44 protein-coding genes, 1 tRNA gene and 4 pseudogenes (1 of these 49 only partly in view) are annotated in these 54,717 nt (G+C 70.0%); 29 read left to right on the top strand and 20 right to left on the bottom strand.

Going from position 1 to position 54,717, the window contains the following annotated elements; translation table 11 throughout:
- Window positions 1-271: 271 nt before the first annotated feature.
- From ACIBW6_RS27845 to ACIBW6_RS27820, 6 genes are all read left to right on the top strand, one after another.
- Complete coding sequence (locus ACIBW6_RS27845; protein WP_078844941.1) at window positions 272-1,135, top strand: tyrosine-type recombinase/integrase; 864 nt, start codon at window positions 272-274, stop codon at window positions 1,133-1,135.
- A 188-nt stretch (window positions 1,136-1,323) separates the two neighbouring features.
- Window positions 1,324-5,166, top strand: coding sequence for a DISARM system helicase DrmA (gene drmA / locus ACIBW6_RS27840; RefSeq protein ID WP_399064237.1), 3,843 nt, complete (start codon window positions 1,324-1,326; stop codon window positions 5,164-5,166).
- On the top strand, window positions 5,163-7,097 hold the full coding sequence (gene drmB, locus ACIBW6_RS27835; protein WP_399064235.1) for a DrmB family protein: 1,935 nt from the start codon (window positions 5,163-5,165) through the stop codon (window positions 7,095-7,097). The genes drmA and drmB overlap by 4 nt, the downstream gene beginning before the upstream one ends.
- A gap of 13 nt (window positions 7,098-7,110) precedes the next feature.
- Window positions 7,111-7,881, top strand: coding sequence for a DISARM system phospholipase D-like protein DrmC (gene drmC / locus ACIBW6_RS27830; RefSeq protein WP_399064233.1), 771 nt, complete (start codon window positions 7,111-7,113; stop codon window positions 7,879-7,881).
- Window positions 7,882-8,000: 119 nt separating this feature from the next.
- Window positions 8,001-9,350 (top strand): hypothetical protein, encoded by a 1,350-nt coding sequence (locus tag ACIBW6_RS27825; RefSeq protein ID WP_399064231.1) that lies wholly within the window; start codon window positions 8,001-8,003, stop codon window positions 9,348-9,350.
- A 116-nt stretch (window positions 9,351-9,466) separates the two neighbouring features.
- On the top strand, window positions 9,467-11,617 hold the full coding sequence (locus ACIBW6_RS27820) for a UvrD-helicase domain-containing protein (protein WP_399064229.1): 2,151 nt from the start codon (window positions 9,467-9,469) through the stop codon (window positions 11,615-11,617).
- A 105-nt stretch (window positions 11,618-11,722) separates the two neighbouring features.
- Here the strand turns inward: ACIBW6_RS27820 and ACIBW6_RS27815 are convergent, their stop codons facing one another.
- From ACIBW6_RS27815 to ACIBW6_RS27805, 3 genes are all read right to left on the bottom strand, one after another.
- Window positions 11,723-14,308, bottom strand: coding sequence for a DUF262 domain-containing protein (locus tag ACIBW6_RS27815; protein WP_399064226.1), 2,586 nt, complete (start codon window positions 14,306-14,308; stop codon window positions 11,723-11,725).
- 468 nt (window positions 14,309-14,776) lie between these two features.
- The gene (locus ACIBW6_RS27810) at window positions 14,777-15,949 is read right to left on the bottom strand and encodes a serine hydrolase domain-containing protein (protein ID WP_399064224.1); all 1,173 of its coding nucleotides are present in this window, start codon (window positions 15,947-15,949) and stop codon (window positions 14,777-14,779) included.
- A gap of 72 nt (window positions 15,950-16,021) precedes the next feature.
- The gene (locus ACIBW6_RS27805) at window positions 16,022-17,365 is read right to left on the bottom strand and encodes a transcriptional regulator (RefSeq protein ID WP_399064259.1); all 1,344 of its coding nucleotides are present in this window, start codon (window positions 17,363-17,365) and stop codon (window positions 16,022-16,024) included.
- A gap of 251 nt (window positions 17,366-17,616) precedes the next feature.
- On the opposite strand from ACIBW6_RS27805, the gene ACIBW6_RS27800 reads away from it, so the two are divergent.
- From ACIBW6_RS27800 to ACIBW6_RS27780, 5 genes and pseudogenes are all read left to right on the top strand, one after another.
- On the top strand, window positions 17,617-17,952 hold the full coding sequence (locus ACIBW6_RS27800; RefSeq protein ID WP_399064222.1) for an ATP-binding protein: 336 nt from the start codon (window positions 17,617-17,619) through the stop codon (window positions 17,950-17,952).
- A gap of 200 nt (window positions 17,953-18,152) precedes the next feature.
- Window positions 18,153-18,425: a hypothetical protein gene (locus tag ACIBW6_RS27795; protein WP_399064220.1), complete on the top strand. Its 273-nt coding sequence runs from the start codon at window positions 18,153-18,155 to the stop codon at window positions 18,423-18,425.
- A gap of 147 nt (window positions 18,426-18,572) precedes the next feature.
- The gene (locus ACIBW6_RS27790; protein WP_167307964.1) at window positions 18,573-18,740 is read left to right on the top strand and encodes a hypothetical protein; all 168 of its coding nucleotides are present in this window, start codon (window positions 18,573-18,575) and stop codon (window positions 18,738-18,740) included.
- Window positions 18,741-18,825: 85 nt separating this feature from the next.
- Window positions 18,826-20,019, top strand: a pseudogene (locus tag ACIBW6_RS27785) (JmjC domain-containing protein).
- On the top strand, window positions 19,953-20,810 hold the full coding sequence (locus ACIBW6_RS27780; RefSeq protein WP_399064218.1) for an aldo/keto reductase: 858 nt from the start codon (window positions 19,953-19,955) through the stop codon (window positions 20,808-20,810). Before ACIBW6_RS27785 ends, ACIBW6_RS27780 begins: the two are co-directional and overlap by 67 nt.
- Here ACIBW6_RS27780 and ACIBW6_RS27775 read toward each other — a convergent pair.
- Complete coding sequence (locus ACIBW6_RS27775) at window positions 20,798-21,655, bottom strand: hypothetical protein (RefSeq protein ID WP_399064216.1); 858 nt, start codon at window positions 21,653-21,655, stop codon at window positions 20,798-20,800. The two genes, ACIBW6_RS27780 and ACIBW6_RS27775, sit on opposite strands and share 13 nt — an antisense overlap.
- A 90-nt stretch (window positions 21,656-21,745) precedes the next feature.
- On the opposite strand from ACIBW6_RS27775, the pseudogene ACIBW6_RS27770 reads away from it, so the two are divergent.
- A pseudogene (locus ACIBW6_RS27770) lies at window positions 21,746-21,916 on the top strand (flavoprotein); the annotation flags it as partial.
- Between the two features lie 32 nt (window positions 21,917-21,948).
- Here the strand turns inward: ACIBW6_RS27770 and aspS are convergent.
- The gene (aspS, locus tag ACIBW6_RS27765; RefSeq protein ID WP_399064214.1) at window positions 21,949-23,259 is read right to left on the bottom strand and encodes an aspartate--tRNA(Asn) ligase; all 1,311 of its coding nucleotides are present in this window, start codon (window positions 23,257-23,259) and stop codon (window positions 21,949-21,951) included.
- 613 nt (window positions 23,260-23,872) lie between these two features.
- On the opposite strand from aspS, the gene ACIBW6_RS27760 reads away from it, so the two are divergent.
- From ACIBW6_RS27760 to ACIBW6_RS27750, 3 genes are all read left to right on the top strand, one after another.
- A complete protein-coding gene (locus tag ACIBW6_RS27760; RefSeq protein ID WP_399064212.1) occupies window positions 23,873-24,559 on the top strand; it encodes a DUF317 domain-containing protein in 687 nt (228 codons plus the stop codon).
- Between the two features lie 198 nt (window positions 24,560-24,757).
- A complete protein-coding gene (locus ACIBW6_RS27755; RefSeq protein ID WP_399064210.1) occupies window positions 24,758-25,123 on the top strand; it encodes a hypothetical protein in 366 nt (121 codons plus the stop codon).
- A gap of 97 nt (window positions 25,124-25,220) precedes the next feature.
- Window positions 25,221-25,916, top strand: a complete 696-nt coding sequence (locus tag ACIBW6_RS27750; RefSeq protein WP_399064208.1) for a hypothetical protein — start codon at window positions 25,221-25,223, stop codon at window positions 25,914-25,916.
- 68 nt (window positions 25,917-25,984) lie between these two features.
- Here ACIBW6_RS27750 and ACIBW6_RS27745 read toward each other — a convergent pair whose 3' ends face one another.
- The 6 genes from ACIBW6_RS27745 to ACIBW6_RS27720 form a co-directional block, all read right to left on the bottom strand.
- On the bottom strand, window positions 25,985-26,458 hold the full coding sequence (locus ACIBW6_RS27745) for a hypothetical protein (protein WP_399064207.1): 474 nt from the start codon (window positions 26,456-26,458) through the stop codon (window positions 25,985-25,987).
- A 103-nt stretch (window positions 26,459-26,561) separates the two neighbouring features.
- On the bottom strand, window positions 26,562-28,226 hold the full coding sequence (locus tag ACIBW6_RS27740) for a relaxase/mobilization nuclease domain-containing protein (protein WP_399064205.1): 1,665 nt from the start codon (window positions 28,224-28,226) through the stop codon (window positions 26,562-26,564).
- 4 nt (window positions 28,227-28,230) lie between these two features.
- On the bottom strand, window positions 28,231-28,644 hold the full coding sequence (locus ACIBW6_RS27735) for a plasmid mobilization protein (protein ID WP_399064258.1): 414 nt from the start codon (window positions 28,642-28,644) through the stop codon (window positions 28,231-28,233).
- Window positions 28,645-28,866: 222 nt separating this feature from the next.
- Window positions 28,867-30,198 carry a hypothetical protein gene (locus tag ACIBW6_RS27730; RefSeq protein WP_399064203.1) on the bottom strand — a complete coding sequence of 444 codons (1,332 nt, stop codon included), beginning with the start codon at window positions 30,196-30,198 and terminating at the stop codon, window positions 28,867-28,869.
- An 82-nt stretch (window positions 30,199-30,280) separates the two neighbouring features.
- A complete protein-coding gene (locus tag ACIBW6_RS27725) occupies window positions 30,281-30,979 on the bottom strand; it encodes an ATP-binding protein (protein WP_399064256.1) in 699 nt (232 codons plus the stop codon).
- Window positions 30,976-31,881 carry a hypothetical protein gene (locus ACIBW6_RS27720; protein ID WP_399064201.1) on the bottom strand — a complete coding sequence of 302 codons (906 nt, stop codon included), beginning with the start codon at window positions 31,879-31,881 and terminating at the stop codon, window positions 30,976-30,978. The genes ACIBW6_RS27725 and ACIBW6_RS27720 overlap by 4 nt, the downstream gene beginning before the upstream one ends.
- A 484-nt stretch (window positions 31,882-32,365) precedes the next feature.
- On the opposite strand from ACIBW6_RS27720, the gene ACIBW6_RS27715 reads away from it, so the two are divergent.
- From ACIBW6_RS27715 to ACIBW6_RS27700, 4 genes are all read left to right on the top strand, one after another.
- The gene (locus ACIBW6_RS27715) at window positions 32,366-32,623 is read left to right on the top strand and encodes a helix-turn-helix domain-containing protein (protein WP_399064199.1); all 258 of its coding nucleotides are present in this window, start codon (window positions 32,366-32,368) and stop codon (window positions 32,621-32,623) included.
- Window positions 32,624-32,697: 74 nt separating this feature from the next.
- Entirely contained in the window at window positions 32,698-33,075 is a 378-nt protein-coding gene (locus ACIBW6_RS27710; RefSeq protein ID WP_399064254.1) for a helix-turn-helix domain-containing protein, read from the top strand.
- Window positions 33,076-33,123: 48 nt separating this feature from the next.
- Complete coding sequence (locus tag ACIBW6_RS27705) at window positions 33,124-34,653, top strand: LacI family DNA-binding transcriptional regulator (protein ID WP_399064197.1); 1,530 nt, start codon at window positions 33,124-33,126, stop codon at window positions 34,651-34,653.
- Between the two features lie 157 nt (window positions 34,654-34,810).
- Complete coding sequence (locus ACIBW6_RS27700) at window positions 34,811-35,653, top strand: PE-PGRS family protein (protein ID WP_399064195.1); 843 nt, start codon at window positions 34,811-34,813, stop codon at window positions 35,651-35,653.
- On the opposite strand, the gene ACIBW6_RS27695 is transcribed toward ACIBW6_RS27700, so the two are convergent.
- From ACIBW6_RS27695 to ACIBW6_RS27685, 3 genes are all read right to left on the bottom strand, one after another.
- On the bottom strand, window positions 35,583-37,085 hold the full coding sequence (locus tag ACIBW6_RS27695; RefSeq protein ID WP_399064194.1) for a PE-PGRS family protein: 1,503 nt from the start codon (window positions 37,083-37,085) through the stop codon (window positions 35,583-35,585). The two genes, ACIBW6_RS27700 and ACIBW6_RS27695, sit on opposite strands and share 71 nt — an antisense overlap.
- Window positions 37,086-37,462: 377 nt before the next feature.
- A tRNA-Pro gene (locus ACIBW6_RS27690) sits at window positions 37,463-37,536 on the bottom strand.
- A 52-nt stretch (window positions 37,537-37,588) separates the two neighbouring features.
- On the bottom strand, window positions 37,589-38,338 hold the full coding sequence (locus ACIBW6_RS27685; protein ID WP_399064193.1) for a Pr6Pr family membrane protein: 750 nt from the start codon (window positions 38,336-38,338) through the stop codon (window positions 37,589-37,591).
- A 253-nt stretch (window positions 38,339-38,591) separates the two neighbouring features.
- On the opposite strand from ACIBW6_RS27685, the pseudogene ACIBW6_RS27680 reads away from it, so the two are divergent.
- Window positions 38,592-39,314: pseudogene (locus ACIBW6_RS27680) on the top strand (dienelactone hydrolase family protein); the annotation flags it as partial.
- A 175-nt stretch (window positions 39,315-39,489) separates the two neighbouring features.
- Here ACIBW6_RS27680 and ACIBW6_RS27675 read toward each other — a convergent pair.
- A complete protein-coding gene (locus ACIBW6_RS27675; RefSeq protein ID WP_399064192.1) occupies window positions 39,490-40,500 on the bottom strand; it encodes a metallophosphoesterase in 1,011 nt (336 codons plus the stop codon).
- 68 nt (window positions 40,501-40,568) lie between these two features.
- Between ACIBW6_RS27675 and ACIBW6_RS27670 the strand changes: the two genes are divergently transcribed.
- Window positions 40,569-41,033: a GatB/YqeY domain-containing protein gene (locus ACIBW6_RS27670; RefSeq protein WP_399064191.1), complete on the top strand. Its 465-nt coding sequence runs from the start codon at window positions 40,569-40,571 to the stop codon at window positions 41,031-41,033.
- Window positions 41,034-41,394: 361 nt separating this feature from the next.
- Here the strand turns inward: ACIBW6_RS27670 and ACIBW6_RS27665 are convergent, their stop codons facing one another.
- Window positions 41,395-43,674 (bottom strand): transglycosylase domain-containing protein, encoded by a 2,280-nt coding sequence (locus ACIBW6_RS27665; protein ID WP_399064190.1) that lies wholly within the window; start codon window positions 43,672-43,674, stop codon window positions 41,395-41,397.
- A 451-nt stretch (window positions 43,675-44,125) separates the two neighbouring features.
- Here ACIBW6_RS27665 and ACIBW6_RS27660 point away from each other — a divergent pair, with 451 nt between their 5' ends.
- Entirely contained in the window at window positions 44,126-44,470 is a 345-nt protein-coding gene (locus ACIBW6_RS27660; protein WP_363192615.1) for a WhiB family transcriptional regulator, read from the top strand.
- Between the two features lie 63 nt (window positions 44,471-44,533).
- On the opposite strand, the gene ACIBW6_RS27655 is transcribed toward ACIBW6_RS27660, so the two are convergent.
- Together ACIBW6_RS27655 and ACIBW6_RS27650 are read right to left on the bottom strand one after the other, a co-directional pair.
- A complete protein-coding gene (locus tag ACIBW6_RS27655) occupies window positions 44,534-46,021 on the bottom strand; it encodes an ArsA family ATPase (protein ID WP_399064188.1) in 1,488 nt (495 codons plus the stop codon).
- Window positions 46,018-46,992, bottom strand: a complete 975-nt coding sequence (locus ACIBW6_RS27650) for an ArsA-related P-loop ATPase (RefSeq protein ID WP_399064186.1) — start codon at window positions 46,990-46,992, stop codon at window positions 46,018-46,020. Before ACIBW6_RS27650 ends, ACIBW6_RS27655 begins: the two co-directional genes overlap by 4 nt.
- Before the next feature lie 85 nt (window positions 46,993-47,077).
- Between ACIBW6_RS27650 and ACIBW6_RS27645 the strand changes: the two genes are divergently transcribed.
- From ACIBW6_RS27645 to ACIBW6_RS27630, 4 genes and pseudogenes are all read left to right on the top strand, one after another.
- Complete coding sequence (locus ACIBW6_RS27645) at window positions 47,078-47,242, top strand: DUF4177 domain-containing protein (protein ID WP_107498797.1); 165 nt, start codon at window positions 47,078-47,080, stop codon at window positions 47,240-47,242.
- Window positions 47,239-47,709, top strand: coding sequence for a RidA family protein (locus tag ACIBW6_RS27640; RefSeq protein ID WP_399064184.1), 471 nt, complete (start codon window positions 47,239-47,241; stop codon window positions 47,707-47,709). Before ACIBW6_RS27645 ends, ACIBW6_RS27640 begins: the two co-directional genes overlap by 4 nt.
- A 271-nt stretch (window positions 47,710-47,980) precedes the next feature.
- A pseudogene (locus ACIBW6_RS27635) lies at window positions 47,981-49,021 on the top strand (NUDIX hydrolase); the annotation flags it as partial.
- A gap of 500 nt (window positions 49,022-49,521) precedes the next feature.
- Window positions 49,522-50,361: an MBL fold metallo-hydrolase gene (locus tag ACIBW6_RS27630; RefSeq protein ID WP_399064182.1), complete on the top strand. Its 840-nt coding sequence runs from the start codon at window positions 49,522-49,524 to the stop codon at window positions 50,359-50,361.
- Window positions 50,362-50,365: 4 nt separating this feature from the next.
- Here the strand turns inward: ACIBW6_RS27630 and ACIBW6_RS27625 are convergent, their stop codons facing one another.
- Complete coding sequence (locus ACIBW6_RS27625) at window positions 50,366-51,469, bottom strand: sigma factor (RefSeq protein WP_399064180.1); 1,104 nt, start codon at window positions 51,467-51,469, stop codon at window positions 50,366-50,368.
- A gap of 94 nt (window positions 51,470-51,563) precedes the next feature.
- The gene (locus tag ACIBW6_RS27620) at window positions 51,564-52,238 is read right to left on the bottom strand and encodes a Crp/Fnr family transcriptional regulator (RefSeq protein WP_016642758.1); all 675 of its coding nucleotides are present in this window, start codon (window positions 52,236-52,238) and stop codon (window positions 51,564-51,566) included.
- Between the two features lie 357 nt (window positions 52,239-52,595).
- Between ACIBW6_RS27620 and nth the strand changes: the two genes are divergently transcribed.
- The 3 genes from nth to ACIBW6_RS27605 all read left to right on the top strand — a co-directional run.
- Window positions 52,596-53,501 (top strand): endonuclease III, encoded by a 906-nt coding sequence (nth, locus tag ACIBW6_RS27615; protein ID WP_399064178.1) that lies wholly within the window; start codon window positions 52,596-52,598, stop codon window positions 53,499-53,501.
- 110 nt (window positions 53,502-53,611) lie between these two features.
- Window positions 53,612-54,475 carry an NUDIX hydrolase gene (locus ACIBW6_RS27610; protein ID WP_399064176.1) on the top strand — a complete coding sequence of 288 codons (864 nt, stop codon included), beginning with the start codon at window positions 53,612-53,614 and terminating at the stop codon, window positions 54,473-54,475.
- Window positions 54,476-54,569: 94 nt separating this feature from the next.
- Window positions 54,570-54,717, top strand: the beginning of a protein-coding gene (locus ACIBW6_RS27605) for a MarP family serine protease (RefSeq protein WP_399064174.1). It continues 1,052 nt past the right edge of the window; 148 of the gene's 1,200 nt are visible here — the first part of the coding sequence; the start codon lies at window positions 54,570-54,572; its stop codon lies off the right edge, out of view.

Genomic DNA, 54,717 nt, shown 5'->3' with positions numbered 1-54,717 from the left:
CGGCTGGCTGAGCAGTCTGGGCGGGAGTTGAGGTCCTCGCCGTTGAGGTAGGGGAAGAGGACGTCCTTGTTGCGAGGGTCGCGCTGGATCAGGTCCTCTGCCTGTTCGGGGGTGAGGATGAACCCCTTCCCCAGCACGTTGGACCCCTGGAACGACTGGCCCCTGTTCGCTACCAGACGATTGCCAGTTGCCAAGAGCGCAGGTCAGGACGATTTAGGGAGGGATCCCGCCAAACTCATCGCGCCATGGTAAGGGCTCCACGGCCAGGCACATGACGTTCCCCATGACACTGGACAAGTTCACTGAAGCTCAGCGAGCGGACGGCTACTCGACCAACACCATCGGCGCCCGAGTACGTTGCATCAAGGCCATTGCCCGCTCTGCCGGCGTAACCGCAGGTCAGCTCAAGGTCGATCATGTCATCGCGTACTTCGCCGCACGCCCCTTACGCCCATGGTCACGCAGAACCTACCTGAACCACCTCCAGGCGTTTGGAAAGTGGCTGGGAGTGGACCTCATAGAGGGCATACGCAAGCCCGCAGCACCCCGGTCAACACCTCATCCGCTCCCAGAAGATGAACTCAAGCGGCTCACCGCAGTCACCCGTGGAGCGCACAAGACCTGGGTCCTGCTAGGGGCCTTCTGCGGCCTCCGCGCGCACGAAACGGCCAAACTTGCCAGGGAAGACCTATCCACTCTCGATGACGGCACAGCGATACTCCGCGTTACAGGCAAGGGTGGACGCACGGACACCATCCCTGTGCCACCGGTAGTCATGAAGGCACTCGACCTGACGGGAAGCGGCAGATTCTGGGAAGGAACGCGTGCCGAATCCGTGTCACGAACTGTCGCCGGGATCGCTGCAAAGATCGGCATCCGTATGCGCTACCACCAGCTGAGACACCGATACGGAACGATGGTCTACCGCTCTTCCGGCAGAGACCTGCTCATGACGCAACGTCTGATGCGCCACGCGTCTCCAGCGACCACAGCTGGGTACGCGGCCGTCGCGGACGACCGTGTTCACGTGGTTGTGCTTGATCTTCCAGGAGCTGACCCGGGCGCATCACGGCCAAAGGGGCGGAGAACAAGCTCGCACCAATGCCTGTCGTGCCGCCAGGATGCCCGAGCCTGAAGTGGTGTCCTACCGCGGGGCTTGCGGTAGCTCGGCGGGGCCACGATGCCAGTTGAGCCCTCGATGCGGCTTTGAGTCGTTGCCGAACCAGGACGGCCCTGTGCGGCTCACCGCGACCCCACCAATGTCAGTGAGCCCCCCTATCGTTGTTCGCGGGTGCCAGTCCGCACCCAGGGAGGGATACGCGCATGCCGTCGTCACCACAGAACGCCCCCGTTCCGGAGCCGGGCGTTCCCCACCCCGTGGACGAGGTCCCGCAGACCTTCCAGTCCGGGACGTCATACGACGTCCGGGAGGAACTCGGCAAGCTGATCTCCCGGGATCTGCTGGGGCCGTGGGGCGACGAGACCGAGGCGCTGGCGCCGCACAGCGCGGGGCCCCGTGACCGCTACCTCGGTGGGCTTCTCGGACCCCGGCCCGCGCCGACCGACGCTCCCGTGAAGGTCGCGGCGGGTCAGGCGGAGACCGAGGTCAGCGCTGAGGGGGACGGGCGGGACCCGGAGCTCGCAGAGCGGCTCACCCCGCAGGCCGCCGGACGGCTGTGGGCGTCGTCCATGGGGCTGAGCTTCCTGGTGCCGGCCGATGTGGGCATGCTCAGTCTCGTCGCCTCTTGGGGCCGGTACCGGCAGAGCGACAGTAAGACTGACGACGGCAAACCGGTGCGAGCGTGGTCGCGGGAGCCCGTCCGGTACGAGGTGGACATTCCCGTCGACTCACCGGGCACCGTCCGCAAGGTTCTGGAGGGTGTCGACGACACCGACCCGGACCTTCCCTGCATCCGGCTCGACGTGCACGTGCGGGAGCGCCCAGGCACGGTCGACGGCGCGGACAACCTACGTTTCGTCGACGTGTCGCTGATCAACTCTCTGGAGGAGTCTCGTGAACTGCGGGACGGGCAGTGGCTGTTCCAGACGAAGCTGGAAGTCACGGCATTCGACGGGCAGTCCAGCGTCTTCCTGCCGATCGATGATCCGCTGTCCGATGAGCCCGGCCACATCCTGGAGAACCCCGAAGAGCAGCATCTGCGGCTGCTGTACCGGCAGGAGTTGAAGCACGCTCACGGGCGGAACGTCGCCGTGCACGCGAGTGTCCTGCCGAAGGGGCGGCGCGCGGTCAGGTTGGAGACGACCTGGCTGCCGGTGAAGGACGTGCCGGCCACGGTCGCGCCGAACACAGCTCGTCAGCCGCTGCTCGCCGGTCTTGAGGTGAGCATGGACAAGCTCGCCGAACTGGCCGTCTGGGAGCGGCGCGACGAGCTGTTGAAGGCCCTGCAGCCGCTGGCCGACGGCTACGACGGCTGGTTGCAACAGCAGGCCGCCAAGGCGGAGTCGCTGTCGGGCGAACTGCGGACCACCGCGCTGCGGGCGGTCGACGAGGCCCGCGACGCGTGCGGCCGGATCGCCCTCGGCATCGAGCTGCTGCACACCGACCGGGACGCACTGCGGGCGTTCCGGTTCGCCAACCGGGCCATGGCCATGCAGCGGCGGGCCACGGCGACGGCCGCGCTGCGGGCCGAGGGCGGTGAGAAGCCGCCCACGTACGCGGCGGCCTACGCCGAGATCGATGCGCGCGGTCCCGTGGCCGCGAGCTGGTACCCCTTCCAGCTGGCGTTCGTGCTGCTCAACCTGTGCTCCCTCACCGATCCCGCGCACAAGGAGCGCAGGGCAGACAGCACCGCCACGGTTGACCTCCTGTTCTTCCCGACCGGCGGCGGTAAGACGGAGGCGTATCTCGGTCTCACGGCCTACACGTTCGCCATCCGGCGGCTGCAGAAGGTCGTCGGGGACGGCGAGGAAGCCTGCGAGGGGCGGGACGGCGTCGCTGTACTGATGCGGTACACCCTGCGGCTGCTGACGGCGCAGCAGTTCCAGCGGGCCTCCGCCCTCGTGTGCGCGACGGAGGTGCTCCGCAGGGAGGACGAGGAGGTCTGGGGCCGCAGGCCGTTCCGTATCGGGCTGTGGGTCGGTGCCGGGGTCTCGCCGAACTGGTACGGGGACGCGGCGCAGCAGATCGCCGAGGCCAACGAGTCCGCCTCGGGGCGGCACGCGAACGTCCTCCAGGTGCTGTCCTGCCCATGGTGCGGCGAGGAACTGCGCGCGTGGCGTGACGTGGCACCGGATGACGTACGGCGGCGCGTCATCGTGTACTGCCCGCGTGGGGAGGACGCGGAGCCCTGTCCGTTCTCCCGGATGCAGGCGCGGGGTGAGGGGCTGCCGATCCTCACAGTCGACGAGGAGATCTACCGGCTGGTGCCGAGCCTGCTGATCGCGACCGTGGACAAGCTCGCCCAGCTGCCGTGGCGCGGCTATGCGGGAATGTTGTTCGGGCGCGTGAGTGCCTACTGCGATCGGCACGGCTACCGCCACGACGACCTCGACGAGGAGATCGGTTGCGGGTCCCGGCACAACGCCAAGGACCGGCACAAGGCCGTGACCAGTCGACCGATGCCGCGGCGGCTGCGACCGCCGGACCTCATCATCCAGGACGAGCTGCACCTGATCTCCGGGGCGCTGGGCACCACGGTGGGGCTGTTCGAGTCGGCCGTCGACCAGTTGTGCACCTGGCGGGCGAAGGACTCCCACGGGCAGCTCCGGGACACCGGGCCAAAGATCGTCGCGTCGACGGCCACCACCCGCAACGCCCGTGCGCAGGTGCTTGGCGTGTTCGCCCGAGACCTGGCGATCTTCCCGCCGCAGGTGGTCGACGTCAGCGACACCTTCTTCTCCCAGCAGGTCGACGTCACCCGGGACAACCCTGGGCGGCGCTACTACGGCGTCTGCGCGCACGGGGTGCGCATGAAGGCCGCCGAGATCCGTGTCGCGGAGATCCTGTTGCTCGCCGGGCAGCACATGTTCGACCTCTACGGTGCTCCCGCCGATCCGTACATGACTGTGGTCGGATACTTCAACGCAACCAAGGAACTCGCCGGTATGCGGCGCGTCCTGGACGACGACGTGCCGAGCCGACTGCGGGCCAACGGACGCCGCCGGGGCATCGCCAACCGGCTGCTGCGCGACACCGACATGCTCAACCTCCAGGAGCTGACCTCCCGTATCTCGTCGGCAGAGATCAGCGCCACCCTCAAGCGGCTGGAGATCGGGTTCAACCCGGAGCACGACACATCGGAGCGCAAGAAGGCGATCGTCGACGAGCTCCGGGACGCCGGGAGGGCCCGTCAGCCCCGGGTCCTGCCCGCCCCGCTGCACCGCAGGCCGGTCGACCACGTACTGGCCACGTCGATGCTCCAGGTGGGCGTGGACGTCTCCCGCTTCGGCCTGATGGTCGTCACCGGGCAGCCGAAGAACACCGCCGAATACATTCAGGCGTCCTCCCGTGTCGGACGTCAGGCCAAGCGGCCGGGCATCGTGATCACGCTCTACAACTGGGCACGGCCCCGGGATCTCGCCCACTTCGAGGACTTCGAGCACTACCACGCGACGTTCTATCGGCAGGTCGAAGCGCTGTCGGTGACCCCGTTCACGCGGCGGGCGCTCGACCGGGGCACCACCGCCACGTATGTCTCCGCCGTGCGGCAGGCGTGCGACGAGTTCTCCGACAACGTGGACGCGGAGGGGGTGGACCTCGACGACCCGCGGGTGCGGGACGTCGAGCGGCGGCTGCTGGCGCGCGCGGAGGCCGTGGACGGGGATCGGGCGCGCGGCTACCTCGCCGAGCGCATCGACGCCCTGCGCGACGCCTGGACAGCCAAGAAAGGTGAGCAAGGCCGGCTCGGCTACCGGGGCCAGACCCGGCAGAAGCAGACGGTGCTGGGTCTGCTGCGCAACGCGGACGGCAGCGGATGGGACGTGCTCACCGTCCCGCAGTCGATGCGCGAGACGGAGAACGAGATCAACATGCTGTTGTCCGCCGACACCGTGCTGTCGGCCCCGGCCGGGAACCCCTGGGAGTTCGGACCGCCCGCCGAGGGCGGAGACGGCCCGGACACGGCGAGCGGCGACGAGCACGGCGAGATGCCGGACCCAGACGGGAACGGCGACGACAACGGCACGGCCAGGGGGCGGCGGTCATGAGCGGCGGCGGATACTTCAGGCGGGTGGGGGCGGTACGGCCGAGCCACCTCATGTTCACCGGAGGCGTCGGCGCCCTCGTCGACCTGCCCAACTTCTCCGTCATGGTCAAGGGCCTCGACCACTGGAGCTACGCCGGTGTGCCCGATCCGGTGATCGAGGAACCCCGGCTCCGCGGGGCCGTCAACCGGGCCCTGCGGCGCTACGGCCCCAACCAGGTGGGCGAACTGCGTGCCGCGCCGTGGATCCCCGGCACCGACACCGACCCGAAGGGGAACGCGGCCCGGATCGGTGTGCCCGTAACCCCCTTCCCGCAGTGGCTGCGCTGCACGGCGTGCAATGAGCTGGCCTCCCTAGGCTCGGGCAAGTGGGGATTCGAGAACAACAACGCCCGCCGCCCCGACGAGGCGCGGTTCTACCATGAGAACTGCTACCGGAAGAAGAAGGGCCGCAAGCCCCTCGCCGTGGCCGCCCGCTTCGCGCTCGCCTGTACCAAGGGCCACCTCGACGAGTTCCCGTACACGGAGTTCGTGCACGAGGGTCGCGCCTGCCCCGACACGACGTACCCGACGCTGCGGATGCGCGACAACGGCGGCAACCTCGCGGCCAACGTCTCCCTCGAATGCCTCGTGTGCAAGAAGGCCAAACGCAACATCCGGGACGCGATGGGCGACAAGGGCCGCGAGAACCTGCCCCGCTGCCGTGGTCGGCACCCGCAGTGGGACGGCGTCTACGACACCTGCGACGAGACGCCGTATCTGCTGGTCGTGGGCGCGTCCAACCAGTGGTTCCCCGTGACGCTCAGCGCACTGGCACTGCCCGACACCGGGACCGACTCACTGCGCAAGCTCGTCGAGGAACGCTGGCCGGACCTGGAGGACTTCGAGGACGAGGCGGAGATCGCCATGTTCGCCAAGAAGTCGAAGCACCACCGCTACCTTCGCGACTACGAGCCCGCACAGGTCTGGCAGGCCATCTCCGCCTACCGCGCGGCCCTGTCGGGTGATGCGGGCGCCACCGAGCAGCCGCCGGGCCCTCCGGACCTGCTGACCCCCGAGTGGCAGGTGCTGTCCGCGGCGAAGACCGCCGACCCGACCGAGGACTTCGCACTCGTGGACGCCTCGCTCAGTGGGCCGCTGTCCACCGTCTTCTCCCAGGTGCGGCAGGTGGAGCGGCTACGCGAGGTGCGGGCCCTCATCGGCTTCACCCGGCTGGACGCCCCCGATCCCGAGGACCCCGGCCTGGTCACCCGCGTCGACCTGGGGCGGCGCGAGCGCGACTGGGTGCCGGCCAGCGAGGTGCGTGGCGAGGGGCTGTTTCTGAGGGTGGACGATCACCTGATCGAGCAGTGGGAGCAGCGGGTCGCGTCGAGCGACGCCCTCGCCGCACATGCCGCGGCTTTCGGCCGGTTCCGTGAGCACCGCAGGTCGGAGCGGATCCAGGACGGCTCCGACCTGATGCAAGGCTGGCCGGGCAGTCGCTACATCGCCCTTCACACGCTCTCCCATCTGCTCATCCGCACCATCGCGATGGAGTGCGGCTACAACTCGGCGAGTCTGGCCGAGCGGATCTACAGCGGCGACGCCGAGGAACGGCGGACCGGCATCCTCATCTACACGGCCGTCCCGGACTCGGAGGGCACGCTCGGCGGGCTGGTCTCCCTCGCCGATCAGGACCCGAGCACCGGTGAGAACCGGCTGGCCAGGATCGTGCGGACGGCGCTGTACAAGGCGGGGCGGTGCTCCTCGGACCCGCTGTGCGGCGAGCGTCTTCCCAAGGCGCCGGAGGACTTCCTGCACGGTGCCGCCTGCCACTCCTGCCTGTTCGTGTCCGAGACGACGTGCGAGCGCGGCAACCGGTTCCTGGACCGGCGGTTCATCACCCACCTGGCAGGCGACCCGAAAACGCTGGCCCTCATCCCGGACTTCGGGTGAGCGGATCGACCCGGTGAGCCGCAGACGCTTCGAGGCGGCGGCAGCGACGGCCGCCGCCTCGCTCGGGCCCACACGGACTAAGGCGCTGGCCACGCTCCTCTCCCAGGGCCGCTCCCCGGCGTACATCCTCGGCAGGCTCCAGACGCCGGACGCGCTGGAAGCCGTATCGGCGTTGCTGGCGTCAATGACGGAGGACGGCGTTCCCTCGGCGGAGACGGCGGCGTATCTGCGGGGTTACGCGGCGGCCTGGACCCGGCAGCGCGAGGACACCGAGGCCCGTGCGGTGTGGAGTGGCCCTTCCACGCCTGGGACACCCAGCCGCGCCACCGCCCAGGTGCTGACGGAGGTGGTCGGCGCCGCAGAGCACCGGCTCGTCGCCGTGACCTACTCGGCCCGCTCGTACGCACCGCTGACCGCAGCGCTGTCCGAGGCCGTGGCCCGGGGCGTCACAGTGGACATCGTCGTGGAGACGCTGGAAGGCGCGGGCGGGCTGCTCTCCGGGCGTGAGCCAGCCGATGCCTTCTCCCGCGTACCGGGCCTGCGACTCTGGCACTGGCCGACGGGGCAACGCCCCACTCCCGGAAGCCGGTTGCACGCAAAACTAGCGGTGGCCGACGACCGGATTCTCTTCCTCTCCAGCGCCAACCTCACGGCGGCCGGCGCCGAGCGCAACATCGAGGCCGGCGTCCTGCTGAACGGCGGCCCCATGCCGGGTCGGATGGCGGAACACATAAGGGAGTTGCAGCGCCGAGGGGTTCTCGCACGGTGGCCAGGCGCCCGATGAAGGCCCGGCGCCGTCGAATCATCGCCATTTGCATGGCCGGTTGATGGCCACTTAGCCCTGACGGCCGGAACCTGGCCAACAATTGAGCCTCCGGTTTCACATGATGCAGGAGGTCGCAAATGGTCGCCGTCGCTCTGGTGCACAGCACCGCGCTGATGACGGAGCGGCTCCCCGAAAAGCCTCCGGCATGGCTGACCCGCGGTGAGCGGACCTTCGCGTATCCGTACAAAGACTGGAGGAAGCCGCGCGTCTGGTGCCTCGCCTTCTTCACGGACCGTCACGCCCGCTATGAGCGGCGCAGGATCATCGGGGTGGGCGGCGTCTTTCCGGGCAGGCGGTCGGGTACCTACGAACGCGCCCTGCTTGCCCGCGACTTCACCGCACTCCGGGTTCCGCTGCCGCTCGTCAACCTTGAGGGCGCCATGGGGGCCAGCCGCCGATTCCTCAAGGACGACGGTCGTTTGTCTCCCGCGGCCGGCGACAACCTGCTCGCGGCCATCCGGCATCTGCGGCCGGAACTGAACGAGACGCTGGATGGCCTGGAGAACAGCCTGGGGGCCAATCCTCCGACAGGTCGGGAGGGAGAACAGCGGAGCTTTGAGAAGGACGCGATGGGCACCGTCATGGAGACGTTCGGCGCAGACCGCGATCCACTCGAAGCGTGGCAGCAGCCGCTCAGCGGGGACGATCCTCGCTCCCGGTCCGTCCCCTTTATCGAAGGGATGCCCGACCTCCGGCAGATCGAGGACCAGCAGATCGTCCACGACTACCTTCGCTTCCCTGGCATGGAGGGCGAAGACGCCGTGCAGGTCGGCTGGCGGATCTACCGCCGCAGCTCCGAATCCCACCATCGGCTGTTCGTGTACAACGCCAACCGCACGAACGCCGAGACCGTCATGGGCGTCGACATGATCTACGTGAACGAGCACGCCCGAAGCGTGGCCATGGTCCAGTACAAGCGGATGCGTCAGAGCGGGCCCGGCTGGGTGTACTGGCACGACGCCACCGGCGAGCGGGAGTTGAAGCGGATGGAGACCGTCGACTACCAGTGCAAGGCCGAGGACGAGTGGGCTCGGACCAGCCAGCAGCGGACGACCCTGGGGGATCCACGCCTGATCCCCACGCCCAGCATGGTCAAACTGTGCCGAACCACTCCCTTCATGATGAACTCCGCCGCCCTCATCCCCGGCATGTATCTGACGCGGGAGCACTTCCAGGAACTGCTTCAACGCCCCGAGGCCGACGGGCCGTCCGGCGGGACACGCATCGTCGAGGAGTCGGTTCCCCGGTACCTGAACAACACCACCTTCACCACGCTGCTCAGGGACGGATGGATCGGCACGCGCGGCACCGGCTGGGACTACGTCATCGACCTAATACGCGAGAGCCTGTCCGCCAACGGGCCGGGCTCCGTCGTCGTGGGGATGCACCGGAGCGAGGTTCCGCCCGGCAACCGCCGAGTCAACTGACCCGCGCCGCAGGCGGACGGCGATCGAGGCGATCCGGCTGCCCTGGCACGTACGGACCGGTCTCGCGAATCGGAGCCGGTCAGTAAGGTGATCGTAGTCTTCTGGAGGGGGCGCGGATGGCGACGCTGGGGATGCACCGGGACTTCCTGCTGGAGTTCGCGGCGTTGGAGAAACCAGTCCAGAAGCGGGTCTTCGAGGTGTTCGAGAAGTTCGCGGCAGCCACGCACACTGGGCTGCACCTGGAGAAGCTGACTCACCAGAAAGATCCGCGGCTGCGGACCATCCGCATCACCGGCTTCTGGCGCGGCGTCGTCCTCAAGGGCGAGTCGGGCGATAGTTACCTGCTGCTCAAGGTGCTTCCCCATGACAAGGCCAACGACTGGGCCGCCAAGCACCGCGCGTCGGTGAACGAGGCGACGCAAGGCATCGAGATACGCAACGACGTGGCCCTGGAACGGGCCACGGCAGGGCTGCGTGCGCTGGCCGCCGCGGAACCGACCCGCCTGTTCCCCGCCTCCGACTACCCGGACAAGGTGCTGCGCAGCCTCGGTGTGGACGAGGAGATCCTGCCGATCATCCGGCTGATCCCAGACGAGGATCATCTGGAGGCACTGCACAAGGTGCTGCCGGAGCATCAGTACGACGTACTGCTGGGGCTCGCGACCGGCATGAAGCCCGAGGCGATCGACCGGGAACTGGTGCAGGCGTACGCCCGGACCGCCGCGCGGACCCCCGCGGCTGACGACGGTGACGAGCTGGGCACCGCGATGGCCCGTTCCCGCGGCCGGGTCGCGCTCGTGTCGGGCCCCGTCGAACTGCAGGGAATCCTGGAGCGGCCGTTCGACGCCTGGCGGGTCTTTCTGCACCCGAGCCAGTACCGGGTGGCGTACCACGAGGGCTACGCCGGGCCGGCCCGGGTCACCGGCGGGCCCGGCACGGGCAAGACGGTGGTCGCCCTGCACCGGGCGTACCACCTGGCGCGGCAACTACCCGAGGAGGCCCCCGACGGGTGCGTTCTGCTCACCACCTTCACCAGGGATCTCGCGGCCGAACTGGAGCGCTGTCTCACGCTGCTGGTCGAGGAAGAGAACGTCCGAGCAAAGATCCGGGTGGTCAACGTCGACGCCCTGGCCAACGAGATCGTACGGGCGGAGCGCGGCGGCGCCCCACTGAAATTGGTCTTCGACCAGAAGGAGATCGCCGCCCGCTGGACGCGCATCGCGCAGCGGCTGGGGATCGACTTCACGGACGTCTTCCTCGACCAGGAGTGGCGTCAGATCGTCCTCGCGCAGGCCCTGACCGAACCGGAGGAGTACCTGAAGGCGCCGCGCACCGGCCGCGGCACCGCGCTCCCACCACTGAAACGCCTTCAGGTGTGGCGGGCCGTCTCCGCTTTCGAGGAACAGTTGCGCCAGGCTGGCGAGTGGACGTTCCTTCAGGTGTGTGCGGAGGCGGCACGTGTCCTGGACGGCCGGGAACAGCGGCTGTACCACCACGTCGTGATCGACGAGGCGCAAGACCTGCACCCCGCGCAGTGGCGGTTCCTGCGGGCCCTTGTCGCTCCCGGTCAGGACGATCTGTTTCTCGCCGGGGACACCTACCAGCGGATCTACGGGAACCGGGTGTCGCTGCGCTCGCTCGGCATCCAGGTCGTCGGCCGCTCGCACCGACTCCGGATCAACTACCGCACCACACAGGAGATCCTGGCCTGGTCGGCCTCGCTGCTGACCGGTGAGGAGCCGGACGACATGGACGGCGGGAACGAGACGCTGGCGGGGTATCGCTCCACCATGCACGGAGAGCGACCGGAGACGGCCGGGTATGCCACGAAGCCTGAGGAAATCCAGGCGCTGGTGGCTCGTGTGCGGGATTGGACCGGCGCAGGGGTGCAGGCAGAGGACATCGGGGTGGCAGTGCGCTACGTCCAGCTGGGGCGGGACATCGCCCTGGCCTTGGAGCAGGCCGGACTCGCCGCCTGCGTGCTCGGTGCCGGGCGCGGTGGCGCCGGTGTCCGGATCGGCACCATGCACCGGATGAAGGGGCTGGAGTTCCGCTGCGTCGCCGTCGCCGGGGTGAATGACGGCACCGTGCCGATGAAGTCGGCCGTCACCGCGGTCGAGGTGGACGCCCAGCAGCACCAGGAGGACCTGAACGGCGAGCTGAACCTGCTATTCGTGGCGTGCACGCGGGCGCGCGAGGCACTGCGGGTGTCCTGGCACGGGGTGCCGAGCCCATTCCTGGCGCCAGTCGTCAACCCGCGCCCGTAGTGTTCGTAGATCCCGCACGCCATGGCTGCCGGCCCCATGCATGACGTGCGTGGGGCCAGGAGGGTGTCGTCGCCCCACGCCCCACTTGAGGGGGCACGGAGGGTGTCAGGGAGTGCCCGGGTTCTCGTCCACCATACGGCGGGCCTCTGCCAGGGCCGCTGTATGCGCGAACCACTCCAGCACCGCGCAGATCTCCTCGCTGTGCGCGGCGAAGACCTCCACCGCGAAGGACGGGCGAAGGTCCAGTTTCGCCTCGGCCAGGTCGATGCCATCGATCCCGTTCAGGCGGTTCATCAACTCGCGCCGCAGCGGCTCGTCATCGAACGGGGGACGCTTCTTCAGATACTGGAACACGACCTCGACGGTGCCGGAGACCGGGTAGAGAGCCAGGGGCCACAGCTCTCGGGAAGCGGGGGCGTTGCCGAAACGCACTGTGGGGAAGCAACTGGTCTCGCTCGCTCGGCCGTAAGCGAGATGACCGCCCTGCTGCTCCCAGAAGCGCAGGGCGTCCAGGACGCCGTCGACGGTCTCCTCGGTCTGGTTGTCGCGCAGCTGCGTTTCGAACCGGCCAGCAGCCGACAGTTGCTCGTCGCCGTCGGCCCGCGGTGACGGCTCGGCCTCATCGGTGACGTCCTTGCCCAGCAGGGCCGCCAGGTCGGAGGTGGTCAGGCGGTGGGATCGGCGGGCTCGGCCCGCGTCGTCGAAGAAAACTCCCTCGGCCTCCAGACGGGTTCGTACATCACCGAGGTCCTGGCCGTCCGGCCACCTGAAGCCCGCCGCGACGCGGCCGTCCGCCGTCAGCACCCGGTAGGCGCCGTGCAGGCCCACCTTGGACGCCAGATGCTGGCCGACCGCGACGGCGTGGGTGCCGATGAGCGCCGCGACATCGCCGTACGTCGTCCACGTCCCGGCCGGCATGGCGAGAAGCGCGGCCCGCAGCTCCTTCCAGCCGGACCACTCGTCGTCCACCGGGACCGTGCCCGCGACGGGGCCGGGCCACAGCCGCACCACCCGGTCGGCGAGGGCAGCGGCACGATCAAGGATCTCCGCCTTGCCCCAGCGCTCCCGCCCCGCGATCTCCTGGTTCATCCGCAGGGAGCTGAAGTCCAAGATCTCCTGCTTGCGGCGGAACGGATGGTTCGAGAGCTTCGCGTTGTCGGCCGAGAGGGTCAGGTTGCCCAGGGTGTGGACCAGTAGGGCGTGGAGTTCCTCGGGGCCCTGTCCGTCCTCGGTCTCCTCGGCCAGCAGGTCCAGCCACTGGTGTGCGGGTCTCTGCGGCAGCACGTGCTCTACGGTCAGGTGCGCCTTGGCGTAGTCGACCGGTTCGCTGGCTCCGTAGCTCTCCTCCAGCCTGCGCAGCACCTGGAACCGCTGGTTGCTGCGGCCCGCCTTGTAGAAGGGCCGGGTGCGGATCGCCTCGCGGACGGCGTCGTCGTCGGGCCAGACGCGGGCACCCGTCTTGCTCTTCGACAGGAAGCGGCTTACGGCCTCGGCCGGGTCGTCGTCCTTCTCCATCTCCTTGGCCATCTCCATGAACACCCGGTTGCTGCCCGTGGTGGAGTGCCCGGTGAACAGGCGCCGCACCATGTAGCTCTCGGCGTATACCAGTGCCCGGGCGGCCTGGTGCGGTGTGGCTTGCCCGTCGTCCACGCGGTCGAGCAGATGGAGTGCGAGCGGGTAGTGGGTCTGACCGCCCCACCGGGAGAGCCTCTCCAGTACTTCGCGCAGCTCCGGGTCGGGCTCCCGTTCGGGTTCCAGGATCCGCATCAGACGCTCCGCCCGGCGGGCGAGTGAGGCGATCTCGGCCTCCAGGGCCGCTTCGTCGGAACTCAGGGGCTCCAGGCGCTTCTTCTGGTCCCGGTAGATCTCGCTCTGCTTCGCCCGGCTGTTCCCGGCCACCACCAGGTCGAGCCAGACGAGGAGTTCGAGGTTGGCGGGGCCCAGCCGTTCCTGCATGGGCAGCCACAGATTCTGGTAGACAGACTCGCCTCGGGTCGGCAGACACATGAAGAGGTAGTTGCGCAGGAGGTCGCTCTGGCTGAGTCCGACCCCCGTGTTATTGATCGACTCGAAGATCCGGTAGACGTTGTCGCCCTCCGACGCGGTGATCTCCACGATCGACAGCAGACCGCTCAGCACGGTCTCCACCGCGTCCGTCCACGTCTCACCGGCGTTTTCCTCGCCTTCTGCGAGGGCGCCCAGGAAGGACCGGTAGGCGGCGCCCACGTTGCCTGGGCCGCCCGCTCTGGGTGAGCTCTCGACACAGGCGGTGAAGGCGTCGCGGTCCGCCTGCGTGGGCAGAAGCCGGTAGTGGTCGTCGCCGCTTCGGTATTTGTTGACGAGCACGAGGTCGTGGATGCGCTCGGCCTTCTGCTCCGCGCCGCGTTCCCGGTGGCGGTCGCGCAACGCCGTGAAGGCCAGCATGAGGGTGGTGAGCCGCTGCTGGCCGTCGACAACGAGCCAACGCTGCATGCCGCCAGCGGTGATCCGGCCCGGGGCCAGCACAACGGAGCCGAGGAAGTGCGCCGCGGGGGGCCGTCCTTCCAAGTGCTCCTCAACCAACTCCTGTACATCGTCCCAGAGTTGCCGCAGCTCATCCCGCTGCCAGCTGTAGGTGCGCTGATAGAGCGGCACTTGGTACTGCTTCTCGCCCTGGACGAGTTCGTTGAATGTGGTCTCCTGCGCGTGCACGCGTGTCTTCCCCCCGCTGAGTCCCGGACGACCCATTTTCCACCCACGGGGTGCGTGTGTCCTCGTCCTCGACTGGATCAGTAGCGGTGACGTGTCTTTCGGGAGCCGGGCCTCCCGGCTGCACGGGCGCGCCGCCACACATTTTCGGGCTCGAAGAGGGACTCCGCAGAAGCCACATGATCGGCCGAGTCAGCCGTAGAAGACGCGATTACGCCGCTGCAGGGGACTTGACCTCGAAGAACTAACACGCTGCAGCACTATGGTGCGAGATGTGCGACGCCCTCTGGTTCTCCTCGACCTCGACAACACACTCGTGGACCGACGGGGAACGCTCGCCGACTGGGCCAACGCGTTCACAGTCCGGCATGGTCTGGAGGACGAGGAACAGGCGCACGTCCTGGGCCTGGTGGCCGAGCGGGTTGGCTCGGATGCGTGCGGGGATAGCGCCTGCTTCCAGACAACGTGCACCTAGGTGAGCGACCTTCGCACCGCGTCTACCAGCGCGTGCGCACGTATATCGTCAGCTCCCCCGATGACGTTGTTCATCGCATAACCGAAGGCAACGCCGTGCTCCAAGTCGGCGAAGCCGAGCGAGCCCCCTCGCCCCGTGTGGCCGAAAGAGCCGGCCCCAATCATCGGGTTGGTCTCGGTAGGCAATATGTATCCGGTGCTGAATCGGCTCGGGATCAGCATCACCTGGTCCTTCCCGCTGGCCTGCTCCTTGGTCGCTGCCTCCAGGGTCTCCGAAGCAACCAGCCGCGTACCGTCCACCTCGCCGATCAGCGCGGCGTACATGCGCGCCAGGCCGTGTGCGGTGCCGATGCCGTTAGAAGCGGGGAGTTCTGCGGCCTGCACCTCGGGTGAGTCGAAGTCGATCGCGGCGGGGTCGGTGACCGCGTACGCCCTGTTGCTGAATGACTTCGGATCCCGCCACGCGGCAACCTGCTCGCGGAGTTCCTCAGGAACCGACTCGGCGGGCACGGTAGTGAGATCCACAGCCGGGCGCTGGTACACCATGCGGCTCACCCGGTCGCGTTCATGAGCCGGCAGTCCGATGAAGAAGTCCAGTCCGAGGGGGGCGGCGATCTCGTCGGCGAAGAAGCGGCCGGGTGTCTGGCCGGACACTCGGCGGATCACTTCGCCGACGAGCCAGCCCCAGGTCCGGCCGTGGTAGCCGTGCGCCGTGCCCGGAGTCCACTGGGGACGCTGCGCGGCCAGTGCGGCCGCCATCGGGTGCCAGGCCAACGCCTCGTTCAGCGGCACCGGTTGGTCCAGTGTGATCAGGCCGGCCTGGTGGGACAGCAGGCAGCGCACCGGTATGTCCGCCTTGCCGTTCGCGGCGAACTCCGGCCAGTACTTCGCCACCGGTGCGTCCAGGTCCAGCGCGCCGCGCTCGGCCAGCATGTGTGCCGCGGTCGCGGTGGCCCCCTTGGTCGCTGAGTAGACGAGCTGCAGCGTGTCCCGCGTCCACGGCCGACCGGTCTCGGGGTCGGCGACGCCGCCCCACAGGTCCACCACCGGTCGGCCGTACTGGTACACGCACACCGCCGCGCCGATGTCCCCGTGCTCGGAGAAGTTCGCCGCGAACGCCTCCCGCACCGGTTCGAACCCAGCCGCGACCTCACCGTGGATCGTCGTCATGCCGTCCATCCTGGCATTGCAGCAGCCTGCTCTGACGAGGCGGGCTCCGTCTCGCAATCCGAGAGGCGACGGTCACGCCGCGACGGGCACGGCCTGAAGCCGCTCGCGGAACTCACGAACAGCGGGGACGGACCTGCGCGGTTCGAGGTGCGCGGAGAACTCCTTCAGGCGGTCCAATGCCCGTACGGAACTGACACTGCTCTCCAGGAGTTCGGTGCCGTAGTTCGCGGCGTCGAGCGCCCCGTCCAGGTCGCCGCCGGCGAGCCGGGCCTCGGCCAGGCGGCTGGAGCGTACGGCCTTGTCCCGAGGGGCCGCGCTCTTCACGGATGTCTCCAGGGAACCCGTCGCGCGCTCCACCTGCCCGGACCGCAGCAGGACCTTGCCCTCGGTCGACTTCAACTGCGCCTCACCGAACCAGTTGAGCCAGTCCGGATTTTCCTCCGTCGTGTGGTGCTCCCAGTGGGACACGGCGCGGTTGAGCGCTGTTCCGGCGTTCCGGTGGTCGCCGTCGCGGGAAAGCGCCTCGGCCTTGTGCAGGTAGAGGAAGGACTGGGTGTACGGCGACAGCGTTCGAGGGGCGTTGTCGATGGCAGTGGAGATGAGGTCGACGCGCTCGGCGGTCCGTCCGGCCTCGGAGACGTGAACGCCCATCTCCGCGAGGATGAAGGCACCGAACGCGTCGTCTCCAGCGGTACGGGCGCTGCGCAGAGCGCCGACGTAGTAGCGCTGGCCAGCGGACCTCAGCCCCGCGTCGTAGGCCATCCAGCCGGTCAGGTGCGAAACCCGAGCTGCCAAGGCGTAGAGGCGGATTCGGATGTTCTCCGTGTACCTGCCGGTTCTCAGGAGGCCGGTGACGAGGGCGAGATCGCCACGCGCCTGCTCCAGGAGTGTGGCGCCACCGAGTTGGTCGTCAAGGGTGCGTAGCGTGCTGATGCGTTGCTCGATCGTCGAGACCATCGTGTCCGTGACCTGATCCCCGCCCAGGGCCAAGGCGAAGGCGGACGGCGCGTCCACCCAACTCGCCGCGAGACCCGTCAGGGCGACTCCGGTGATGGTGAGAAAGCCCCGGCGATCCATGCGGCCACTCCCCACGAGTTCGGACAACGCCTCAACGGTACCGGCCTCGGTCCACGGGGCGGTGAGTCCCGTGACTTCCCAGACCGGCAGCCACCGGGGCCAACCTTCCTTCCGTGCCTGCTCGTACGGGATGCGCAGCAAGTCGGCGAGAACGCGCTGAGCGTCCGCATCCGGTTCCTGCCCCTGCTCCCACTTCCATACGGTGGTCCGGTTGGTCGCGAGCGGGATTCCGAGCGACCGCCCGTGCGCCTGCATGAGCCGGGCGAACTCGGCCTTGCCCCATCCGCGCGTCTGGCGGAGGAAGCTCAGCGGGTGGACCGCCAACGGCTCACCAGGTATGTCATCACTCCCGTCATCCCCTCAAGGCGTAGTGGGGAGGCTACTTCGCGTGGCCGGGTACGGGGAGGGCGTCCCCATGAGGAACCCCCTAGAAACGTTCCGCCTTGCTGGCTGGGGCCGTTGACTGAATATCAGCCGCCCACGGAGCCCACGCAGAGTGCAGCTTCCGGAACGGTTCTCAGATCGGCGGCTCCGCCCCTGTTTCCCCGTCGGGGACGGAGCCGCTCTCCAACTCCTCGGAGGCGTCAGCCATGCCCACGCTTGCCCATCGGTTCGTCCTCGCGGGTGAGGAGAGGGAAGTCTCCCTCGCCCGGCGTACGGTCGTCGACAAGGCGCGTGCGTGGGGTGTGCCGTTGAACGACGACTCGGCTGACGCCACCCGTCTCGTCGCCTCCGAGCTCGTCAGCAACGCCGTGGTCCATGGGGAAGGGCCCGTCACTGTCACGCTGTACCACCGGCCCGGCCGCCTGGTGATCGACGTACTCGACGACAACCCTGCTGCTCCGCAGGTGAGTTGTGCCCAGGCCGACGACGAGAGCGGGCGCGGCCTGGCGCTGGTCGAGCTTCTCGCTTCGCGGTGTGCCTGAGAACCTGTCGGCCAGGGCAAACGCGTATGGGCGGAGATCGCGCTTCCCAAGGCGGCGCCCGCCATCCGAGCTGCCGTTCTGCGCAGGCTGTTCGCGCTGCGGCCGAAGCGCGGCGTGGTGGCTGAGCCCGAGTCGCTCACTCTGGCGGTCGCGTGATGGGGCGGCATACCTTACGAGCGAATCCGCTTCCTGATCCCGACGTGGTCTTCCGGCCCACCCGCCGGGACATCGACCCCGTCACCAGAGAGCCCACTGACTACGCGCTATGGGATCGCCACGAGTGGCAGGCGCGCGGCGAGTGCTGGCTGTGGTGCGGACGTGACGACGTCGAGGTGACGTGGATCGGGCCCGTCCGGTCGAGCGTCATGCATGCGGCCCTCTACGCCTGTCGTGCCTGTCTGTATGAGCTGGACCAGCGCGTTCTGGAGATCAAAATGCGCGAGGACGTCGGCGGCCTGCCGAACCACCGCTGACCTGCCCTGTCCCCAGTCTCGGACTGCCGCTCATCGAGCTGCCAATGACTGCCGCCCCACCGCAACCCACGTCTCCCACCGCCGTGGGGCGGCCATAGAGCTCCCGTCGGAGCCCTGACGGGAGAACCGAAGAGGAAGGAGTACGAGGTGGCAGAGCCCACGACACCGCCTCCGGCCCGGAGCGGCCTCCTGGTGGCGGTGCAAGAGCTGACCGCCGTCCACGACCGGTACGACAGCCTCCGGTCGGACAACCAGGGTAGTTCCGGCGACGCGCCGTGGCCGGGTGGCGACGGCAACCTGCACGACAGCGAGTAGGCACCAAGCGGTGAGGGCCGGCGTGGTCGGCCGCGCCGGCCCTCACCGTGTCCGCATCAGTGGTCGAACCCATGGAGGACGCACGATGGAACACCGGTTGATCAGCGCCATCGAGGCAGCGCTCGGCTGGAGTGGAGCCGAGGAGCTGGGCAAGGACTTCGTACGCGGGAGCATGGACGACCCCGCACTCGTCTCCCGCATCATGACCCCGAACCGCCTGCTCGACATCGCGATGCGCAGGAGTCTGAACCGCCCGCAGTTCCGGTGCTTTCAGAAGGGCGAGGAGGTCCACCCGGCCATCTACTACACCGACAGCGTCAGCCCCCGTGGCCAGAGCATCTCCATGGTCAATATGCGCAGCCTGGGCAGGCTCCTGGGCGAAGGCGCGACGGTGATCATGGACCAGGCCAACGTCTTCGATCCGACGATGGAGGCCGCCTGCCGGGCCCTGCAGTGGTGGTCCCGCGAGCGAGTCCAGGTCAACGCGTACCTGACGACGAACGACGCCGCCGGCTTCCCTCTGCACTGGGACGACCACGATGTCGTCATCGTCCAGCTGGCGGGTGAGAAGGAGTGGGAGGTCCGCGCGACCTCCCGCGCGGTCCCGATGTACCGGGACGCCGACCCCAACAGCACTCCGAGCGACGAGATCATCTGGTCCGGCCTGATGCGGACCGGCGACGTCATGCACATCCCCCGGGGCCACTGGCACCAGGCGACACGGACCGGCAGCGGCTCCGGCAAGAGCCTTCACGTCACGTTCGGCATCACCAAGCGCACCGGGGCGAGCTGGCTCGCGTGGCTGGCCGACTGGTGCCGCGAACACGAGATCTTCCGCCACGACCTCGACCGCTGGCACGGAACCAGCACCACCGCGCTGACCGAGGCCGCTGCCCAGCTGGTCAGCGAGCGTCCGCCGGCGGACTTCTTCGACGCGTAGCAGGCGACGACCCTGCCTCGGCACGTGCCGTTCCTCGATGTACTCGGGTCGCTTGACGCCGTGGTGTGCACCACCCATTTCCCGCCCCAGATGCAGGAGCACGGAGAGACCGTCGACGTCGTGGCCTCGGGGAAGAAGCTCACCCTCGCGGCCAAGGCACTGCCTGCCCTGCGTCTGCTGCTCAGCGGTAAGCCGGTCGCGCTGGAGCAGGCCGCGGCCGTCGTCGGAGCCGAGGTGGCGGAGGTCGCTGCGATCCTGGTGGAGGAGGAGCTGTGCGCGGTGCTGACCCCCGAGTTGTTCTCGGGCTACACCGGTCTCGTCACGAACGCCGGCTCCTGACCGGGGCGCTCGACCTTGGAGTTACGGCACTCGACACCAGCACCAACTACCTCGGCTTCCGTTCGCATCAGATCCTGGTGCAGACGGCCGGAGACCTGTTGCCCAAGTTCACCGTCTCCACGAAGGTGGGCTACTTTCCAGGACCGGGCGGGGCGGAGCATTCCTTGGACCCCGTACGGTTGCACGCGGCCGTGGAACAGGCGGCTAGGGACCTGGGGCAGGAGCCGGATCTAGTGTTCCTGCACAACCCGGAACACTCGCTCCGCGAGGCAGGCCCTGATGGCCAGGAGGCGCTGGCAGAAGCGTGCGCTGCCCTCGATGACGCCACGAGCAAGGGCCTGTGCGCCGCCTGGGGCATCGCCTCCTGGGATCCCTCATCCCTGGTGGAACTGATCGGCCCGGCCGTACCGAGGCCAGCGACCCTCATGGTCCGCGCTGGCCTACTCGTCGGAGTCGGAACGCTGGACGCCGCGGACGCCCTCATCAAGGCGTGGGACCTGGACCCCAGCGAGGTATGGGGCATGAGCCCCTTCGGCGGCAGCACCAGCGACTCGGTGTGGGCCAGGATCGACCCCCGCGTCTTCCTCGGTGACAGACGTCAACTCTCTTGCATGCAGGCGGCGTTCATAGCCGCCTATCACCTGCCGAGGGTCGGCGCTGTGGCTGTGGGCACTGATGAGCCTGCCCATCTGGGCGAGCTCGTCGGCGCCCTGGTCGGCGAGGTCGAGGAACGAACGGTCCAGGAGTACCGGAGTCTCCTGCGAGACCGCTCACGCAATCAGCCGGTCTGAAGCTCCCTGATGACCTGTTCGGCCATGCGCCGAGCGGGTTCGAGCCGAGGGTCTTCCGGGTGCGCGTACGGCCCGAGGATCTTCGAGCAGGCAAACAGCGTCATCACCTTGCCGTCCCGGCTCTCGAAATCGGACCGGCGCTCGTGCCATACGCGATCGGCCAGAGCCGGGACAGCAAGGGAACTCGCCCACAGCGAGGCCGCATCCAGACCCCGCGGCGCGTTACCCCAGTCCTCCCAGTCGAAGAGACTGAACGCCGGAGCCGTGACGTTGGCCCAGTTCAGGTCCGCGTGCGCTGGCACCCACTGCTCGATGGCCGTATCGAAATCGCCGGGGAAAACACCACGAACAGACTCGGTGACGAGGGCCTGGGTGACGGTCTCGGTGTCCGGCGTGGCGACCCGCCTCGTGCTCTGTTTCGCCAGCGCGTCCAACGACGCGTTCAGTGCGCCCCACCAGTCGTCCGGCAGCTCCGGGGCTTCACTCAGGATGGCGTTTCCGACAGGAGCCTCTGGCAGGAGATCGGTCTCGTCGGCTCGCCACATTACCGGCCCGTCCGGGGCCCGCCAGACCACACATCCGTGCCATTCGGGCTGGGCGATGCCCTTCAGACGAGCGGCACTCTCAGTCCCGTTCCACCCCTGGTCGGAGATCTTGTCGAACAGGCGCCGCTCAATCCGAACCCAGGTGTCGCGGTCTGTTCTGGCCCCCACGGATCGGCGCTTACGCACCATCGTCTCTGGGAGCAGCCCCACTTGGAGACACCGCTCGACGCGGTCAAGAACCTCGTCAACCGGCTGTACACGTAGGTCGACAGCCTGACCCGTGGAGACCGAGAGCGTCATGGACGCGACCGTAGCAGTGGCGCGGTGAGAGGCGCCTGTTTGCCGAAGTACGGGCGGTAGCCACCAGCCACTTCATAATCCGACTGCAGGGTCCCCACCGCCGTCCTGCCGTTCCTGAACTCTGCCCAGGCTGCCCATCCTGCGTACGGCCCGGGCTTGGAACGGCTGCGCGAGATGGGCGTCCTGATCGGTTCGTCCGGGCCCCACCGCCCGAAGGCCGGGGGCGGGGCGGATGGACCCTGTTGGGAGGAGGCGCTGGAAACTGCTCAAGCTCAGATTGTCCGTGCGGCTGGCTACGGGGTGAGCCGGTTCGGCCCGCGGAAGAGGAAGCTGGCTTGGCGGATGGAGTCCAGACCGAGCATCACCATCAGCACTCGCCCGAGACCCATGCCGAGGCCGCCGTGGGGCGGGCATCCGTACCGGAACGCGTTCAAGTAGTCCTGCATCGGCTCGGAGTTCATGCCCTTCTCGGCGGCCTGCTTCAGCAGCACGTCGTACCGGTGCTCGCGCTGCGCGCCGGTGGTGACCTCCAGGCCCTTCCACAGCAGGTCGAAGCTCAAGGTCACGCTCGAGTCATCGGCAGCCCGCATGTTGTAGAGGGGCCGGATGCCGACCGGGTAGTGCGTAATGAATACGAACTCGTGCCCGGTGGCCTCCTTGATGTGGGCCGAGATGCTCCGCTCGCCTTCCGGGTCCAGGTCTTCCTTCTCCTCTGCCGGGTCCCAGCCACCCTTAAGCAGGATCTCCCGTGCGTCGGCCATGGTGACGCGGGGGAAGGGTGTCGTGGGCACGGTGACCTCGACACCGAAGTGCTCGGCGATCGCCTCGCCGTGCGCGCCGGCGACCTTGGCGATCGCGTGGGCGAGCATCTGCTCCTCGAACGCCATCACATCCTCGACGCCGTCGATCCAGGCCAGCTCCACGTCGACGCCGGTGAACTCGGTGGCGTGCCGGGAGGTGAACGACGGCTCGGCGCGGAAGACCGGTCCGATCTCGAAGACCTTGTCGATGCCAGCCGCGATCGCCATCTGCTTGTAGAACTGCGGTGACTGCGCCAGGTAGGCGCTGCGGCCGAAGTAGCCCACCTCGAAGACCTCAGCGCCGGACTCCGAGGCGGTGCCCATGAGCTTGGGGGTGTGCATCTCGGTGGCGCCCTGCGCGTAGGCGTACTCGCGCATGCCCTGTTCCAGGGTGGTCTGCACGGCGAACAGCAGCTGAGTGGCAGGACGGCGGCGCACGTCCAGGAAGCGCCAGTCCATCCTCTGCTCGAGCCCTGTGTGCTCGTCGATGGGCAGCGGTGTCACGGCTGGGTTCAGAACCTCGACAGCCTCGGGGACGATTTCGAGGCCACCGAGCTTGACCTGGGCTGCGTCGACGACGCGCCCTGTGATCTTGACTGCGGACTCGGGGGTGAGAGCTTCGAGTTGGGCCTCCAGCGACCCGTTGTCGCGCTTGTGGGTTACCTGCACCATGCCGGTGTGGTTGCGCACGATGACGAACTGCATGTGGCGCTGCAGGCGGAGCGTGTTCACCCATCCGCAGACGGAAACTATACGGCCAACGTGTTCTCGCAGGTCGGAGACGGGTACGCGGCTGTGGATCATTCCGTCCTCCGAAGGACGTCGCCATGATCCCTTGGGAGTGCGGGCGAGAAGGGCAACTCGCGGTACCACCGCACTTTCGCCGCCACCGGGTGGCGGCCTCGTTCAGGCCCAGTGACGGGGGCCAGCCGGCGGGGCATTGAACCACCAAACGGGGTCGTTCCTCCCCGCGCTCAGGAGGGTCTTCACCACAGGACGCGAGACCGCCTTCCCAGCTTCCGGCGGCTCTCTCTGCTCGCGTGATCTGTGGGTACTCGTCTCCGTCAACGCGTTGCCCAGCAGGATACGGAGCGGGCAGTGCCAGCAGCAATCAAAAAGACGGGCGTGCAGCCAGAGACGCATGAAGGAACGCGGTTTACTCGCTCGTCGTCATGCCGTCTGCCCCTTCTGCACTCAGGCAGGACGAGGGGGCTGGCCCCTACGTGCGACGGCAAATTTGTCCGCCTTCTTTCAAGTTCGCCACTGGCAGACAGGAAATCCCCGGAAATGACTGGTGCCCGGCCGCAAGCCATGTCAACGTACACACCCCGCCAGAGCACCCACCCCCGAACCCACGGAGGCGCCCCTGTACCCGCACCACCCCAGCGACCCCCTCCGCCCCGACTCGCAGAAGCCGTTGTACTGGTTCACCCCTCGGCACCTGGCTGGTGACGACGGCGTACTCGCCGAGCAGATCGGGTCCGCCCTGAGCGGTCTCGGCTGGCGCATGTGGCCCACCTCCCGCGACACCCTGTTGTACGTGAGCCCGGACCGGCTGTGCGGTGCCGAGTGGGTCCTCGCGGCCTACCCGTTCGAACTGGGCGGGCTGCCCGTGGCCTGGCAACTGAGTGCCCGCCCGGACGCCGACTCCGTGATGACATCGTGGAACGCGTACTTCACCGCCGGTATCCCGTATGAGGCACTCGCCGACCTCCTCGTTGCGGTCGACACCCGCGAGGCGCCCGACATCGGCTACGAGGGGCCCGAGACGGTCCTGAACGCGCTTGGCGCCCAGGGCTGGGTCCGTGACCTGGACAGTCCCCACACCACCGCCATGGACCCCGGGTTCTCCGCCACCTTCTCCCTGGAGCGGCAGCCGCCGCTCGTCCAGGACGCCGATCCGCACCCCGGCTTGATGGGCTGGCAGGCGTGGACGGAACCCGTTCTCGGCGCCCCGTATCTGTGGTGCGCCAGTTTCAGCGCCGGTGTCCCCCATGATCTGGTCGCTGCGTTTGCCTCCTCTCTGGCCTCGCCGGCCGTGGTGTCCCGCCGGACCCTGCCCAAGGACGCTGAGGGCCGGCTCATGGTCGTCCGCCGCAGCTGACGACCCACGCCCCCCGGGTGGCTGGCGTGCCGCTCCTCGCCGAGCGCCGATGTCCCTGAGAGGGCTGTTCCCCGGACTCGCCGGATGACAATTAAGGAGACCCGTATGTTCCGAATATTCCGGCGCCGTGCTCGCACCGACCGTGCGTTCCGTGACGCTCAGCGAGCGGGCCAGGCGTTGCTGCAGATGCACACCGAAATGCCCTGGCCCAATGCACCCGGCCCTGTCGCCGCTGCCGTCCAGGACACCGGGGAGGCTGGGCCGGACTCCGACTTCCTGCCGCCGGAATTTCGGGCGCCGTCCCGCCAGGACGTCGCCGGGTTCATGATGCGCTGGGACCAGCCGCTCGTCCTCGACGGCGAGGTACGCGAGTGTCCCGCATGCGGCGCGTACCGGCACTGGGTTGTCCTCTGCCTGCGCGACGACTCGGTGTGGCTGCGCTGCCGTGCCGGCCATACGACGAGGGAGCTGGGGCTGGACGCGGCCTGGTACCACCGCCACTCCGGTCCGGCCGACCACTGGCACCCCACCCTTGAGGACGGGCTGCGCCACCTCGGCCACTGACTCCCACGAAACCCCCTTTCCCTTCCCCTCCACATCGCCGGCCCCGGAGAGCCGGGTTAGTCAGACCATTCGCTCCGCACCAACATGGGGGTTCCACATGCGTTTTCCCACCACGACAGCGCTCTGCCTGGGAGCTGCGTCCGTCCTGGTCCTGACGGCCTGCTCCAGCGGCAGCACCCGCGCCACGGACCCGACGTCTTCCGCCTCCACATCAGGACACCAGGAGGGCGGGAACGCCCCGGCTGCTGGGCCGTTGTCCTCGGCCGCGCTGGCAAAGAGGCTTCTGGACGAGGGTGACCTGGGCGAGGGCTACGCCCGCAAGCCGGAGCAGCCCGATCAGCACGATGACGTCACCGTGACCGGCTGTCCCGCACTGAGGGAACTCGGCGGCGACGCTGCCGCTGGCGGCAGCCTCGACTTCCCGAGCCGGGCGAAGGTCTCCTTCACCTACGCGAGCGGCAACGGTTCGGATGTCTCTGAGGAGTTGTACAGCGGTACCGCGGGCGAGCTCTCCAGCGGGGTGGGCCGGATCTTTGAGGCGATGACGTCCTGCTCCAGCTACCGGGTCCTCGTCGGCGCGGCCGTCACGGTCACGACTCGGAGCGTGTCCGTGCCCAGGCTGGGGGACGAACGCTGGGGCCAGTTGCTCACCTTCACCGCTGACGGGCGCAGCCGCGTAGTCAAGCAGACGGCTGTTCGTGTGGGGATGGTCGTTGCGGTGGTCTCGGGTTCGGCCGCGCTGGTTGATGCCCATGTGGAGAGGGCGGTGGCGAAAGCCCGTGTGACCACGTGAGTTCGTGTGGATGCCGCAGACCCGGCCGGTGTTTCCGGTCGGGCCTGCGGCATGTGTGGGGCTGGGGTTCACGTTGATGGGCGCGTGGTGCTGAGGGCGCTGGCTGGTGGGCGTGGTCCTGAATCGCCGCCCGCTGGGGTGTGGTTGGTCAGTCTTCTTCGAGTTCGGCGTGCTCTTCGCGTGCGTACAGGGCGCCTTTGGACGTCGGTCAGACGCTCGAACTCCGCGTAATCCTCGTCGGTCATGAGGTCGTAGACGCTGTCCAGGGAGTCGTCGGGCAGCTGGTACGCGTACTTCATGTACAGGCTGACGAGGGCCTTCGCCACCAGGTCGGCTTCGCTCATCCAGTCGGCCTCATCAGGCAGCCTGTGCGCGACGGCCATAGCTATCTCGTCCGAGGTGCTGGTGGCGAACAGGTCGTGCTCGGCGACGGTGAGGGGGCGGCCGTCGCGGCGGTACAGGCGACCGGGTTCGTCGCGGCGGGAGGTGTCCACGTAGGCGAGGAGGATGACGACGCGGGGGCGGATGTCGGTCTGGGCCATGCAGGTGGTTCCTTCCGGAGGTAGGGGGTGGGGCACAAATGCTCCGGACGATCCCCGGTTTCGGTAACCGGGGATCATCGGCTACAGTCCGCGCGCCTGCGGGTCAGCGCCGCCGCGCAGGAGGCCGCTGCTGAAGCGGCACGCCGACTGTGGGGCGGGCTGCTGCCTGGGCGCGGGGGCTGGGGACGTGACGCTCGCCGAGGCGCCGTATGCGCCAGGTCAGCGCGCGGGCCGGGCTGTGGGCGTCGTCGAGCGTGCGCTGTCCGAGGGCCTGGTCCAGGACGGTGGCCGGGTTGTGCCCGGCGGCTTCCGCCTCGGCGAGCACGGTGGCGAGCGCGTCCCAGGAGGCGTCGTTGAGGATGCGCTCGGCGTGCTCCGGCACCACCTCCTGGAGGTGATGGGCGAAGCGGCGCTTGGTCTGGTCACTGGGGGTGCGTTGGGCGAGGCCCGCCAGGACCGGCTCGGTGACCTGCACGTACGCGGTCTGCAGGTAGGGGAGTGCCTGTGCGGCGGCTGCTTCCTGCTGGGCGTGCTGGTGGGTGCGGTGCCAGTGCACGGCGAACGCCACAGCGGTGAGGGCGGCGTCGAGGAGCATCGCCAGCCCCGTGCTGTCACGCTCCTGCGGGTGGTCGCGCCAGATCGCCTGGATGCTGCGGCGCAGGGCGCGGGTGCTGGCGAGATCGGCGGTGATACGGGAGCGGGTGGCGCGCTCGAAGGCGGCTGCGGCCCGTTCGAGTTCGGCCCTCAGCGCGGCCGGAGCGGTGACCGGCAGCAGGTCCAGCGTCGCGCCCAGGGCAACGAGCTGGCCCTGGGCGGCGGGGTCGTCGTCGTGGGCGAGGTGGTGGGGGATGCGCTCGGCGGCGGCGGTGGCCTGGTGCCACGGGTTGCCCGGCCGGGCGGTGGCCGGTTCGGGGCCGGTGGTGGCGAGGTTCTTGCGGATCTTGGGCAGGGACAGGTCGGGGGAGAGGGTGGAGCCCGCGTAGAACACCGGCTCGCCCTTGTCGTTGGTGTCTGCGGGCAGGGCGAAGTTGCAGCCGAGCGCGTCGCCGGAGGGGCCGAGCTTGAGGCGCACGATCACGCCCGTGGCGTCCAGCAGGGCGAAGAACTCGGCTTCGTCGGCCGCGGCGGCGACCGCGCGGCGCACCCGCAGACGCAGCACGTCGCGGGTGGCGGCGTCCTGGCCCAGGCGCTTGGCCTTGAAGTGTTCCTTGCTGGTGGGCCGCTTGGCTCCGGTGCCGCCTCCCTGCTTCAACTGCCTGAGCCCGTAGTCGATTTCGATCTTGCGGGCCTCGCGCTGGACGGCGCGCTGGTCGTAGCCGCGCTCGGGGCGGCGGCCGTCCTGGCGTACGAGGGTGGCGGCGATGTGGATGTGGTCGTTGGCGTGGCGGACGGCCACCCAGCGGCAGGCGTGCTCGTCCCCGTCGGGGGCGATGCCGGCGGCAGCCACGATCCGACGGGCGATGTCGGCCCACTGGGCGTCGGTGAGGATCGGGTCCTCGGGGGCGGCCCGGACGGGGCAGTGCCACACGGTGTCCTTGGGTGCCTTGTCCCCCAGCATCTTCACGGGCTGGTCGAGTTGTGCGACGAGCTGGGCCATCGCGTCCTTCGGATCGCGGTGGGGGCTGCGGCCGGGGTCGGGGGCGAAGCCGTTCCAGGAGGCCACCAGGTGGGGGTCGACGTGTTCGTTGGCCCGGCCTTTGCCGAAGAGGTAGCCGATCGTGCGGCGCGTGGCATGCGGGCCGGCGCTGAGGATGATCTTGGGTATCACCCGCTCACCGCCCCTCAGTGACCTGGGCCACGGCGGTGTCCAGCTCGGCGATGGATGCCTCCACGCGCGCCAGGAGCCGCTGGACGACGTCGGGATATGGCCAGGTACCTTCCTTGTTGAGGTGCCATGTGAGCTGGTTGAGATTGCTGCCGATCATGCCGAGCCGTCCGTTGGCGGCCATCAGCGCCTTGACCATGGCACGGTAGTCGGCGACCGCGGCGGCGAGGTCGTCGGTGCGGGCGGCAGCGAGCGAGCACTCGGCTACGTAGCCGCCAACGGCCATGCCGCTCAGGGCGGCGGCATTCACGATCAGGGCGAACTCGTCGTCGTTGTAGCGAGTGTGGACGCGGCGCTCGCGCAGCTGCTTGTCACGCAGACGGCGACGCGGCGCAGACTGCTGCTGCGGCACGCTCGACAACGACTCGGCTCCCCCTGTCTCGGTTGGCCCCCCTGGGCCGGCCGACTCCGGTGCCGCCTCGGCGCCGGACGCCTCCACCCCCTCCAGGGCGGGGGCCGGATAAGGACTCCTTATCCGACAACTTGCTGCGCTGCCGAGGCCGGTGATCATCCCCTCCTGGGGAGTGGGGAGCTCGTTGTGCGAGTCGTGCATTGAGTGGCTTTCCTTGGGTGTTGGGTGGACTCAGCGTGGGTGGCCGACGGGCGCCGTCGGCGGCTCGGCCTTGACGGTGCGGACTACCTCGCCGGCGGTGTCGCTGGCCACGCTGTAGCCGTCCTTGCGCACGGCTTCCTCCAACAGGTCACGGGAGAGACGTCCGCGCTCGCGGTAGAGGTCACGGGCGTACTCGTTGAGGAGGTCCCGTGTCGCGCGTGGTTTGGGGCTCGGGCGCTTCGACTCCCCCCGCGAGGCCGCCCATTGGTCGTGGCTCGGCGGCTCCTCGCCCGGCTTTCGTTCCGGGCCGACGGTGGTGCGGGCGGGCTGTTGCGGGCGGTTTTCGGGCTGCGGACGGGCTGCCCCGTCGGCGGCATCATCGCCCGCGACCTTGAAGGGCGGGCGGCCCGAAGTTTCTGCCCGCCCTCTTGCCGAGGCCCGCGGGTGGGCCGTCGCGGAGCCGCCTCGCGTACGCGTGGTGGGTTCGGGCCACCGCGCGGGCAATGGCTTGGAGGCCAGGGCAGTGACCTGTTGGCGGGTGGCGAGCTTGCGCAGCAGCAGTTCGTCCTGGCGTTCGTCGCGGTCGACATCGGCCTGTTCCAGAGCCTGGTGCAGGCGGCGGGTGAGGCGCCGTCCTCGCCACTTCGTGCGCTTGTCGGGCGGGATGATCTCTGCCCGGAGGATCAGGGTGACGGCCCGGTCGAGGGCGCGGTCACGGATGATCCGGGCGGCATCCGTGTCCCGGTCGGCAATCCCCAGACGAGCTAGCAGCCGTTCGCGTGCCTGTCGGGTGAGGAGGGCGGTCAGGCTGCGGGAGTCGGCGTGCGGGCTGCGGTGGCGCAGTTCGATGCCCATGGCCAGGTGCCAGAGCACAGCCGCCAGAACCGGGCCGACGACGGCACGCACGGTTCCGCCGACCAGGCCGGACTCGGCGTAGGCAGGCACGATCTGCACGCCGGTGATTACCCAGGTGAGGGTGCCGGGCGCGCCGGGCGCCTGCTTCGGGCCGTTGAGGTTCTGCCGGGCCATGAGTGCGCTGGCGAACAAGGCGAGTTCAGCGGCGGCGAACATCGCGGCGCGCTCGATGGTGCTGCCCATGTCGAGGTAGTCGGCGGCGAAGCGCCGGCTGGTGTCCGCGCTGTAGGCGGTGCAGCCGATCGCGGCGATGGCGGCGACCGGGATCGCGGCGGTGCTACGACGCTTTCCAGTGCTCGGCTTCCGTAGACATCGCTGCAGGGACCATGCGGCGGATAGCGCGACGACGAGCAGGGCCGCGATAGCCGCAGGCGCGGGGAGCCAGTGCGGCAAGGCGGGCATGCCGATGCCGTTGGCGTTGATGAGTGTGGTGGTGCCAGGTGTCATGCAGAGGCTCTCCAAGGGGTCCGCGCGTTCGAGGGCATGCGGAAGCGCGGACGGGCGGGGCGGTGAGGGGGGCGTGCGTCGTTCAGGCGGCGGGCGCGGTGCGGCGTCGGTCGGGCCCGGTGAGGATGACCCGCTCGGTCATCTCTGCGAGGCGGGAGGCGACGCGGTCGCCGAGCGCTGTGCGGAGCTCGGCGGTGGGGAGGTTGGTGGTGATGAGGGTGGGGAGCATGTGCTCGTACCGGTGGTTGATGAGCCGGTAGGTCAGCTCCTCGGTCCATTCGCTGGTCTTGGCCGCGCCGAGGTCGTCCAGGAGCAGCAGCGGGCAGCGGGCCAGCGTCTGCAGTTCCCGTTCGCTGTCGTGGCCGGCGCGGGGGCGGAGGCGCGCGTGGAGGTCGGCGGAGATGGTGGCTTCCCAGCGCAGGCGGACGCCTCGGGTGAGGAGGGCGCGTACGGCGCCGTATGCCTGGTGGGTCTTTCCTGTGCCGGTTGGGCCAGCGATCAGCAGCGACGGGCCCTCGGCGATGCCGGGTCCGGTCGGGCCGGGGCGTCCGGCGCGGGCGATCTGGTCGGCCCAGGCGGTGATCTGGGGGTGGTCGGCCAGGGCGGGGCGGTAGCGGGCGGGGATGCGAGCGTCGGCGAGCTCCAGGGCGGTGACGGTCTCGGGCGCCGGCTCGTGGGCGGCAGCGGTGGTGGGGTCGATGCCGCGGTTGGCGAGGATCGTGTTGAGCCGGTCGGTGATCGCGCCGACCGGCTGGGGTGCGCGGGTGAGGGTGGCGGTCAGAGCTCATCTCCGTAAGCGGCGACGACGTCGGTGGGGTTCGTCCACGCCCGGTGGGCAGCGGGCGTGGCGGAGGATGCCGCGTTCATGACCTCGTGGACCAGGCTCGGCAAGACTCCCGGGGACATGCCCTTGATCCGATGCCGTTCAAGGGCGACCCGGAGGTGGGCGGGAGCGATGCCTTCGTCGAGCAGCGTGCGCACCTGTTTGCCGAGGTGGCTCAGGAAGGCGTCCGGCGGGCGGTGGTTGCACGCGGCGATGTACTCGGCAAGGAGCTGCTTGGCCGAGATGGTGTCGGGCGCGGGGGCGCTTGCGCCCCCCGAAGGGATATCTCCTAGATCCATGGTCCTAGGTCCTAGATCCGGACGGTGAGACGTCACTGCTGCCTCGCCGAGCGCTCTCTGACCCTTCACGGAGGACTCCGTGAAGCGCGCCTGACCTGCGGCTTCGCTATGGTGCCCCGGATGCAGTGCAGACTCACGTCCCTCGCCGGAGCCCTCAGGGAGGACTGCGTGAGGTCGCAGTGAGGACTCCACGACACCGGCTCCCGTGGCAGGTGCGGCGCCGACCGAAGCGTCATGAACCGGGCAGCCCGGGAGGCGGCTCTTGCTGGGCCGGTTGATCTTCTGATGCTGGTGCCAGGTCACGATGTGCAGGTATCGCTTGTGATCCGGGCCCTTGTAGCGGCAGATCAGTCCGGCCTCGGCGAGCTGGGCGAGGTCCGTCTCGACGTCGGAGGGGGTGTGTTCCGGGCGTAGGACCCACAACTGCCCGGCGATGATCGCGGCGTGGTCGCGGTGGCGGCCCTGGTCGTCGGCCTGGGTGAGCAGGCCGAGGAACGTGCGCTCGGCGGTCAGGGACTCGGAGACGAAGGCTTCGGGCTTGATGGTGCGGATTCGTGCCAAGTGCGGGGCGTTCCTCACTCGGTGGCGTGTGCGGCGACATCACGGCTCACCGTCGGTCGGGGCGGGATTCGAGGGGGTGTTGGCGCGGACGCGCGCAGAGAAGCGATTGCGTTTCCGGGGGTGTCGTCAACATAGCCACACCCCAGTCGCGCAAGTCCAGCCCTATCCGGCGCAATCTCTCACGGCAGAAAGGCCGCGAGAAATGGGGCCGGGTGGCAGGCGGGAGCAAAACCGTAAGGCACGATCGGCGGTTGACCAAATAGTTGCCCGGTCGGCCGAGCCAGAAGCATCACATCGGGAAGCTGTTGACGCGCTGGCGACGGCGAAGCTACAACACAACACCGCACGTCAGAGGCGTGATCGGTGCATCGTTCCTTGCTTCTTCCCGACTCCCTGGAACCGCATCCCGGCGAACAACGCGAGCGCAACATAGACCACGATCGCCGGTTACCCAAACCGGCGAATGCACCTTTCAATTGGAGCCATGCCCCCACGCCCACTGGAAGTCGGACCCGCAGGAATGCAGGCGGCCCGCACCATCGAAATCCTCCGAACCGAACGCGGCCTGTCACAACGCCAGTTGGCCGGCCACGTGACCGCCCTCGGCCACCCGATGTCCAACACCATGCTGTCCCGCATCGAACGCGCCCAACGGCGATGTGATGTCGACGACCTCGTCGTGATCGCCGAAGCCCTCCTCGTCTCGCCTCTCGTGCTGCTGCAGAGGCCGACCGCCACGTGACGAGGACCGCTCAGCACCGCTGACCGAGCACGCCCCCACCCAGTAAGGACCCGCCCTTCTTGCACCACTCCGACATACCCCCTGCCCTCGTACGACGCCTTCCCGGCACCGAGGGCGGAGCCCCCTTGCCTCGTCTCTACCGCCCCGAAGAAATCGCCGAAGCCCTCGGCTGCTCCGCCTGGTGGGTCAAGGACCGGGCCCGACGCGGACTCATCCCGCACACCCGTGTCGGCCGCGCCTACCGCTTCACCGGCGCGCACCTCGCCGAGATCGTGCGCCTCCACGAAGAGTGCCCGAAGCGACCCGTCAGCAGCGCGCCGACGAGTCGGGCAGCGACAAGCCCTCCCTCGCGAACTCGTGCCGCCCGGCCTCCTGAGCCGACTACGGCCCCGACGCCAGGGCGTCTGCGGCCCCGACCGCCACGCCGCACCCAGTACGAGACCGTCGCGTAGCGCGCCCGCGCCCAGTCACAAGCCGAGAGCAGGGGAGGAAGACGGAAGTTGGGTTTCGCGGAGAAACGCGGAAACTACTGGCGCGGCCGGTACAAGACCGCGCCCGGCAAGCACCTCACAGTGGTCGACGACACCGGCAAGGCGATCCGATTCGCCACCAAGGGCGAAGCCCAGCGCGCCGCGAGCGAGGTCGAGAACAAGTACCGGCGCGGCGACTGGCGCGACCCGGCACTCGGCCAGGAGACCTTCGGCGAGTACGCGAACCGCTGGTACGGGGCCCAGGACCTGGCCGCCTCGACCATGCAGAACTACAAGCGCCACATCGAGGAGCACCTGCTCCCCGACTTCGAGGACAAGGCACTTGCCGGCATCCTGCGCACGGACGTCGACCTGTGGGAGAAGAAGGAGAAGGCCGTCTACGCGGCCTCCAGCGTCAAGACCTGGCGCTCGACGCTCCACCTGATCTTCGAGGACGCGATCGAAGAGGGTCTGATCACGTCCAACCCGGCCGCCAGACGGCGTGGACGCGGCAAGCGCGCCGGCCGCTCCCGCGACCGTGGCCCGGAGAAGGTCGTCACCGACCCGCTCGGCATCCTGTTGACCGCCGAACGAGCTGCCCTGCTCTCCGGCCGCGATGACGAGTTCGTCGCCGTCGTCCTCAAGGGCTACACCGGCATGCGCTGGGGCGAAATCGTCGGCTTGGAGACCGAGTTCGCCCGCCCCGGGGCCGTCCGCGTCGAGTGGCAGCTGTACGAACTCGACACCGGCGAGCTCGTGCGCTGCCCGCCCAAGGACGACAGCTACCGCACCATCGACGCGATGGACTGGCTGTCGGCCCTGGTCGCCAACCACGTCGCCCGTACGAAGCCGAAACCTTGCCCGTGTCACGGCAAGACCTACGTCTTCCGTGGCCAGGGCACGGCCCGCACTGGTGGCCACCACGGTGCGAAGCTCGTCGACGTCGCACGCCGCGCCGAGGTGTCCACAGGCACCGTCTCCAACGTCCTCAACCACCCCGACCGCGTGACCGAAGCCAAGCGGGCGAGGGTGGAGGAGGCCATCGTGGACCTGGGCTTCGTGCGGGGCGGCGCGGTGGCGCAGCACGCAGCCCACTGGCGCCGAAACGGATTCGCGACGTGGCTGTTCACGCCGGCGGTCTCCGGCTGGTACCCGAAGAAGGCACCGCAGGAAGCCCGCCCCGTAGCGCTCCTCGGTGAGCCGTGGCCCGGCGTCCCAGCCCGAGGGCGTGGCGCCAGACACCGGGCCGACGCCTGCTGGCTCCCGATCGCCAGGGGCCTCACACCCCACGGCCTCCGCCACACCCACCGAACGGTGATGGAGGATCTCGGTACCGAGAGGGTCCTCATGGACGACCGCATGGGCCACATCGACGGCTCCGTTTCGGCGCGCTATGCCCACGTCACCCCCGGGATGCGCACGCGCCTCATGCTCGGATTGACCGAGCAGTGGGAGACGGCACTCGACGCCCGCTTGGCGATGAGCCCCACGTCACCAGTGCGCGTACTCGGCGATGTCCTACGTGCGCGCAGGGAATCACGTCAGCCCGTGGAGTCCTAGCGGCGAATACGGCTGTGCCTCTGGCGGTCACCGCCGGAGGCACAGCCGTCTCTGGCGACGCCTTGTGGAGCAGCGTCAACCTCCTGGAAGTCACCTCGCTCCGGAGGTTATGGCAAACGCCCGGTGAGAGGGCCAGCAGACCTGGCTCAATAGGCACATGGAGATTGGCGAGCACTGGGTGTACCGCGCGAGGCCGAAGGACCTGGGCAGCGAGGTCCGCCAGGTGGAGGTCGTACGCGTGGGCGGCCCCGGCAGGTCTGGCTGGGTCCACGTGCGGTTCCTCGAAGGCGATGCCGCCGGCCTGCAGGAGTGGGTCAGTTCCGGCTCCCTGGTAGCACCGTGGGCGGACGTTGATACGTTCCGCGCGGATGACGCGGCGGAGCTGGCGCTGGCTGAGTCCTCTCGCCACGTCCGGGGCAGTAAGGAGTTCGAGGCCGCCCGCCTGATCCTCGGCTTCGTCCGCCCGAAGAACAGGCTGCGCCTGCGCCGAACGGTGGCCGACGCCGGGGTCCTGGAGCTGAGCCGCCTCGATGAGACGGCACCGCTCATCGGCATGGACGCAGCTGAACTCCGCGGCGACGCCATGGTCTACGAGAACCGCCACGGCATGTGCCTGGCTGGGTGGGCGGTCACCGAGCGGGTCGTCCGCCAGGTCGCCGGCCGCCTCGCCGACGAGATCCTTCCGGAGGTGGACCGCAAGCAACAGGGCATCGAGCAGGAGCGTGCCCAGTCCTCCTGGTACTCCTACAGTCGGCGGGACGACCGGAAGCTGGATGCGGAGGCAGCTGTCCTGCGAACCGTCCGGGCCTGGTGCGGCGAAGACAAGGCCGACCGCTACGACGAGTTGGTAGCCCTGCGCGCCGAGGTCATCCGGCTCGGAGAACTCGTCGAGAAAGCTGTCAAGGCCCTACGCGACCGAGGTCACGGTGTCATCGCCTCCACCATTGAGCGCGACCTTGGCGTCCATATCGCCACCCTTGATCCTGACGTGCGTCGATGACGCCGCGCCATGGGTCCAGCTCCGCCATGGGAGGCGCTGGCTGAGCCGGAGGCTTCTCCTTCTCCGGCCGGTCCGGGTGCCACCCGTCGAGGAACGGCCGCAGTTGCTTCTTCGTCGGCTCCGCGTGGAAGTCACGGGCGGCCAGGCCCTGGCCGTTCGTGGTGGGGTCGAGCTGATCGGCCTCCGAGTTTCCCCAAGCCGACCACTCACGCAGCCTCTCAGCTTCGGAGGCATCTTCCGACGCGGCGGCGACTTCAGCCAGCGCGGCGCAGAACGCCCGGATCTCACCTGCGGCCCGCCACTGTTCCAGGGCCGTGCCGAAGTGTTCGGCCCGTACGGCGTGAACCGCCTTGACCGAAGCCGCACTTACCGCGGCTTCCCACTCTCGCCGCTCGCGCTCCTCCCGCTCCGCCACCAGCCGCCGGCGCTCGGCCTCCTGACGCTCACGCTCCTCTCGCAGACGCCGCTGCTCCGCCTCTCGTTCCAGCCGGGCCCGCTCCTGCTCCTCCGCGCGTGCCTTCAACGCCCGGAAAATTGAAGCGATCTGCTCCTCCAACGGCTTCTTCGCCGTGTCGGCCCATTCCTTCTTCCAGCCGTAGCTGTAGCTGTAGCCCGAGTTCTCGCTGGCCAGCAGCTCCAGTTCGCCGGACGGCTCGGACTTGTGGGCTGGCGTAACCCGCTGCCAGTCGTACGTGCGTCGGCCCGGCTGCTTGGGGACGTACCGTACCTGCTTCTGCCGCTCGCGGAAGCCGACCTCGTACGTCCTGCCGTGAACAGTGAGCAGCGGCCTCGGCTGCCTGCGCTTCTTGGACACTGCGATCTCGCCGTACCGCGCGAGTGCCTGATCGGCGAGGAGCCGAATCAGCGCAAGCACCCTCGGGAGGACCTCCTCGGAGATCTCGAACGCGCTGTGGTCCTTGGTGACCGCGGCGAGCACGTCGTCGACGTCAGTGATCACACGGCTGCGCGCCAAACGGATCCGATTCCACTCGGTGTCGTCCTCACCGGTCACCCGGAGTAGGCCGAGGAAGAAGTCGCCCTTCGCCCGCCCGCTGTACTTCAGGTGATAACCCTCTGGAGCGCACTGCCGCGCCGCGTCGAACGCCCTGCGATACCGAGCCCGTTCCTCGGCACTGGGGTCCGGGATCCGAAGGAATCGTCCGGCCTTCTGCACCTGCGCGATGAGTGCCGGTCCGACAGCCGCCGGCGACGGGCGCGGAGGTTTCGCGGCACGCTTCGATACAGGCTTCGTCTCCGTCGGAGGATCGGCATCCTGCCGAGGGGCAGCGACAACCGGCGTCTCGGCTTCAGACGCCGCCGCGCGAGGCTTGCGTGGAGCCAGTTCTGGACGGTCGGGATGGTGACCGCGCTCCAGATAGAAGCGACCCGCGTCAGTGATCTCCGCCTGCCACCTCCCCTTCTTCCTGGGCATGGTCACCAAGCCCCGGTCTCTGAGCGCGCGAGCCGTGACGGCGAGCTCGGGGCTGTCAGAAGTGACGGGGTCGGTTCCGCCTCCGATGCGGGTGAGGAGCGCGAGCTGCCGGTCATTTAACGGAGACCAAGGGTGCATAGCGATCGTCGTACCGTCTCAGGTCTGCTTGGCACAAGCCGTGCAGTGACTCACTCGCGGCGCGAGGCGTACATCGCGCTAGGAGGCGGCGGAAGGCCACTGCTAGGGAGCCAACCTGGGAGCCGACTCCCGAAGATCACACCCAGTTGGCTCCCAAATGGCTCCCAAAACAGGGTCGAAACGCAAATCAGGCCCGGTACTGATCTCTCAGTACCGGGCCTCACCTGCTGTTTTGGCTGTCGGGGTGGCGGGATTTGAACCCACGACCTCTTCGTCCCGAACGAAGCGCGCTGCCAAGCTGCGCTACACCCCGATGTCGTTGCTCCGCTTCCCTGACCCGGATGGGTCGGTCGCGGCGACATCGATTACTTTAGCGGACCGGCGGCCTGAGACGAAATCCGGTTTTCGGGGCCCCGGATCTGGGGGCGGAACCGGTCCGCGGTGACCAGGAGCAGGGCCAGGACGTAGAAGGCCAGGCCGAAGATCACGGCGTTGCCCAGGACGCCCGCGTAGCCGTGGGCGTCGACGTCCAGGAACGGGTACGGGTAGCGCGCCGGGGTGCCCGGGGTCATGATCGCGCCGCGGATCAGGGCGAAGCCGAAGTAGGCCAGCGGGTAGGCGAGCCAGATGCCCGCGTGGCGCAGGCGCAGGGTCCCGGGGCGGGTCAGCAGGAGCCAGTCCAGGACGGCGCCGATCGGGGTGACCGTGTGCAGGAGCTGGTTCGAGACCTGACGCGCGCCGGTCATCGCGTGGTCGGGGTCGTCCGTCATCGAGAAGCCGCTGGCATCGTTCGCCAGGATCACGTGGTAGACGAGCCCGGTGATGCAGATGAAGAGGAGTGCGCCGCCTGTGAGCAGTCCTGGGAGGGGGCGGCGGGCCGTCGCCGCGCGGGCCGCCGACAGGATGAGGACGATCGCCAGCAGGATGTTGGACTGGATCGTGAAGTAGCTGAGGACGCGGAGCGCGCTGTCGCTGATCGCCAGGTCGATGACGATGCCGGTCACCGCCGCCAGCGCGATGAGAGCGCGGAAGGTGGCGGCCACCGGGCGGCGTCGTCGCGGGACCACTGCTTCCGCCGGTACCGAGCGGGCGCTTGAGGCACGGGGGTCGATCATCCACCCACCGTAGGACGGCGGGGTGGCGGGGAGCGACAGCGCGGGGCCCACGCCCATGCCGAGCCCGCCGTGCCGGGGTGTCTCTCCGGTGTGCCGCCCGGCGCCGCGCTGGTGGGCTGCGCCGGTGTGCCGCTCCGGCGTAACCGCCCGGACCCGCCCGCCGGGGGCCGCTCCGGCGTACCGCCCGGACCTGTCTCTGCCCCCAGCAGAACAACGCCTCACCCGGCCCCGCCGCTCACTACCGTCCCCGCTCATGACGACCGTCACCACGCGCACCATCGCATACTCCGCCGACGGCCTGAAGATGGCCGGTCACCTCGCGCTTCCAGCCGGTGGCGACCGCCGCCCCGCCGTCCTGGTCGGCCCCGAGGGCACAGGGCTCAGTGATGTCGAGCGGCGGCGGGCCGACGCGCTCGCCGAGCTGGGGTACGTGGCGTTCGCCTTCGACCTGCATGGCGGCGGGCGGTATCTGGCCGATCCCGAGGAGATGCTGGCCCGCTGCCTGCCGCTGCTCGCCGACCCCGGCCGGATGCGGGGCATCGGCCACGCGGCGCTCGACGTGCTCCGCGCCGAGCCGCGGACCGACCCGGGGCGGATCGCCGCCGTCGGCTACGGCACCGGGGGCGCCGTCGCGCTGGAACTCGGGCGGGACGGCGTCGACCTGCGCGCGATCGCGACGGTCAACGGGCTGACCACCGGCCGGCCGGGCGAGGCGGCCCGCATCCGTTGCCCGGTGTGGGCCGGGGTCGGATCGGAGGACCTGATCATGCCGCCCGCGCAGCGGGACGCGTTCGCCGCCGAGATGCAGGCCGCGGGCGTCGACTGGCGCCTCGTCGTCTACGGCGGCGCCCTGCAAGCCTTCCATCACCCGTCGGTCGACCACACGGTGCGCCCCGGCGTCGGCCACCACCCGCGCCACGCGCGGCGGGCCTGGCAGGACGTCGTCGGCCTGCTCGCCGAGTGCCTGCCCTTGACCGGAGCCCCGGCCACGCCCCCGGCTACGCGCCCGGCCGAGCCTCCGGCCACGCGCCCGGCCGAGCCCCCGGCCACGCCCTGGGCCGAGCGCACGCCCAAGCCCCCGGCCGAGCGCACGCCAGAGCCCCCAGTCACGCCCCGGGCCACGCCCCCATCGAGCCCGTAAGCCGGGCGCCTCAGCGACCCCGCGGCGCCGCCGTCAGCGTCAGCAGCGACGCCTCCGGCGGGCAGGCGAAGCGGACCGGGGTGTAGCGGTTGGTGCCGCAGCCCGCCGAGACGTGGAGGTACGACGTGTTGCCCTCGGCGGTGTGCCGGGACAGGCCCTTCACCCGGTCGGTGTCCAGGTCGCAGTTGGTGACGAGGGCGCCGTAGAAGGGGATGCAGAGCTGGCCGCCGTGCGTGTGGCCGGCCAGGACCAGCGGGTAACCGTCCGCGGTGAAGGCGTCGAGCGCCCGCAGGTACGGGGCGTGGACCACGCCGAGCGAGAAGTCGGGGCCGCTCAGCGGGCCGCCGGCCACCTCCGCGTAACGGTCGCGCTTGATGTGCGGGTCGTCGATGCCCGTCAGGCCGATCTCGGCGCCGGCCACCTTCAGGACGCCGCGGGTGTTGGTGAGGTTCAGCCAGCCCGCCTCGTCGAAGCCGTCGCGCAGGCCTTCCCACGGGTTGTGGATCACGCCGACGGCGGGCGCGTTGCCGTTCAGGCCGTGCTTGCCGCGGGTCTTGTTCACCAAGTAGCGGGCGGGGTTGAGGAACCGGGGCCCGTAGTAGTCGTTCGAGCCGAAGACGTACGCGCCCGGGAACTCCATCAGCGGGCCGAGCGCGTCCAGGACCTCGGGCACGGCCTCGGGGTCCGAGAGGTTGTCGCCCGTGTTGATGACGAAGTCGGGGCGCAGCCCGGCCAGCGAACGCAGCCAGCGCTGCTTCTTGCGCTGGTCGCTGACCATATGGATGTCGGAGACCTGGAGGACGCGCAGCGGGCGCATGCCCTGCGGCAGGACCGGGACCGTCACCCGGCGCAGCCGGAAGGAACGGGCCTCGAAACCGGCCGAGTAGGCCACTCCGGCGGCGCCCACGGCCGCGATGCCCGCCGTCACCTTCAAGGAGGTCTTCAGGGACGTCTTCAGCAGCTGGGACGTCTTCGAGGAAGCCTGCAAGGGAGCTTCGTATCGCACGCGCATGTCACCCATCGTGTCAGACCCGCCCGGCCCCGGAAATCGGCGGGCGCCGCTCCCCGCGCACCTGCGACAATCGGGCCATGACCACGCTCAAGTCGAAGCTGCAGGACGACCTCAACGCCGCGATCAAGGAGCGCGATGAGCTGCGCTCCTCGACGCTGCGGCTGACCCTCTCCGCGATCACGAACCAGGAGGTCGCGGGCACCGAGAAGCGGGAGCTCTCCGACGACGAGGTGCAGAAGGTGATCGCCAAGGAGGCGAAGAAGCGCCGCGAGGCCGCCGACGCGTTCGAGAAGGGCGGCCGTGCCGAGTCCGCGGCGCGCGAGCTGGCGGAGGGCGAGGTCCTCGCCGTGTACCTGCCGCAGCAGCTCAGCGACGCGGAGCTGGAGGAGATCGTCGGGCAGGCCGTGGCGGAGGCCAGGGCGGCCGGGGCCGAGGGGCCGCGGGCCATGGGCCAGGTCATGAAGATCGCCAACCCGAAGATCGCGGGCCGCGCCGAGGGCGGCCGGGTCGCCGCGACGGTGAAGCGCCTGCTCGCGAGCTGACCCGCGCGGGGCGCGACCCGGGTCGGTGACGCTGACCCGGGGCGCACGCGGGCGGTCCCCGTACAACCGGCCTCGTACAACCGGCCTCGTACAACCGGCCTCGTACAACCGGCCTCGTACAACCGGCCTCGTACAACCGACCCCGTACAACCGGCCCCGTTCAAGCGGTACGACGAAGGGGACGCCCTCACCGAGGGCGTCCCCTTCCTGCGTCCATGGGCGACGCGGCGGGTATCGGCGCCACCCGCCGTCACCCGGAGTCGAGCACCCCGGCAAGGGAAGCGCGGCGACAATCGGCCCCACCCGGCGTCACACCGAGTCGCGCACCCCCCGGCAGGGGAACCGCACGGGCCCGCCCGGGTCAGCGACCCCAGCCGCCCCCGTCACCGCTCCCCCCGTCACCGTTCCCCCCGTTCCCGTTCCCGCCGAACAGGCCCGGCGGGATGGAGAAGTGCGGCTGCGCGTCGCCGCCACCGTTCCCGGCGCCACCGTTGCCGCCGCCGGCACCCGGCTTGCCGTCGTCGTTCCCGTCGCCGTCCTGGCCCTTGTCCTTGTCCTTGTCCTTCTTCCCGTCGGGGATGTGGACGAGGGTGAACTTCGGCGCGGGCTTGCCGGACAGCGCCCCGGTCATGGCGCTGCGCCAGATCGGGCCCGGGGTGTCGGCGCCGTAGACCTCGCCGTGGTAGCGGCCGCCGATGGTGATGTCGGTCATCGGCACGTTCTGCTGCGCGCTGCCCACCCACACGGCGCCGGACAGGTTCGGCGTGTACCCCACGAACCAGGCGTTCTTACGGGCGTCGGTGGTACCGGTCTTGCCGGCGTTGTCCCGGTCCCCGAGTCCGGCCTCCTGACCGGTACCGGAGTCCACCACGCCGCTGAGCAGCGTGTTGATCTTGTCCGCGGTCCCCGTCGACATCGCGCGCGAGCATGACGACTTCGGCACCGGCAGCGCCTTGCCGCCGGGGCCCGTGATCGACTCCAGGGCGATCGGCGTGCAGTACGTGCCCTCGTTGGCGAAGGCGGCGTACGCGGAGGCCATCGTCAGCGGCGACAGACCCGTCGAACCGAGGGTCATCGACGAGGGCACCTCGGGCACCTTCGTCCCGTTGCCCTGCACCACGCCGAGCTTGTCGGTCATCTTGACGACCGGGCACATGCCGACGTCGCCGAGCATCTGCACGAAGTAGGTGTTGACCGACTTCTCCATGGCCTCCCTGAGCTGAAAGGGGCCGACCTCGGACTCGTTCTCGTTCTCCACCTTGTAGCCGCCGTCGTTGACCCACGGCTTGCCGCTGCACGTCTGCACCGTGCTCGGATACGGCATCTCGTACGGCGCCGGATACTCCTGCGTCGCGGGCTTGCCCTGCTCCAGCGCCGCGGCGGCGAGGAACGGCTTGAACGTCGAACCCGTCGGGAAGCCGAAGTTGGAGCCGCCGTACTTGTAGTCGACCGAGTAGTTGTACTCCGTCTCGTTCTTGCCGTAGCCGTACGGCTTCGACTGGCCCATGCCGAGGATCTTGCCCGTGCCGGGCTCGACCAGCGTGACCGCGGTGGCCACCGAGTCCGTCTTGTAGACGTTCTGCTTCACGGACGCCTGCACCGAGTTCTGCGACTGCGGGTCGAGCGTCGTCTTGATCGTCAGACCACCGCGGTCCCAGACCTTCGCGCGCTCCTCCTTCGTCTTGCCGAAGACGGGGTCGCTCTTGAAGACCTTCTCCACGTACTTGCAGAAGAAGGCCGCGCCCTTGACCGCCGTGATGCACCCGTTCTGCGGCCGGCTGACCTTCAGGCCGAGCGGGGTCTTCTTCGCGGCGGCGGCCTCGGTGGGCGAGATGTCGTGCACCTGCGCCATGCGCGTCAGCACGACGTTGCGCCGCTTGGTCGCCTCGGTCTCGTCGTTGACCGGGTCGTACCGGCTCGGCGACTGCACGATGCCGGCGAGCAGCGCCGACTCCTGGATGTTCAGGTCCTTGGCGTGCTTGGAGAAGTAGCGCTGGGCGGCCGCCTCGACGCCGTAGGCCTGCTGCCCGAAGTAGGTGATGTTCAGGTAGTTGGCGAGGATCTTCTTCTTGCCCAGCTCGTCCTCGACCTGGATCGCGTATTTGAGCTCGCGGACCTTGCGGCCGATCGTCTGCTGGGTGGCCTGCGCGACCTTGGTCGGGTCGTCGCCCGCCTCCTCGATGAAGACGTTCTTCACGTACTGCTGCGTCAGGGTGGAGGCGCCCTGGGAGACGCCGCCGTCGCGCGCGTTGGCGTTGATGGCGCGCAGGATGCCCTTCGCGTCGACGGCCCCGTGCTCGTAGAAGCGCGAGTCCTCGATCGCGACGAGCGCCTTCTGCATGTACGGCGAGATGGCGGAGAGCGGGACCACGGTGCGGTCGCGGGAGTAGACCGTCGCGATCTTGCCGCCCTGGTTGTCCAGGATCGTGGTGCGCTGACTCAGCGGCGGGGTCTTCAGATTGGCGGGGATCTCGTCGAACCCCTCGACGGAACCCTTGGCGGCCAGGCCGAGCGCGCCCGCGGCGGGCAGTGCGATGCCGGCGAGCACGGCGCCTGCGAGGACGCTGACGCCGAGGAACTTGGCGGCCTGTTGGGTCGGCGACAGACCGCCGCCGCTACCGGCCGAGCGCTTCTTTCCCATGCGGGGCAGCCTACGTGTCGATTCTCCGGACAGGCGTATATGCCTTGGCCTAAGCTGCACTCAACTGTCACAGCAGTGCGGTCACGTATCAAGACGTGGGACGAACCCGAATCGTTCCCGGCATTTTTTCCGGTGCCTCTTGTAGTCATTCCCGGACCCTCCTGCGGCCCCCCGCGCGGGACCCGCCGGGTGTCCGGAATCGCCTTGTGTGTCGTTCGGCGTCCCTTGTGGTCTCAGTGAACCGTCCCGATTTGCCGGGGTTATTACGCATGTCCCCCGGTCACTCCGTCGGGTGATCTGCCGCTTACGCATAGTCCGTTCGGGCCATCCAAGATTGGGCCCGAAGGGGGTGTTGCGCTGTGCCCACCTTCCGTAACGTCCTCAACTGGCGGCGGTGAATATGCCGCTGCCGCCGTGGGGGAGCCTCGATTCGGGAGAGGACGGCGCCGGTATGGGCTGGGTAGTCGACTGGAGTGCGCAGGCGGCCTGCCGCACTACCGATCCGGATGAACTGTTCGTACAAGGAGCAGCGCAGAACCGGGCGAAGGCGGTGTGCACGGGATGTCCCGTGCGGACCGAGTGCCTGGCGGACGCGCTGGACAACCGCGTCGAGTTCGGCGTGTGGGGCGGCATGACGGAGCGGGAGCGCCGGGCACTGCTGCGCAGGCGTCCGACGGTCACGTCGTGGCGCCGGCTCCTGGAGACGGCACGGACGGAGTACGAGCGTGGCGCGGGCCTGCTGCCCGCGGAGCTCGAGGACGACGAGACGTACGAGAGGTACGCGGCCGTCGGCTAGCGGGCGGCCCGGCCCGCGCCTCGTCGCCCGGGCCGCGCGACTCGCCGCTCCGGCACGTACGGCCTACGCGTCGGTGGCCGGGGTGTCGTCGGCCGCGAGACGTTCTCCGACGTCCCGCAGGCCCGCCAGGTCGTGGACGTCGCCGGGCAGCGCCGCGACCTCGGTCACGGCGACCTCGGGATGCAGCGCGGTGAAGCGGTCACGCGTGCGCCGTTCACGCGCGACCACCTGCATGCGCTCGGCGTGCAGGCGCAGCAGTCCAGCGGTCAGGTGCTCTGCGGTCAGGTGCTCTGCGGACTGTTGTTCCGCGGTCGTCTGGTGCTCCGCGGACTGTTGCTCCGCGGTCGTCAGGTGCTCCGCGGACTGTTGTTCCGCGGTCGTCAGGTGCTCCACGGTCAAGTGCTCCGCGGTCGTCAGGTGCTCTGTGGACGGGTCGTCCGTGGACGGTCGCTCCGTGGTCGGTCGTCGCTCCGCGGACGGTCGCTCCGAGGCCGGGTCGGACGGGCGCTCCGCCGCGGTGGGGGAGTCCGATGCGGCGGCGGGCGGGGTCGACGGAGTAGTACGACCGTCTTTCTTCCCTACCGGCTGATCGACAATGCGGCGCTCGTCAAGATTTTCCGCGGCGGCCAGCGCGCGCTCGGCGGAGAGCCCGCCCGCGTCGCTGGCGTGCACCCGGTTGAGCACGAGCCCGGCGAGCGGCATCCGCTCGGCGGCGAGCCGCTCCACGAAGTACGCGGCCTCGCGCAGCGCGTCCCGCTCCGGCGCGGCCACCACGAGGAACGCGGTGCCGGGCGCCTGGAGCAGCTTGTACGTGGCGTCGGCGCGGGTGCGAAAGCCGCCGAACATGGTGTCCATCGCGGCGACGAACGTCTGCACGTCCCGCAGGAGTTGGCCGCCGAGCAGCTTGCCGAGGGCGCCGGTCATCATCGACATCCCGACGTTCAGGAACTTCATGCCCGCGCGCCCGCCGACCTTCGCCGGGGCCATCAGGACCCGGATCAGCTTCCCGTCGAGGAACGAGCCGAGCCGCTTGGGCGCGTCCAGGAAGTCCAGCGCGGAGCGGGACGGCGGGGTGTCCACGACGATCAGGTCCCACTCGTCGCGGGCCCGCAGCTGCCCCAGCTTCTCCATCGCCATGTACTCCTGCGTGCCCGCGAAGCCCGCGGAGAGCGACTGGTAGAAGGGGTTGGAGAGGATCGCCTCGGCCCGTGCCCCGTCCGCGTGCGCCTCGACGATCTCGTCGAAGGTGCGCTTCATGTCCAGCATCATGGCGTGCAGTTCGCCGCCCTCCGCCCCTTCGGCGGTGACGATGTCCTTGACCCGGCGCGGCGTGTTGTCGAGCGAGTCGATGCCCATGGACTGGGCTAGCCGGCGGGCCGGGTCGATGGTGAGCACGACGACCTTGCGCCCGCGCTCGGCGGCGCGCAGCCCGAGCGCGGCGGCGGTCGTCGTCTTGCCCACGCCGCCGCTGCCGCAGCAGACCACGATGCGGGTCTTCGGGTCGTCGAGCAGCGGGTCGACGCGGAGCGTGCCCGCAGGATCGAGCGTCATCGAACGGTCCCCTGAATCCCTTGCTGTCGCAGTTCCCCGGCGAGCGTGTACAGGCCCGGCACGTCCAGCCCCTCGGTGAGCAGCGGCAGTTCGTGCAGCGGCAGCCCGGCCTCGGTGAGCAGTTCGCGCTGGGCGCCCTCCAGGGCGTACCGCTCCGCGTACTCCCCGGCCTGCGCGAGCAGCGGCTCCACGAGCGTGTCGGCGCCGCCGAGCCCGGCCGACGCGAGCGCCTCGGTGACGGCGGGGCGCACCGAGGGGTCGCGGCTCAGCTCCACGGCGGGCTCGCCCAGCAGGGCGGGCCGCACCATGTTCACCATGATCCGTCCCACCGGGAGCTGCGCGGCGCGCAGGTCGGCGACCCCGTCGAGGGTCTCCTGCACCGGCATCTCCTCCAGCAGGGTGACCAGGTGCACGGCCGTCTCCCGGGACTTGAGGACCCGCATGACCGCCTGCGCCTGGTTGTGTATCGGGCCCATCCTGGCGAGCCCGGCGACCTCGTCGTTCACGTTCAGGAAGCGCGTGATGCGGCCTGTCGGCGGGGCGTCCATCACGACGTGGTCGTACGCGTAGCCGCCCTGCTTCTCCTTGCGGCGCACCGCCTCGCAGGCCTTGCCGGTCAGGAGCACGTCCCGCAGGCCCGGCGCGATCGTGGTCGCGAAGTCGATGGCGCCCAGCTTCTTCAGGGCGCGTCCGGCGCCGCCGAGCTTGTAGAACATCTGGAGGTAGTCGAGCAGCGCCAGCTCGGGATCGATGGCGAGCGCGTGCACCTCCCCGCCGCCGGGGGCGACGGCGATCTTCCGCTCCTCGTAGGGGAGCACCTCCGTCTCGAAGAGCTGTGCGATGCCTTGTCTGCCCTCCACCTCCACCAGGAGAGTGCGCTTGCCCTCGGTCGCGAGGGCGAGCGCGAGTGCGGCGGCGACCGTGGTCTTTCCGGTACCGCCCTTGCCGCTGACGACCTGGAGCCTGCTCACGTATTCGAGCCTAACCAGTGAGCGACCGGATCACGCAGGAGCCTGGGGAACGAGACCGGCCGTTGTGGCCGATACAGTCGGCCCCATGGCTAAGAAGTGGGAATACGCGACCGTGCCGCTCCTCGTGCACGCGACGAAGCAGATCCTCGACACCTGGGGCGAGGACGGCTGGGAGCTGGTCCAGGTCGTGCCGGGGCCCAACAACCCGGAGCAGCTGGTGGCGTACCTGAAGCGGGAGAAGGCGGCGTGAGCGGGAACGTCGAGGCGCGGCTCGCCGAGCTCGGTCTGACCCTGCCGCCCGTCGTCCCGCCGGTCGCGGCCTACCAGCCGGCGGTCCGTTCCGGGGTGTACGTGTACACGGCCGGGCAACTGCCCATGGTCGACGGCAAGCTGCCGCTGACCGGCAAGGTCGGCGACGAGGTCACCGCGGACCAGGCCAAGGAGCTGGCCCGCACCTGTGCGCTGAACGCGCTGGCCGCGGTCAAGTCGGTCGCCGGTGACCTGGACCGCGTCGCGCGGGTCGTGAAGGTCGTCGGCTTCGTCGCCTCCGCGACCGACTTCACCGGCCAGCCCGGCGTCATCAACGGCGCCAGCGAGCTGCTCGGCGAGGTCCTCGGCGACAAGGGCGTGCACGCGCGCAGCGCGGTCGGCGTCGCGGTGCTGCCGCTGGACGCGCCGGTCGAGGTCGAACTCCAGGTGGAGCTGACCGAGGCGTAGTGCTCCGGCGGACGCAGGTGAACTCCGGCTCCAGGGGTGGAGGTCACCTGCGTGTTGTACCCGGGGAGGCTCGGGTGAGCTTCAGGTGGAGGTCGCCTGCGTGTTGTACCCGGGGAGGCTCGGGTGAGCTTTAGGTGGAGGTCGCCTGCGTGTTGTACCCGGGGAGGCTCGGGTGAGCTTCAGGTGGAGGTCGCCTGCGTGTCGCGCCCTCGCAGGCGCCGGTGACGGGCGGGCTCTCGAACATCAGCCCGTCACCGGATAGCCTCCGGCCATGGCAGACGGGCAGTGGTATCCCCCCGAGTGGCCCGAGCGCATCCGCGCCCTGGCCGCCGGCACGCTGGTCCCGGCGGCGCCCCGGCGCGCCGCGACCGTGATGCTTTTGAGGGACGCGTGGGGCGTCGGGGGCGCCGGGAGTGCCGGGGACGCGCGTGGCGCCGGTGACGCGGGTGGTGCGCGTGGCGCGGACGGTGCGCATGACGCAGGCGGTGCGCATGGCGCGAGTGGTGCGGGTGACGCGGATGACGCGGATGGCGTGCATGGCGCGCGTGACGCCGACGGTGCGCATGGCGCGGGTGACCCGCGTGGCGTCGAGGTGCACATGCTGCGGCGGCGCACCTCCATGGCCTTCGCCGCCGGCGCGTACGCCTATCCCGGCGGCGGCGTCGACCCGCGGGACGACGACCGGCAGCTCCGCTGGGCCGGGCCCACGCGCGCGGAGTGGGCCGCGCGCCTCGCCGTGCCGGACGGGCAGGCCGCCCAGGCCATCGTCTGCGCCGCGGTGCGCGAGACCTTCGAGGAGGCGGGCGTGCTGCTCGCCGGGCCCACCCCGGACACCGTCGTCGACGACACGACGGGCGACGACTGGGCCGCCGACCGGCAGGCGCTGATCGCGCGGGACCTGTCCTTCGCCGCGTTCCTGCACCGCCGCGGCCTCGTGCTCCGCTCCGACCTGCTGGGCGCGTGGGCGCGCTGGATCACCCCGGAGTTCGAGCCGCGCCGCTACGACACCTGGTTCTTCGTGGCCGCGCTCCCGCCTGGCCAGCGCACCAGCGACGACTCCTCGGAGGCCGACCGCACAGTGTGGATCCGCCCGCACCGGGCCGCGTCGGCCTACGACCGGGGCGAACTGTCGATGATGCCGCCGACGATCGCCACGCTGCGGGCGCTGAGCGCGTACGACTCCGTGGCCGGCGCGCTGGCCGGGGCGGCGGCGCGCGACCTGACCCCCGTCCTGGCCCAGGCCCGCCTGGCGGACGGCGAACTGGTGCTGTCCTGGCCGGGACACGACGAGTTCACGAAACACATCCCGACGGCGCCGGGCGGGCAGGAGCGGCCGGAGGGTGCCGTGCCCGAGCGGCCGCCGGGCACCGCGTCTGAGTATCCGGAGGGTTCTGCGCCTGAGCGGCCGGAGGGTGCCGCGCCCGAGAGGCCGCCGGGCGCCGCGCCTGAGGGGCCGGAGGGTGCCGTGCCCGAGAGGCCGGAGGATTCCGCGCCTGAACGACCGCCGGGCACCGCGCCTGAGCGGCCGGAGGGTTCTGCGCCTGAGCGGCCGGAGGGTTTCCCGCCCGAGAGGCTGGAGGGTGCCGCGCCTAAGCGGCCGCCGGGCACCGCGCCTGAGCATCCGGAGGGCTCCGCGCCTGAGCGGCCGGAGGGTCTCCCGCCCGAACGCCCGCCGGGCACCGCCCCCGAGCGCCCGCCGGGCACCGCCCCCGAGCGCCCGCCGGGCGGCTCCGCGCACCCGTCGTCGCCCACGGCTCCACCCCCGTCGGCGACCCCCGCCCACACCCCCACCCAGACCGAAGGGTCCCGCTGATGACCGAGGCCGCCGCCCTGCCCGGGCAGCCGCGCGGCGGGGTCCTCTCCGGCCCCGCCACCGCCCGCGCCGTCAACGTCCTCGCGCCGAACGCGTCCGCGATGACCCTCGACGGCACCAACACCTGGCTCGTCGCCGAGCCCGACAGCGATCTCGCCGTCGTCATCGACCCGGGCCCGCTGGACGAGGCCCACCTCGCGCACGTGATCGCCACCGCCGAGCGGGCGGGCCGCCGTATCGCCCTCACTCTGCTCACCCACGGCCACCCCGACCACGCCGAAGGCGCGGGCCGGTTCGCCGAACTGACCGGGACGAAGGTGCGGGCCCTCGACCCGGCGCTGCGCCTCGGCGACGAGGGGCTCGGCGCCGGGGACGTGATCGAGACGGGCGGCCTGGAGCTGCGCGTCGTGCCGACCCCCGGCCACACCGCGGACTCCCTCTGCTTCCACCTCCCCGCCGACCGGGCCGTGCTGACCGGGGACACGGTCCTCGGCCGCGGCACCACCGTCGTCGCCCATCCGGACGGCCGCCTCGGCGACTACCTCGACTCACTGCGCCGCCTGCGGTCCCTGACCGTCGACGACGGGGTGCACACGGTGCTGCCGGGCCACGGCCCGGTCCTGGAGGACGCGCAGGGGGCGGTCGAGTTCTACCTCGCGCACCGCGCCCACCGCCTCGCCCAGGTGGAGACCGCCGTCGAGAACGGGCACGCGTCCGCCTCCGCGGTCGTCTCGCACGTCTACGCCGACGTGGACCGCTCCCTGTGGCCGGCCGCGGAGCTCTCCGTCCTGGCCCAGCTGGAGTACCTGCGCGAACACGGCCTGATCCCGAGCGCGTAGCGGCTCAGACGCGCTCCTCCCGGGGCTCCAGCGGCCAGGTGACGCCCATCGCGGCGAGCCGCGGCGGGTCCGCGATGATGTCGACCCCGCTGACCCAGCCCTCGCGGAACGTGAGGACGAGGACCGAGACGACCTGCCCCCGGGGCGCCTGCACGATGCCCACGCCGTCGCCGACGAACGCGGCGCACGCCGTGTCCACCAGCTGACCGAAGTACGTGGCCTGCCCGGCCACCTCCAGGGCGCCCCGCACCAGCTTGGAGGCCGTGCCGGGGCCCGCGTCGACCCGCAGCAGCACGTCCGGGTCGAGGAGCGCCAGCAGCGCCTCGAAGTCGCCTGCGCGGGTCGCGGCGAGCCACGCCTCGACGACCTCACGCTGACGGGCCAGGTCGGTCGTGGCCGGGATGGTGGCGCCCCGCACCCGGCGCCTGGCCCGGCTGGCCAGCTGCCGGGTCGCCGCCGGGGTCCGCTCGACGATGGGCGCGAGCTCTTCGAACGGCACCGCGAACATGTCGTGCAGCACGAACGCGAGCCGCTCCGCGGGCGCAAGCGTGTCGAGCACGACGAGCAGCGCGAGGCCCACGGAGTCCGCGAGTTCGGCCTCCTGACCCGGGTCCGCGGGCCGCACCACGACATCGGGGACACGGGTCTCGGCCCCGCCCGGTTCGAGCGGGTCCTCCCGGCGGGAGGTGCGGGTGCGCAGCATGTCCAGGCAGATCCGCCCGACGACGGTGGTGAGCCAGCCGCTCAGGTTCTGTACGCCATTGATCCCGGCGCCGGAATCGGATTCGGAACCGGTATCGATATCGGCGTCGGCCCCGGCGCTCTCGCCGGCACTGTCACCGCCGCCGACGCGGTCGCCGACGCGGTCGGCGGCGCGGTCGGCGGCGCGGTCGGCGGTGCGCTGCAACCGCAGCCAGCTCTCCTGGACCGCGTCCTCGGCCTCGCTCAACGACCCGAGCATCCGGTACGCGACGGACCGCAGCCGCCCGCGCTCCGCTTCGAAGCGGGCGGCCAGCTCGGCCGTCGGGGGGTGCGTGGAGGCGTCCACGTGTACGGCCGCGGCCGTGGCCGCATACGTGGAGGCGGGCTGTTCCGCGGAGTGCGTCATGCCGGATTTCCTTCCGGACAAGCGGCCGGGCCGCTACGAAGACGGGCCCCGCCACGCTATGTGGCGAGACCCGGCTACGTAGAGGCGTAAGAACTCAGCGCGAGCGCTTGGCGAGGCGCTCGACGTCCAGCAGGATCACCGCGCGGGCCTCCAGGCGCAGCCAGCCGCGGCCCGCGAAGTCGGCCAGCGCCTTGTTCACGGTCTCGCGGGAGGCGCCGACCAGCTGGGCCAGCTCCTCCTGCGTCAGGTCGTGCACGACGTGGATGCCCTCCTCGGACTGCACGCCGAACCGGCGCGACAGGTCGAGCAGCGCACGGGCCACCCGGCCCGGCACGTCGGAGAAGACCAGGTCGGACATCTGGTCGTTGGTCTTGCGCAGCCGCCGGGCGACCGCGCGCAGCAGGGCGGCGGCCACCTCCGGGCGCGCGTTCAGCCAGGGCTGGAGGTCGCCGTGGCCGAGGCCCAGCAGCTTGACCTCGGTCAGCGCGCTGGCGGTCGCGGTCCGCGGGCCGGGGTCGAACAGCGACAGTTCGCCGATCAGCTCGCCGGGGCCGAGCACGGCCAGCATGTTCTCGCGGCCGTCGGGGGATGTGCGGTGGAGCTTCACCTTGCCTTCGGTGACCACGTAGAGGCGGTCTCCGGGGTCGCCCTCGTGAAACAGGGCATCGCCGCGCGCGAGGGTCACCTCACTCATGGAGGCGCGGAGCTCCGCGGCCTGCTCGTCATCGAGCGCCGCGAAGAGCGGGGCGCGCCGCAGAACGTCGTCCACGAGTTTCTCTCCTATGTCGCCTGCACTGTGGGGTACGGATGTTTCCCGCCACCCATTTTGCCGGACGGTCCAAACAGTGTGATCAGTCACTCAGACACAAGTCTGCCGCACCTGCGTCACAACCCGACGGGGAGGGGGCCAATCGGGGGCCGATCCCCAGGCTCCGGGGCGGATGTCGGTGGCGGGCTCTAGGCTGGACGGGTGTCCAAAAAGCCGGTGACCACGCAGGCAGAGGGGGCTGGAACGGTGGCGGAGAGGCACGATTCCGCTGTGGGCGAACAGGAGCGGGCTGGAGCTCGGTCCACCGGAGCGACCCCACCCCGACCCCCGTCCGAACAGGGAAAGGCCGCCCAGCACATGCCCGCCAAGAAGCGAGCCGCCACGAAGAAGACGCCGGCCGGGACCGCAGGGGCGGCCCCCGCCGCCTCGAAGACGGCCTCCGCCGCCTCGAAGACGGCCCGCCCGGCCAAGCCCGAGTCGCGCACTGCCCTGGTGCGCAGGGCGCGGAAGATCGACCGCGAGCTGGCCGAGACGTATCCGTACGCCCACCCGGAGCTGGACTTCGAGAACCCCTACCAACTGGTCGTCGCCACGGTGCTGTCCGCGCAGACGACGGACTTGAGGGTCAATCAGACGACGCCGGCGCTGTTCGCCGCGTACCCGACCCCGGAGGACCTCGCCGCGGCCGACCCGGAGAAGGTCGAGGAACTGATCCGGCCGACCGGGTTCTTCCGGGCCAAGACGAAGTCGATCATGGGTCTGGCCAAGGCGCTGACCGAGGACTTCGGGGGTGAGGTGCCCGGCCGGGTCGAGGACCTGGTCAAGCTGCCCGGGGTGGGCCGCAAGACGGCGTTCGTGGTGTTGGGCAACGCGTTCGGGCGGCCCGGGATCACCGTGGACACCCACTTCGGCCGGCTCGTCCGCCGCTGGAAGTGGACCGAGGAGACCGACCCCGACAAGGTCGAGAAGGCGGTCGGCGAGCTGTTCCCGAAGAGTGACTGGACGATGCTCAGCCACCACGTCATCTTCCACGGCCGCCGCATGTGCCACGCCCGCAAACCGGCCTGCGGCGTCTGCCCGATCGCCCCGCTGTGCCCCGCGTACGGAGAGGGCGAGACGGACCCGGAGAAGGCGAAGAAGCTGCTCAAGTACGAGAAGGGCGGCTTCCCCGGCCAGCGCCTCAAGCCCCCGCAGTCGTACCTGGACGCGGGCGGCATCCCGGCCCCGCCGCTGGGCGGCACCCCCGGCGGCACGGCCGGGTGACGCGAGACGCGAGACACGATGGGGGTGACATCTCGCGACGGCGGAACGAAACGGGGACGGTCAGGCGTTGGGCCAGTCACGACGGGTACGGGGGCGGCGGGATGAAGCACGTGAGCGAGATGAAGCGGGTGAGCGGGAGCGGCGCGCCGAGCGGTGACACCGCCGGATCCGGTCACGCCGCGAGGGAGTACGCGGGGTCCGGTGACCTCGGGGCCGCCGCGAGCGTGGCCGGGGACGTGCCCGGCGCGGCGTCACCCCTGGCCGGGGCCGGTGGGAGCGACCCCGCAGGGGGACTGCCGCACGTGCCGGACGTCGTGCTGCGCACCGCAGGGCTGCCCGCCTGGCTCGTCCCCGTCGCGGACGCGGCCCGCACCCTCCGCGGCGACCAGCTGAGCCGCTTCCTGCCGCCCGAGGACGGCGGCGGCCGGCAGTCCGCCGTGCTGGTCCTCTTCGGCGAGGGCGAGCGCGGCCCCGAGCTGCTCCTGATGGAGCGCGCGGGCTCACTCAGATCGCACGCGGGGCAGCCCTCCTTCCCCGGCGGCGCCCTCGACCCCGAGGACGGGGACCCGCGGACCGAGGGCCCGCTGCGGGCCGCGCTGCGCGAGGCCTGGGAGGAGACGGGGCTCGACCCGCGAGGCGTCCAGCTCTTCGGCGTGCTGCCGCGGCTGTACATCCCGGTGAGCGGGTTCGTGGTGACGCCGGTGCTCGGCTGGTGGCGGGTGCCGACCCCGGTCGCGGCGGTCGACCCGGCGGAGACGGCCCGCGTCTTCACGGTCCCGGTGGCGGATCTCACGGACCCGGCGAACAGGGCGACGACGGTCCACCCCAGCGGCCACCGCGGCCCCGCGTTCCTCGTCGAGTCCGCCCTGGTCTGGGGTTTCACGGCCGGGGTGATCGACCGGATCCTGCACCACGCGGGGTGGGAGCGCCCGTGGGACCGGGCCAAGACGGTCCCGCTCGACTGGCGCGCATGACAGGGTTGCCCCCGTGCCGTGCCGTCCCGGGGACCGCCCCCGGAACTCCGGCGCGGAAGTGGACACGTGCGATGCGAGGCGAGGCCGGGATTCGGTGAACGTGCTGGACATTCTGCTGCTCGCGGCCGCCGTCTGGTTCGCGATCGTGGGCTACCGCCAGGGCTTCGTCGTCGGCGTCCTGTCGGTGATCGGCTTCCTGGGCGGCGGCCTCGTCGCGGTCTACGCGCTGCCCGCCGTCTGGG

Origin of the sequence: Streptomyces sp. NPDC049813 (assembly GCF_044465085.1) — a bacterium.
Classification (GTDB): Bacteria; Actinomycetota; Actinomycetes; order Streptomycetales; family Streptomycetaceae; genus Streptomyces.
Note: the sequence above shows the minus strand (reverse complement) of the source record. Positions and strands in the feature narration are given on the sequence as shown.

Coding starts and splice junctions, on each gene's coding strand:
- ACIBW6_RS27715 (WP_399064199.1), top strand. CDS start 32,366: ATGCCCCCACGCCCACTGGAAGTCGGACCCGCAGGAATGCAGGCGGCC.
- nth (WP_399064178.1), top strand. CDS start 52,596: ATGCCCGCCAAGAAGCGAGCCGCCACGAAGAAGACGCCGGCCGGGACC.
- ACIBW6_RS27685 (WP_399064193.1), bottom strand. CDS start 38,338: ATGATCGACCCCCGTGCCTCAAGCGCCCGCTCGGTACCGGCGGAAGCA.
- ACIBW6_RS27800 (WP_399064222.1), top strand. CDS start 17,617: ATGCCCACGCTTGCCCATCGGTTCGTCCTCGCGGGTGAGGAGAGGGAA.
- ACIBW6_RS27670 (WP_399064191.1), top strand. CDS start 40,569: ATGACCACGCTCAAGTCGAAGCTGCAGGACGACCTCAACGCCGCGATC.
- aspS (WP_399064214.1), bottom strand. CDS start 23,259: ATGATCCACAGCCGCGTACCCGTCTCCGACCTGCGAGAACACGTTGGC.
- ACIBW6_RS27655 (WP_399064188.1), bottom strand. CDS start 46,021: ATGACGCTCGATCCTGCGGGCACGCTCCGCGTCGACCCGCTGCTCGAC.
- ACIBW6_RS27810 (WP_399064224.1), bottom strand. CDS start 15,949: ATGACGACGATCCACGGTGAGGTCGCGGCTGGGTTCGAACCGGTGCGG.
- ACIBW6_RS27700 (WP_399064195.1), top strand. CDS start 34,811: ATGGAGATTGGCGAGCACTGGGTGTACCGCGCGAGGCCGAAGGACCTG.
- ACIBW6_RS27825 (WP_399064231.1), top strand. CDS start 8,001: ATGGTCGCCGTCGCTCTGGTGCACAGCACCGCGCTGATGACGGAGCGG.
- ACIBW6_RS27745 (WP_399064207.1), bottom strand. CDS start 26,458: ATGGCCCAGACCGACATCCGCCCCCGCGTCGTCATCCTCCTCGCCTAC.
- ACIBW6_RS27820 (WP_399064229.1), top strand. CDS start 9,467: ATGGCGACGCTGGGGATGCACCGGGACTTCCTGCTGGAGTTCGCGGCG.
- ACIBW6_RS27645 (WP_107498797.1), top strand. CDS start 47,078: ATGGCTAAGAAGTGGGAATACGCGACCGTGCCGCTCCTCGTGCACGCG.
- ACIBW6_RS27730 (WP_399064203.1), bottom strand. CDS start 30,198: ATGACACCTGGCACCACCACACTCATCAACGCCAACGGCATCGGCATG.
- ACIBW6_RS27660 (WP_363192615.1), top strand. CDS start 44,126: ATGGGCTGGGTAGTCGACTGGAGTGCGCAGGCGGCCTGCCGCACTACC.
- ACIBW6_RS27845 (WP_078844941.1), top strand. CDS start 272: ATGACGTTCCCCATGACACTGGACAAGTTCACTGAAGCTCAGCGAGCG.
- ACIBW6_RS27775 (WP_399064216.1), bottom strand. CDS start 21,655: ATGACGCTCTCGGTCTCCACGGGTCAGGCTGTCGACCTACGTGTACAG.
- ACIBW6_RS27675 (WP_399064192.1), bottom strand. CDS start 40,500: ATGGGTGACATGCGCGTGCGATACGAAGCTCCCTTGCAGGCTTCCTCG.
- ACIBW6_RS27755 (WP_399064210.1), top strand. CDS start 24,758: ATGCCCTGGCCCAATGCACCCGGCCCTGTCGCCGCTGCCGTCCAGGAC.
- ACIBW6_RS27750 (WP_399064208.1), top strand. CDS start 25,221: ATGCGTTTTCCCACCACGACAGCGCTCTGCCTGGGAGCTGCGTCCGTC.
- ACIBW6_RS27625 (WP_399064180.1), bottom strand. CDS start 51,469: ATGACGCACTCCGCGGAACAGCCCGCCTCCACGTATGCGGCCACGGCC.
- ACIBW6_RS27695 (WP_399064194.1), bottom strand. CDS start 37,085: ATGCCCAGGAAGAAGGGGAGGTGGCAGGCGGAGATCACTGACGCGGGT.
- drmB (WP_399064235.1), top strand. CDS start 5,163: ATGAGCGGCGGCGGATACTTCAGGCGGGTGGGGGCGGTACGGCCGAGC.
- ACIBW6_RS27630 (WP_399064182.1), top strand. CDS start 49,522: ATGACCGAGGCCGCCGCCCTGCCCGGGCAGCCGCGCGGCGGGGTCCTC.
- ACIBW6_RS27665 (WP_399064190.1), bottom strand. CDS start 43,674: ATGGGAAAGAAGCGCTCGGCCGGTAGCGGCGGCGGTCTGTCGCCGACC.
- drmA (WP_399064237.1), top strand. CDS start 1,324: ATGCCGTCGTCACCACAGAACGCCCCCGTTCCGGAGCCGGGCGTTCCC.